This is a genomic window from Paenibacillus sp. 598K, from assembly GCF_003851045.1.
GTDB lineage: Bacteria > Bacillota > Bacilli > Paenibacillales > Paenibacillaceae > Paenibacillus_D.
The window spans coordinates 19,546-70,899 of the sequence record NZ_BFBX01000012.1 but is presented as its reverse complement, the minus strand read 5'-3'; the positions used below and the strand labels follow the sequence as shown (position 1 = coordinate 70,899).

Annotated in this window: 47 protein-coding genes and 1 pseudogene; 31 read left to right on the top strand and 17 right to left on the bottom strand. The window is 59.8% G+C overall.

Translation table 11 applies throughout. From position 1 onward, the window contains the following. Positions 1-100 precede the first annotated feature (100 nt). Both PA598K_RS05785 and PA598K_RS05780 read right to left on the bottom strand, forming a co-directional pair. Positions 101-1,222: a toxic anion resistance protein gene (locus tag PA598K_RS05785; RefSeq protein WP_128656024.1), complete on the bottom strand. Its 1,122-nt coding sequence runs from the start codon at positions 1,220-1,222 to the stop codon at positions 101-103. Between the two features lie 57 nt (positions 1,223-1,279). Then, positions 1,280-1,885: a 5-bromo-4-chloroindolyl phosphate hydrolysis family protein gene (locus tag PA598K_RS05780; protein ID WP_260405287.1), complete on the bottom strand. Its 606-nt coding sequence runs from the start codon at positions 1,883-1,885 to the stop codon at positions 1,280-1,282. A gap of 173 nt (positions 1,886-2,058) precedes the next feature. On the opposite strand from PA598K_RS05780, the gene PA598K_RS05775 reads away from it, so the two are divergent. The 5 genes from PA598K_RS05775 to PA598K_RS05755 all read left to right on the top strand — a co-directional run bounded on the left by PA598K_RS05775 (position 2,059) and on the right by PA598K_RS05755 (position 6,662). Next, on the top strand, positions 2,059-2,763 hold the full coding sequence (locus PA598K_RS05775) for a GntR family transcriptional regulator (protein WP_128656022.1): 705 nt from the start codon (positions 2,059-2,061) through the stop codon (positions 2,761-2,763). A gap of 26 nt (positions 2,764-2,789) precedes the next feature. Further along, the gene (gene uxuA / locus PA598K_RS05770; RefSeq protein WP_128656021.1) at positions 2,790-3,869 is read left to right on the top strand and encodes a mannonate dehydratase; all 1,080 of its coding nucleotides are present in this window, start codon (positions 2,790-2,792) and stop codon (positions 3,867-3,869) included. Beyond that, the gene (locus PA598K_RS05765; protein WP_128656020.1) at positions 3,866-4,714 is read left to right on the top strand and encodes an SDR family oxidoreductase; all 849 of its coding nucleotides are present in this window, start codon (positions 3,866-3,868) and stop codon (positions 4,712-4,714) included. Before uxuA ends, PA598K_RS05765 begins: the two co-directional genes overlap by 4 nt. A gap of 204 nt (positions 4,715-4,918) precedes the next feature. Next, positions 4,919-6,145 (top strand): DUF2157 domain-containing protein, encoded by a 1,227-nt coding sequence (locus tag PA598K_RS05760; RefSeq protein ID WP_128656019.1) that lies wholly within the window; start codon positions 4,919-4,921, stop codon positions 6,143-6,145. Next, the gene (locus tag PA598K_RS05755) at positions 6,138-6,662 is read left to right on the top strand and encodes a GDYXXLXY domain-containing protein (protein ID WP_128656018.1); all 525 of its coding nucleotides are present in this window, start codon (positions 6,138-6,140) and stop codon (positions 6,660-6,662) included. The genes PA598K_RS05760 and PA598K_RS05755 overlap by 8 nt, the downstream gene beginning before the upstream one ends. 81 nt (positions 6,663-6,743) lie before the next feature. Here PA598K_RS05755 and PA598K_RS05750 read toward each other — a convergent pair whose 3' ends face one another. Together PA598K_RS05750 and PA598K_RS05745 are read right to left on the bottom strand one after the other, a co-directional pair. Beyond that, positions 6,744-7,781, bottom strand: coding sequence for an S-layer homology domain-containing protein (locus tag PA598K_RS05750; protein ID WP_128656017.1), 1,038 nt, complete (start codon positions 7,779-7,781; stop codon positions 6,744-6,746). Positions 7,782-7,893: 112 nt separating this feature from the next. Continuing rightward, positions 7,894-9,915, bottom strand: coding sequence for a cohesin domain-containing protein (locus PA598K_RS05745; RefSeq protein ID WP_128656016.1), 2,022 nt, complete (start codon positions 9,913-9,915; stop codon positions 7,894-7,896). Between the two features lie 318 nt (positions 9,916-10,233). On the opposite strand from PA598K_RS05745, the gene PA598K_RS05740 reads away from it, so the two are divergent. The 10 genes from PA598K_RS05740 (at position 10,234) to PA598K_RS05695 (ending at position 23,594) form a co-directional block, all read left to right on the top strand. Continuing rightward, positions 10,234-11,208, top strand: coding sequence for a LacI family DNA-binding transcriptional regulator (locus PA598K_RS05740; RefSeq protein ID WP_128656015.1), 975 nt, complete (start codon positions 10,234-10,236; stop codon positions 11,206-11,208). A gap of 64 nt (positions 11,209-11,272) precedes the next feature. Beyond that, positions 11,273-12,781, top strand: a complete 1,509-nt coding sequence (locus PA598K_RS05735; RefSeq protein WP_185601597.1) for a tagaturonate reductase — start codon at positions 11,273-11,275, stop codon at positions 12,779-12,781. Beyond that, on the top strand, positions 12,778-14,268 hold the full coding sequence (locus PA598K_RS05730; protein ID WP_128656013.1) for a UxaA family hydrolase: 1,491 nt from the start codon (positions 12,778-12,780) through the stop codon (positions 14,266-14,268). Before PA598K_RS05735 ends, PA598K_RS05730 begins: the two co-directional genes overlap by 4 nt. 31 nt (positions 14,269-14,299) lie before the next feature. Further along, a complete protein-coding gene (locus PA598K_RS05725; protein ID WP_128656012.1) occupies positions 14,300-15,562 on the top strand; it encodes a glucuronate isomerase in 1,263 nt (420 codons plus the stop codon). A 216-nt stretch (positions 15,563-15,778) separates the two neighbouring features. Then, the gene (locus PA598K_RS05720; RefSeq protein ID WP_128656011.1) at positions 15,779-17,554 is read left to right on the top strand and encodes a sensor histidine kinase; all 1,776 of its coding nucleotides are present in this window, start codon (positions 15,779-15,781) and stop codon (positions 17,552-17,554) included. Further along, positions 17,551-19,080, top strand: a complete 1,530-nt coding sequence (locus tag PA598K_RS05715; RefSeq protein ID WP_128656010.1) for a response regulator transcription factor — start codon at positions 17,551-17,553, stop codon at positions 19,078-19,080. The genes PA598K_RS05720 and PA598K_RS05715 overlap by 4 nt, the downstream gene beginning before the upstream one ends. A 207-nt stretch (positions 19,081-19,287) precedes the next feature. After that, on the top strand, positions 19,288-20,250 hold the full coding sequence (locus PA598K_RS05710) for an ABC transporter permease (protein WP_128656009.1): 963 nt from the start codon (positions 19,288-19,290) through the stop codon (positions 20,248-20,250). 15 nt (positions 20,251-20,265) lie between these two features. Next, positions 20,266-21,171, top strand: a complete 906-nt coding sequence (locus tag PA598K_RS05705) for a carbohydrate ABC transporter permease (protein WP_128656008.1) — start codon at positions 20,266-20,268, stop codon at positions 21,169-21,171. 92 nt (positions 21,172-21,263) lie between these two features. Beyond that, positions 21,264-22,961: an ABC transporter substrate-binding protein gene (locus tag PA598K_RS05700; protein ID WP_128656007.1), complete on the top strand. Its 1,698-nt coding sequence runs from the start codon at positions 21,264-21,266 to the stop codon at positions 22,959-22,961. A 192-nt stretch (positions 22,962-23,153) separates the two neighbouring features. Beyond that, positions 23,154-23,594: a hypothetical protein gene (locus tag PA598K_RS05695; RefSeq protein ID WP_128656006.1), complete on the top strand. Its 441-nt coding sequence runs from the start codon at positions 23,154-23,156 to the stop codon at positions 23,592-23,594. Between the two features lie 13 nt (positions 23,595-23,607). Here the strand turns inward: PA598K_RS05695 and PA598K_RS05690 are convergent, their stop codons facing one another. Next, positions 23,608-23,868 carry a hypothetical protein gene (locus PA598K_RS05690; protein ID WP_128656005.1) on the bottom strand — a complete coding sequence of 87 codons (261 nt, stop codon included), beginning with the start codon at positions 23,866-23,868 and terminating at the stop codon, positions 23,608-23,610. Between the two features lie 116 nt (positions 23,869-23,984). On the opposite strand from PA598K_RS05690, the gene PA598K_RS05685 reads away from it, so the two are divergent. Both PA598K_RS05685 and PA598K_RS05680 read left to right on the top strand, forming a co-directional pair. Beyond that, the gene (locus PA598K_RS05685; RefSeq protein WP_128656004.1) at positions 23,985-24,272 is read left to right on the top strand and encodes a Dabb family protein; all 288 of its coding nucleotides are present in this window, start codon (positions 23,985-23,987) and stop codon (positions 24,270-24,272) included. Between the two features lie 193 nt (positions 24,273-24,465). Next, the gene (locus PA598K_RS05680) at positions 24,466-24,891 is read left to right on the top strand and encodes a DUF86 domain-containing protein (protein WP_128656003.1); all 426 of its coding nucleotides are present in this window, start codon (positions 24,466-24,468) and stop codon (positions 24,889-24,891) included. A 97-nt stretch (positions 24,892-24,988) separates the two neighbouring features. Here PA598K_RS05680 and PA598K_RS05675 read toward each other — a convergent pair. Continuing rightward, a pseudogene (locus tag PA598K_RS05675) lies at positions 24,989-25,249 on the bottom strand (ABC transporter permease); the annotation flags it as partial. Positions 25,250-25,464: 215 nt separating this feature from the next. On the opposite strand from PA598K_RS05675, the gene PA598K_RS05670 reads away from it, so the two are divergent. Both PA598K_RS05670 and PA598K_RS05665 read left to right on the top strand, forming a co-directional pair. Further along, complete coding sequence (locus PA598K_RS05670; RefSeq protein WP_128656002.1) at positions 25,465-26,130, top strand: helix-turn-helix transcriptional regulator; 666 nt, start codon at positions 25,465-25,467, stop codon at positions 26,128-26,130. A gap of 242 nt (positions 26,131-26,372) precedes the next feature. After that, positions 26,373-26,828, top strand: a complete 456-nt coding sequence (locus PA598K_RS05665) for a YtxH domain-containing protein (RefSeq protein WP_128656001.1) — start codon at positions 26,373-26,375, stop codon at positions 26,826-26,828. A gap of 136 nt (positions 26,829-26,964) precedes the next feature. On the opposite strand, the gene PA598K_RS05660 is transcribed toward PA598K_RS05665, so the two are convergent. Then, positions 26,965-27,825 (bottom strand): helix-turn-helix transcriptional regulator, encoded by an 861-nt coding sequence (locus PA598K_RS05660; protein WP_128656000.1) that lies wholly within the window; start codon positions 27,823-27,825, stop codon positions 26,965-26,967. 177 nt (positions 27,826-28,002) lie between these two features. Here PA598K_RS05660 and melA point away from each other — a divergent pair, with 177 nt between their 5' ends. From melA to PA598K_RS05635, 5 genes are all read left to right on the top strand, one after another. After that, complete coding sequence (gene melA, locus PA598K_RS05655) at positions 28,003-29,301, top strand: alpha-glucosidase/alpha-galactosidase (protein ID WP_128655999.1); 1,299 nt, start codon at positions 28,003-28,005, stop codon at positions 29,299-29,301. 228 nt (positions 29,302-29,529) lie between these two features. Continuing rightward, positions 29,530-30,339: a glutamate racemase gene (gene racE, locus PA598K_RS05650; protein ID WP_128655998.1), complete on the top strand. Its 810-nt coding sequence runs from the start codon at positions 29,530-29,532 to the stop codon at positions 30,337-30,339. Positions 30,340-30,545: 206 nt separating this feature from the next. Continuing rightward, positions 30,546-31,523, top strand: coding sequence for a M14 family metallopeptidase (locus PA598K_RS05645; protein WP_260405282.1), 978 nt, complete (start codon positions 30,546-30,548; stop codon positions 31,521-31,523). Positions 31,524-31,694: 171 nt separating this feature from the next. Beyond that, on the top strand, positions 31,695-31,997 hold the full coding sequence (locus PA598K_RS05640) for an iron-sulfur cluster assembly accessory protein (RefSeq protein WP_128655997.1): 303 nt from the start codon (positions 31,695-31,697) through the stop codon (positions 31,995-31,997). 4 nt (positions 31,998-32,001) lie between these two features. Next, positions 32,002-32,229, top strand: a complete 228-nt coding sequence (locus PA598K_RS05635) for a DUF1450 domain-containing protein (RefSeq protein ID WP_128655996.1) — start codon at positions 32,002-32,004, stop codon at positions 32,227-32,229. A gap of 72 nt (positions 32,230-32,301) precedes the next feature. On the opposite strand, the gene PA598K_RS05630 is transcribed toward PA598K_RS05635, so the two are convergent. Together PA598K_RS05630 and PA598K_RS05625 are read right to left on the bottom strand one after the other, a co-directional pair. Further along, positions 32,302-34,254: an LTA synthase family protein gene (locus PA598K_RS05630; RefSeq protein WP_128655995.1), complete on the bottom strand. Its 1,953-nt coding sequence runs from the start codon at positions 34,252-34,254 to the stop codon at positions 32,302-32,304. A gap of 5 nt (positions 34,255-34,259) precedes the next feature. Further along, positions 34,260-35,414 carry a THUMP domain-containing class I SAM-dependent RNA methyltransferase gene (locus PA598K_RS05625; protein WP_128655994.1) on the bottom strand — a complete coding sequence of 385 codons (1,155 nt, stop codon included), beginning with the start codon at positions 35,412-35,414 and terminating at the stop codon, positions 34,260-34,262. Positions 35,415-35,548: 134 nt separating this feature from the next. Here PA598K_RS05625 and PA598K_RS05620 point away from each other — a divergent pair, with 134 nt between their 5' ends. Further along, positions 35,549-36,181: an O-methyltransferase gene (locus tag PA598K_RS05620; protein WP_128655993.1), complete on the top strand. Its 633-nt coding sequence runs from the start codon at positions 35,549-35,551 to the stop codon at positions 36,179-36,181. Positions 36,182-36,247: 66 nt separating this feature from the next. On the opposite strand, the gene PA598K_RS37770 is transcribed toward PA598K_RS05620, so the two are convergent. The 7 genes from PA598K_RS37770 to PA598K_RS05585 form a co-directional block, all read right to left on the bottom strand. Next, positions 36,248-38,158 carry a CotH kinase family protein gene (locus PA598K_RS37770; RefSeq protein WP_260405281.1) on the bottom strand — a complete coding sequence of 637 codons (1,911 nt, stop codon included), beginning with the start codon at positions 38,156-38,158 and terminating at the stop codon, positions 36,248-36,250. Positions 38,159-38,189: 31 nt separating this feature from the next. Further along, on the bottom strand, positions 38,190-38,873 hold the full coding sequence (locus PA598K_RS05610) for a DUF4956 domain-containing protein (RefSeq protein WP_128655992.1): 684 nt from the start codon (positions 38,871-38,873) through the stop codon (positions 38,190-38,192). Positions 38,874-38,909: 36 nt separating this feature from the next. Further along, a complete protein-coding gene (locus PA598K_RS05605; protein ID WP_128655991.1) occupies positions 38,910-39,611 on the bottom strand; it encodes a polyphosphate polymerase domain-containing protein in 702 nt (233 codons plus the stop codon). Positions 39,612-39,769: 158 nt separating this feature from the next. Further along, positions 39,770-41,122, bottom strand: a complete 1,353-nt coding sequence (locus PA598K_RS05600; RefSeq protein WP_128655990.1) for a sensor histidine kinase — start codon at positions 41,120-41,122, stop codon at positions 39,770-39,772. Position 41,123: 1 nt separating this feature from the next. Continuing rightward, a complete protein-coding gene (locus PA598K_RS05595) occupies positions 41,124-41,801 on the bottom strand; it encodes a response regulator transcription factor (protein ID WP_128655989.1) in 678 nt (225 codons plus the stop codon). After that, positions 41,798-43,036: an MFS transporter gene (locus PA598K_RS05590; RefSeq protein ID WP_128655988.1), complete on the bottom strand. Its 1,239-nt coding sequence runs from the start codon at positions 43,034-43,036 to the stop codon at positions 41,798-41,800. The genes PA598K_RS05595 and PA598K_RS05590 overlap by 4 nt, the downstream gene beginning before the upstream one ends. Before the next feature lie 204 nt (positions 43,037-43,240). Beyond that, positions 43,241-43,522 carry a hypothetical protein gene (locus tag PA598K_RS05585; RefSeq protein WP_128655987.1) on the bottom strand — a complete coding sequence of 94 codons (282 nt, stop codon included), beginning with the start codon at positions 43,520-43,522 and terminating at the stop codon, positions 43,241-43,243. 203 nt (positions 43,523-43,725) lie between these two features. On the opposite strand from PA598K_RS05585, the gene hemE reads away from it, so the two are divergent. The 5 genes from hemE to PA598K_RS05560 all read left to right on the top strand — a co-directional run bounded on the left by hemE (position 43,726) and on the right by PA598K_RS05560 (position 49,542). Then, positions 43,726-44,796, top strand: a complete 1,071-nt coding sequence (gene hemE / locus PA598K_RS05580) for a uroporphyrinogen decarboxylase (RefSeq protein ID WP_128655986.1) — start codon at positions 43,726-43,728, stop codon at positions 44,794-44,796. Beyond that, a complete protein-coding gene (hemH, locus tag PA598K_RS05575; protein ID WP_128655985.1) occupies positions 44,789-45,721 on the top strand; it encodes a ferrochelatase in 933 nt (310 codons plus the stop codon). Before hemE ends, hemH begins: the two co-directional genes overlap by 8 nt. Before the next feature lie 5 nt (positions 45,722-45,726). Further along, entirely contained in the window at positions 45,727-47,193 is a 1,467-nt protein-coding gene (gene hemG, locus PA598K_RS05570) for a protoporphyrinogen oxidase (protein WP_128655984.1), read from the top strand. A 178-nt stretch (positions 47,194-47,371) separates the two neighbouring features. Further along, a complete protein-coding gene (locus PA598K_RS05565) occupies positions 47,372-48,757 on the top strand; it encodes a CapA family protein (protein WP_128655983.1) in 1,386 nt (461 codons plus the stop codon). A 50-nt stretch (positions 48,758-48,807) separates the two neighbouring features. Continuing rightward, complete coding sequence (locus tag PA598K_RS05560) at positions 48,808-49,542, top strand: glycerophosphodiester phosphodiesterase (protein WP_128655982.1); 735 nt, start codon at positions 48,808-48,810, stop codon at positions 49,540-49,542. A 51-nt stretch (positions 49,543-49,593) separates the two neighbouring features. Here PA598K_RS05560 and PA598K_RS05555 read toward each other — a convergent pair whose 3' ends face one another. Beyond that, positions 49,594-50,742 carry an HD domain-containing phosphohydrolase gene (locus tag PA598K_RS05555; protein ID WP_260405280.1) on the bottom strand — a complete coding sequence of 383 codons (1,149 nt, stop codon included), beginning with the start codon at positions 50,740-50,742 and terminating at the stop codon, positions 49,594-49,596. A gap of 142 nt (positions 50,743-50,884) precedes the next feature. Between PA598K_RS05555 and PA598K_RS37765 the strand changes: the two genes are divergently transcribed. Next, positions 50,885-51,354: DUF92 domain-containing protein (locus PA598K_RS37765; protein ID WP_260405279.1), on the top strand; the 470-nt coding region annotated here is incomplete at its 3' end.

Genomic DNA, 51,354 nt, shown 5'->3' with positions numbered 1-51,354 from the left:
AAACTTTCTTTCGCTCCAGGTCCGAAATGCGCCGTCGCCGGCGCGCCAACGAAAGTTTCTTTCGCTACGTGTCCGATAAACGGTGCACACGCTCCGCTCCTCAGGCGTAGCGCTCCAGATTCGTCCCGATCGTCGCTGCCAGCTTGTCCTTGAGCTGACGCTCCATCTCCGACAGCTCGGCTTCGGCTTCCGCTCGCTGTCTGCGCCCTTCCTCGCAGATCGTCATCGTCTCCTCCAGCGTCGAGACCAGCTCCTGATGGACGGTGCGCAGGGTGTCCATGCCGATCATGCCTTGCTCGCTCTGGGCAGCAATCTCCAGGGTGAGCTCGCGCTGTCTACGGGCGCTGCGCTGCATGCTGGCTTCGATCTGATCCTTGACCTGATGATGCACCTCCATCGCTTGCTGGATCCGGGCTTGGGCGGAGGTGGTGACCAGATCCAACTTCCAGAGCGGCAGCAGATTGTAGATGACGGACTGGATCTTCTCCATCATGAGCTGCTCGCCTTGCTGCAGCAGACGGATGCGAGGCGCCTGCGTGAGCGAGATGAAGCGGGTGCGGCGGAAGTCGTCGAGCCGCAGCTCCAGACGCCGGATGAAGTCGTCCGCCTCGCGCAGCCGTTGTTCGGACCAAGGGTCGGCTGCCTGCTGCGCTCGCTCCTGCAGTCGGGGTCGATCCTCCGTGACTGCTTCCTCCAGCCGCAGCTGCACGGCAGCGATATGCAGATCGAGCTGCTTGAAATAGTCGTAATTGCGCTTAAGAACAATATCCAGCAGCTGAATGTCCTTTTGCAGCATAATGTAGGAGGCGTCCAGTCGGGTGCGGATCTTCTCGACCTGGTCCTCGAGGCTGCGCGATTGCTCGGCCGCCCGTTTGACGCCGGACACCCAGCGGCCGACGATCGGCAGCGCGGCCAGGCGGTGACGCGGCTTGTCCTCGGCGGGCGTTTGCTGCAGCGCCAGGATGAGTTCGGTCACCGCTTCGCCGATCTCGCCGCTTTCGCCACTGCGGACCTGCGCCAGGATGGAGCCAGCGAAGGCGGCGATATCCTCTTGGATCGCGTTGCCGAACCGGGCGACTGACGCGGAGTCCTCGATCAACAGCGTTTCGGCGAGGCGGCGGGCTTGCTGGAGCTCGACTGGCGTCAGCTGTCCGAGGATTCCGGAGAGATCCGCGCCTTGGACGTTCTCGGCTGGGATTGGACGGGATACGGATTCGTTCATTTCTGTTTCCTCCTTTATTGACTGCGGACAGGGGTGCGGCGGCCGGGCGGGCGAGGCCTAGCCGGAGACGCGCTCGGAGCGCATAACCTCCTCGAGCGTATTGACTTCGACCTCCAGGTCGATCAGTTCATGGCGCAACAGCTTGCCCATATATTTATCGAAGTGCGAACGCAGCGCAGGCAGCAGATTCTCGATGCGCTTGACCTGGAACTCCATGTCTTTGGTATAGACCTTGCTGTGCACCAGCCGGTCGTAACGGTCCATCAGGTCTGCTGCGGTCGGCAGATAGTAGTCGTAATGTCGCTGCACGAGAGGGAGGCTATCGGGATTGCGACGGATCTTGGCGGCGATACTCTCGGAGACGGCGCACAGCTCCTGCACCTTGGCCGCAACCTCGCGATCGGCGAGCCGAGAGGCGACGCTGCGCAGTCCGGCGATATGGAGCGATGCCGCATCGAGCACTTCTCTCGCTCGTCCCTGCAGCGGCGGGGCATCGTCCAGCGACTCAGGGCTGAGCAGGCGGAACCCCGATGACGCGGACAGCGCAGGCACGGTCCGCTCGGGCCGTTCGCTCTGCGGAGCTTTGACATCTGCGCGCGGCCGCAGCCAGACAAGCAGGATCAGGATAGATGCAGTGACGATGAGCAGCAGCAACAGGAACACGACCAATGGGCATCCTCCTTAACCCGTAATCATACACATTTGGCATCAACCATTACCCGGCCCAAGGAAAAATTAAACAGCTCATGCAAAAATGCTGCCTTAAATACTTGTATACAAGTATTCATCGACTGTGCTACACTGATCTCAGCAATCAAAAGAGAGGAAGTGCCGTCATGACGTTCTCCCCGATCGAACCGCCTCGCCGGCAATCGCTAGGCAGTCGGGTCTACCACAGTATCCGCGCCGGCATCGTCAGTCTGCAGGCCGAGCCCGGAACGATGCTGTACGAGAACGAGCTGGCCCAGTCGCTGCATGTCAGCCGTACGCCGATCCGCGAGGCGATCCGGCAGCTCGCCTCGGAGCGCCTCATCGAGGTTGAGCCGCAGCGGGGGACGCGAGTCGCCCGCATCTCGCTCGCCCGAGTAGCGGAAGCCCGCTTCGTAAGGGAGCGGCTAGAGACAGGAGCGTTCCGCGCGGCGGCGCAGCTATGGGCAATGGCCGACCGATCCGCCTCCGAGGCCCGGCTTGCGCAGCTGCTGGCTAGCCAGGCCGAGGCGGCAGCCGCAGGCGATATGTATCGCTTCCTGCAGGAGGACGAAGCGTTCCATCGCGAGATCATGGCGGTGACCGGCAACACGATGCTGCTCGGCATTATCGACCAGGTGCGGGCGCATATCAATCGGCTGCGTCTGCTGGCGATCCGCGAGTTCCGGGACATGGATCAGGTGATCGAGGCGCATGCGACCTTGCTGGCTGCCGTTCAGCGCGGCGACGAGCAGGCGGCAGTCGAAGGGCTGCGGACGCATATCGGCAAGCTGGAGGAGGAGCTGCCTGAGCTGCTCGCCCGCTACCCCCATTATTTCGAAGTTGAACAATAGATGATGAACAGTAAGGAGAGATTCCGATGAGGATGGTATTCCGATGGTATGGCGAAGGCAATGACAGCGTCACGCTGAAGCAGATCATCCAGATCCCGGGCGTCGAGGGGATCGCATGGTCGCTGCATGACGAGCTGCCCGGCGCGGAGTGGCCGCTCGACAAGATCGAGGCGCTGCAGGCGCAGGTCGCGCCGTATGGTCTGCATCTCGACGTTGTCGAGAGCGTTAATGTTCACGAGGACATCAAGCTGGGGCTGCCTAGCCGTGATCAGTATATCGAGAGCTACAAGCGGACGATGGAGAAGCTGGCGACCGTCGGCGTGAAGACGATCTGTTACAATTTCATGCCGGTGTTCGACTGGGTGCGCACTGAGCTGTTCCGCGAACTGGAAGACGGCTCGACAGCGCTGTTCTTCGAGAAGTCGCGCGTCGATCAGATGGACCCGCTCGAGCTGGTGCGCAAGATCGCCGTCAATCCCGAGTACTCGATGCCAGGCTGGGAGCCCGAGCGGCTCGCGCATCTGTCGGCCAGCTTCGAGGCATACCGCAACGTCTCGGAGGAGGACCTGTGGGAGCATCTGCGTTACTTCCTGGAGGCGATCCTGCCGACGGCGGAGCGGCTCGACATCAAGATGGCGATCCATCCCGACGATCCGCCGTATTCGATCTTCGGCCTGCCCCGGATCATCACCACGCAGGAGCATATCCGCCGTCTGCTGCAGCTGGTCGACAGTCCGTACAACTGCGTGACGTTATGCAGCGGCTCGCTTGGCTCGCGGCCGGACAACGACGTCGCGGCGATGGTGCGCGAGTTCGGACCGCGCATCCCGTTTGCGCATATCCGCAACGTCCGCCTCTATGACAACGGCGACTTCATCGAGACGTCGCATCGCGCCCAGGACGGCACTGTCGATGTGTGCGATGTCGTCGCCGCCTACCACGAGCAGGGGTACACCGGATACGTCAGACCCGATCACGGCCGTCATATCTGGGACGAAGAGTGCCGACCGGGCTACGGTCTCTATGACCGGGCGCTCGGCATCATGTATCTGTGGGGCGTCTGGGATTCGCTGGAGCGACAAAAACAAGGGAGGCTGACTGTATGATCCCGATCCATCCTCATCTGGCCGGCAAGCGGGCTGTCATCACCGGCGGCAGCGGGGTGCTGTGCGCGGCGATGGCGCGCGAGCTGGGACGCCACGGCGTCAAGGTAGCGATCCTGAATCGGACGGCGGACAAGGGCGAGGCCGTAGCCGCATCGATCCGCGAGGCGGGCGGCGAGGCGATAGCGATCGCCTGCGACGTGCTCGACAAGGCTAGCGTACAGCGCGCCGAGGCGCTCGTCTCCGAGACATTTGGCGGCTGCGACATTCTGATCAACGGCGCCGGCGGCAATCATCCGAAGGGCAGCACGACCCATGAGACCTATCGGGCGGAGGATGTCGACGATCCCGAGGTGACGAGCTTTTTTGATCTCGGCGTCGAGGGCTTCGGTCATGTATTCGACCTGAACTTCATCGGCACGCTTATTCCGAGCCAGGTGTTCGGCCGCGGCATGGCGCACCGGCCGGGAGCGGTCATCCTCAATATGTCGTCGATGAGCGCGCCGAGTCCGATGACCAAGGTGCCGGCTTATAGCGCGGCCAAGGCTGCGATCGACAACTTTACGCAGTGGCTGGCCGTCCATATGGCCGATGCCGGCATCCGCGTCAACGCGATCGCGCCGGGCTTTTTCCTGACCGAGCAGAACCGCCGTCTGTTGACGCACGAGGACGGCTCGCTGACAGAGCGCTCGCACAAGATTATGACCCATACGCCGATGCGGCGCTTCGGCAAGCCGGAGGATCTGCTCGGCACGCTGATCTGGCTCGTCGACGAGCAGATGTCCGGCTTCGTCACCGGCATCACGGTGCCGGTCGACGGCGGCTTCATGTCCTATGCCGGCGTATAGATCGTCTGTGGTCGCATAGCGCGTCCAAGGACATTTCTCCTGCCAGCCTGTCATAGCCAGGACCATACGATGATCTCGCTCTTGCCCCCGGACCCCTCGGTTCGGGGGCTTCGTCATGCGATTGATTGCACTGGTACTAGGGTAGATTAGGACTATGAAATCCCTTGCAGCCAAGTATACTGTAGATAAAAGGAGTGATGGCCGATGTCGCGCAAATGGCTGGAAAAGGAAGCGCCCCGTTGGGTGCGGGAAGACATCATATCGTCAGAGCAGGCCGACCGGCTCTTGTCTCTGTACGATGAGAAGAAGCGGGCGATAGGCATCCTGCCGATCCTGGGCAGTCTGCTCGTCGGACTGGGAATCTTGACATACGTAGCGGCCAATTGGCAGGCGATCGACCATATTTGGCGGCTGCTCCTGCTCATCGTCGTCATGACGGGCTTCTATGCGGCGGGCGAATACTTCCATCGCCGCGGCGATCGCTTGCTCGGCATCGGCTTGCTCGCGGTTGGTCTCGCGGCCTTCGGGGGCTCGATCTTCCTCGTCGTGCAGATGTATCATCTGCTGCTGGCGCAATCGACGGCGTTCCTGCTCTGGGGCATCGCCGGCGTGCTGCTCGTCTGGCTCTATCCGTCGCGCGTGTTGTTCTTCTATACAGCAATCGTGCTGAGCATCTCGCAAGGGTACAGCCTGAGCGATACCGAGCAATTCAACCTGTATGCCTTCCTCGTCCTGGCGATCGGTCTTGGGGCCTACTGGCTGAAGCATCGCGACGGCTGGATGGCCTGGGTGCTGGGCCTCAGCCTGCTGGCCCAGACGACGATCTGGATCAGCATGGAGGGGTGGACGATTGTCTGGTTTTACGTGCCATCGATGGCTCTGTATGCTGCCGCCGATTGGCTTAAGGCCAAACGAGACGTCTATGGTTTGCAAGGCAGCGTATTGACGGGGATGTATTTCTTTGGCTTTATTATGGTCATGTTTTCCGATGACGTGCCGGTGCTCGACTTTGGCGCGGACGAACGTCTTCGGTCCATCGTCTTTCTGTTCGTGTTCGCAGGCTTGCTGGCCGTGTCGCTGCTTGGCAAGCTGAGCCGACAGCGGATCGCCACGGCGGGCGACTGGCTGCTGCTGCTGCCGTGGTTTTTTATCCCGGCAGGCACAGATTTGCTCTACCTGCTGGCGTTGGCGTTTTACTCGCTCTATGTGCTGTGGCACGGGTATGACGAGCAGTGGCGCTTCCGGATCAATCTCGGCACCGTGCTGTTCCTGTTCGCGACGCTGTTGGCCTATACCCGTCTGGCGTGGGACTTTATGGACCGCTCGATGTTTTTCCTGATCGGCGGCGTGCTCATGCTGCTGCTCAGCTGGTATCTCGGTCGACGCCGCCGCAGCGCTTTATCTGACGAAGGAGGAGATCGCCATGCTTAAGCCAACTACCCGAAGAAGATGGCTCGTCGTCCTGATCGTCCTCCAGGTACTCGTACTCGCAGGCATGGCGCTGTCGAGCGAGGCGGCAGGCTGGTATGGCAAGGAGATCAAGCTGAAAACGGCGCCGGTCGATCCGCGCGATCTGTTCTACGGCGATTATGTCATCCTGAGCTATGAGATCAGCCGCCTCGATCGCGGACTGTGGACCGGGAGCGGGCAGCCGGAGCGGCGGGAGATCGTCTATGTGAAGCTGCGGCGCGCAGCTGGCGAGGAGGGCATCTACGAGGCTGTATCGGTGTCGCCTGAGCGCCCGGAGACGACAGGGGACGAGGCGGTGCTGAAGGCGAGAGTCGGCTACGTCGCCCCGGATACGATCCAGCTGACGTATGGGCTCGAGCGTTATTATGTGCCCGAGGGCACGGGACGGGAGCTTGAGGAGCAGCGCGAGGAGATGCTGGTCACGGTGCGCATCGCGCCGTGGGGACAAGCGCGACTCATGTCGCTGATCCTGCCCTAAAATGCAAATTAGCCTGCCTGTACGGAGGACCGACGGCTTACAGCTGTCGATTCCTCGCGTATAGGCAGGCTTTGGTGTTTCCTAGGCTTCCGACAGATAGTCGAGCAGGCGCAGGATCAAGGTGACCGCTTCGGCCCGGGTCGTATAGCCGCCTGGGACGAACTGATTATTGTCCCTGCCCTTGACCAGCCCGATATCCGACGCGGCTGCAACGGCCGAACGAGCCCAGGACGGTATCGCATCCTGATCGGCGTAGACGAGCGCTCCCGTCTGCTCCGTCTGCTCTTCATGTCCGAGGACGCGCATCAGCAGCGTAGTAATCTCGGAGCGCGTGATCGATCGCGACGGACGGAAGCTGCCGTCCTCATAACCTTTGATGATGCCCGCAGCGGCCCACAGCGACACATGGGGCTTGGCGTAGGCCGGGATTTGCGATTCGTCTGCGAACGGCAACGCGGCTTCCGACGGAGGCGTCGGTGCGAGCGCCCTCGAGAGCATCGTCGCAAATTGCGCGCGCGTAACCTCCTCTTGCGGAGCGAATCGGCCGTCCGGATAGCCATTGACCCAGCCCATCTCTGTAGCTCTGGCGATTTCCATCTCGGCCCAATGACCGATCGTATCCTCGTAGTAGCTTTTCGGCGGCTGCTTAGCCATACTGATCGGTAGCGAAAAACTCGGCTCTGCGGTGATGCTGCCGCTATCGCTGTCGACCAGCTTGACGCGTGTCAGCCGGATCTCGGTGTCTTTCTGCGCGATCACCTCGAATTGTATGGTGGCAAAGCGCAGCGAGCCGCTCTCTCCTTTCGTTTTGCCGATTTTCGTATGGGCAAAGGTCAGGTTGCCCTTCTCGTCGATCGGCGGAACCGAATAGCCTTCCCATGCGGCTTTTGCCTCCTTGAGCTTGAGGACGGCCGGATCATAGGTCAGTCGCAGCTCGTACCCGTACACATCCTTTATATTCCGGCCTTCGACCGTGATGGCGAGCACATCGCCGACGTTCGCAGGCTGGTTGGAGGTGCTCAGGACAAAAGCAGGCTTCTCCTCGGCGAAGGCCAGAGGCGGCAACATCGCAACTAGCAGTAGCATGGACAGCATCAGCTGCAGGTACCGAATTTTCAAGTCGATCGTCTCCCTTGTTCATCAGCATCGGATGATGGTATGGATAAATGAGGCAGGCCAAGGGTATCGACCGCGCCAGTTGCTGACGATCCCCTTGGTCTGCGTGTGATGATTAGTTGCCCAGGACGAGACGCGCCATAGCGACAAGATCCTCGATGTCGATTACGCCATCTTTGTTGATGTCGTAAGCTTTTACTTGATCCCAATCGTCGCTTGCGGACGTTTTGCCGTAAGCCTTGGCTACCAGCGCCAGATCGCCTACAGTGACTTTGTCGTCATTGTTGAAGTCGCCAGGCACCGAAGGCGTGCGAATCTCGACGACATGGGTATCTCCGCCGAGCGCCGTATCCGGACCATCGGCATCGGAGACCAGCAGCTCCATCACTTTAATATCAGTGACGCCAGCGACATTTTTGGCCCGGAAGACCAGCTTGACGAGATTTTGATTCGGCTGGTCCACGCTATCCGAGAGATGTACGCCCAGGATACGAATGCTGCCAGCCTTGGCGTCGGTACCGACGACATTGAACAGCTTGTCATTGACCGTAGCCGGCGAGCCGACAAGCTCCAGTTTATCGGCGTCGTAGACGATTGTGAAGTCTTGAGCATATACTTTCTGATTGACATTTTTCAGCCCGTAGACGACCTCGAATTGCTGCCCTGGCTGCACTCGCGCAGGACCGGTCAGCGTCGCCGAGCTGGCCGTCGAGGAGACGACGGTTACGGTAGCTTTAGCCTTTTCCGATACGCCTTCGATCGTGCCCGATACCTCGAAGACGCCAGGGGCGGCGTAGCGCTGCGGCGAGATCGCTTCCCATACGACCGGACGGTCCTCTGCAGCGACGCCCGTCGCGCTGGAGTTGATCTCTACAGCGACCGTGGCGGGCAGTACAGGCGCCACCTTGGCCTCTGTCGTTACCTCCACGTCAGCGATGCCTCTGACTTTGCTGTGCGAGAACAGCCAGTCGATCAGCATGCCGCGCTCCGGATGCGTATATTCGTTGTAGACGGGCAGCCAGACCGAGTGTCCGTCGAAGCGATGGCCGTTGTAAGGCGGATCCATCAGTTGGTTGAACGGGATGGTCGTCAGCAAAGAGTCGTTCCAGTACGGCGAGTAAGTTTTATCTGTATTGACGACAGAGTTATAGAGGAAATCCTCTTCGTCGACAAACGTCCACAGCGGCAGATTGGCGACTTTTTTAGCATTCTCGACGCTTTGCGGACCGCCAGCCGGACACAGTGGAGCTGCTGCGGCAGCTAACTCAGGGTAAGTCCGCAGGAAGGTCCAGGTGGAGCCGCCGCCCATCGAGAAGCCGGTAATGTAGATGCGATTTTTGTCAACCTTACCGTCTGCGATCATTTGATCGATGACAGCTTTTACCTTGTGCATGCTCGCTTCAGTGGTTGCGTTGCGCGGAGCCAGCACATGGGTAGGGTACTTCTCCTGATTTTCGGGGTTGGCCCATACCGTGCCGCCATTGCTGAAGCGGATCGGCGTATAGATGTCATTGCCCTGTCCGCCGCCATGGAAGAAGACGACGAGCGGCAACGGCCCTTCGGCCTCTTCGTTATAGAAGTAGCTGTAGTCAAGACCGTCATGGTTCGCATACTTGTACTGATCGAGCACAGGACTGACGACGCCCTTCTGGACGAAGGTGGGGGCAATCGCAGATCCGTCTGCATAGTTCAGCTTGTCTCCCTTGAACGTGACTGTATACTGCGCATCGAGGGTGTAGCCCCCGTCGATTGCCGTACCGCCATCGCCCCAGCCGACATCTGCAAAATCCACGACAATATATCGTCCGGTATCCACAGGCGAACCCGTAGTGTTCTCCTGACTAATATAAACATCTGTAACGACGCGCTTATCGTCGTATACGACATGATCGGCGTTGACCTTCCGCGTCAGCTTCACATGTACGTCAAAACTGTCTTTCGACAGAGAGGAATCGCTTACATTTTTGCCTGCATCGATGATGAGCGCATCCGTGCGCTCTTCAAAAGCAAAGTTTTTGTTTTGGAGGATAAACGGCAGGGCCGAATCAGTCGACGCTTCATCGGCAAAAGCCGACGGGAAGCTGAAGGCCATAATGAAAAGCGTGAGATAAATGGTCACATACCTTTTCTTAAACAAGGTTCATTGCTCCCTTCAATAGTTACGTACCAGCCAATATCAAAACCTGAATGCCTCGTTACAGGACCATTGCATTCCCCCTAATCAGAAATTTCGTTTTAGCACAATTTGAGCGTACCAGAAGATAGCGAAAAATAACGTCGAAAAATGGCTGCCCGAAAGACCTATTTTTAAAGCGCTTTCCATTTCAAAATTCGCGTTTTTTTGAGGGGGCGGCATGCAGCAGAAAAAATTGAATAACAACGTTGTTATTGTTAGTGCCGGCAGAGTGTGCTATAGTGAGAGCAAAGCAAGGCGAAAGCGGGTAGGGTGAACACGATGATCACGATAAAAGAAATCGCCAAGCTCGCCGGCTGCAGCTTCAGTACCGTCTCGAAAGCGCTTAACGACAGTCCGCTCGTCAAGGAAGAAACGAAGCGCAAGGTGCTGCGGATCGCCGAGCAATACGGCTATCGCCGCAATCTGCTGGCTCGCCAGCTGGTCAGCGGCAAGAGCGGGATGATCGGCCTGATCTGGCAAGATGTCGACAATCCGCTGTACGCGCAGCTGGCGATGCGACTGTTCCAGATGTTCCAGAGGCATGGCTACGAGACCGTCATGATGATGTCGCCGCCCGAGCAGGCAGCCGACTGGTTCCGCCAGATGCGGGTGGACGGCCTGATCTTCTGGGGCGATGTCGAGGCGCATGCGCTGCAGTTGTCCAAACGGCTGGCGCTGCTCGACACGCCGCTGCTCGTCGTCGGCAGCAATACGCATCTGCCGGTGCATGCGCTGCAGATCGACCGCAAGGCGGGGATCTATGCCGCGGTCGAGCATCTGCACGCGCTTGGTCATCGCCGGATCGGCTACATCGGCGACGGCAAGCCGGTCAAGGAACGCGGGTACCGGGAAGCGCTGCTCGATTTTGGCCTGCGGCTGCATCCTGGCGACGTGCTGGAGGGCGGGATGTCGTGGGAGGAAGGGTACGAGGCGATCCGTCGTCTCGATGCCGCTGACGGGCTGGCCACCGCCTATATCGGCGGCAACAATCTGGTCACTCGGGGCGCATTGCGCGCCTTTGCCGAGCGCGGCATCGCAGTCCCGGCCGAGGTGTCGCTGATCGGCTATGACGAGCTGCCCGAGATGGCGTATGCTGAAGTGCCGCTCACCTCGGTCGGCCCGCCGCTCGAGGAGGTCGCCGAGCGCACGGTAGAGATGATGCTCACGATGGTGCGGCAAGACGGCGAGCCGCAGAGCCGGACGATCAAGCCGGTGCTTCATATTCGGAGCTCGACAGCGCGCCCTCCTTCATAAGGGGGCGCCGCTCAGGACTTTTATAACAACGTTGTTATTGATGTTACAGAATGGAGGGTTCTACATGGCTAATCCGCGTTTATCGCGCGCTCTGCCGGAGGTAGCCGGCCAGATCGGCGCATGGCCCGTTAGGGCTATTCAGGTCGGAGAAGGCAACTTTATCCGCGCTTTTGTAGACTGGATGATCCATCGCGCCAACGAGCAAGGACTGTTCGGCGGCTCGGTGCTCGTCACGCAGCCGCGCCCCGGCGGCGCTCGCAAGCTGGCGACGCTGCAGGAGCAAGAGGGGCTGTTCACTGTCATCGAACGAGGCATCAGCGAGGGCCAGACGGTGGACCGCGCCGAGCTGGTGACGAGCATCGCGCGCTGCGTCGATCCTTATGCCGAGTGGGAGAGCTTCCTGGCTACGGCCGAGGAGGCGCAGATCGAGTTCGTCTTCTCCAATACGACAGAGGCGGGCATCGTCTATACGGAGGAGGTCTACGACCCGTCGCAGCCGATCCTCTCATACCCGGGCAAGCTGACGGCGTGGCTGCTCCGGCGCTATGAGACGCTGGGAGGGCAGGCCGAGACGATCGTCGTGCCATGCGAGCTGCTGCCTCGTCCCGGCGACGCGCTGCGCGAGGTGGTGCTGCAGAAGGTCGCAGCCTGGCAGCTCGGCGAGGGGTTCGACCGCTACGTCCGCGAGCAGGTGCGGTTCGTCAACTCGCTCGTCGACCGGATCGTCACCGGCTATCCGGCCGAGACCGAGGCGGCGGCGCTACAGGAGCAGCTCGGCTATGAGGACCGCCTGCTGGTAGCCGCCGAGCCGTATTATCAATGGGTGATCGAGGGCGATGCCGAGCTGGCGCGCCGTCTGCCCTTCGCCGAGGCGGGACTGCGCGTCGAGTGGGTGAGCGATCTGCAGCCGTACAGCATGCGCAAGGTACGGATCCTCAACGGCGCGCATACGTTCCTCGTCCCGATGGCCTATCTGCTCGGTCACGATATCGTCCGCGACGCGGTCGCCGATACGCGAGTCGCTGCGCCGCTTCGACGCTTTCTGAGCGAGACGGTGTCGGCTGTGCTGCCATTCCCGCATGAAGCGTCGGCGGCCTATATCGAGCAGACGCTGGAGCGCTTCGCCAATCCGTTCATCGACCATCGGCTGCTCGACATCGCGCTCAACTCGATCCAGAAGTTCCAGACGCGGCTGCAGCCGACGCTGCGCGAATATGCGACAGCCCAGGGCATCGTGCCGGAGACGATGATCGGCTCGATCGCCGCGTTTATCCGCTTCCATCGTTGCACGGCTGACGGCGCGTCGTGGCTTGGCTATCGTATCAAGGATGGCGATCGCCAGACGTTCGAGCTGAAGGACGATGCCGCGGCATTGACGGCATTCGCCGAGCTCTGGTCGAGCTACGATCGCACGGGCGATCTGTCGGGGCTGGTCGCCGGCGTCATGGAGTCGGAGACGATCTTCGCTGCGCCTCCAGGGCGGGAGCTGCCTGCCGAGCTACGCGAGGGCTGTTACGAGAGGCTGGGCAGCGCCTTGGCTGAGCTGCTGGCCCGAGAGGAGGGAGCGCGATGAGCGCCTATATTAAGATCAAGTCGGAGGACTCGGTATTCATCCTGTATCAGGAGACGAAGGCAGGGACGGAATTCGAGATTGATGGTACAATAATAACGTTGCAAGAGGACATCCCTGCCGGGCACAAAGCGGCGGTGAAAGCGATTGCCAAGGGAGAGCATGTCTACAAGTTCGGCTACTCTATCGGCATCGCGCAGCAGGACATCGCACCGGGCCAGTGGGTGCATACGCATAATCTGAAGTCGGGGCTGTCCGGCTTGCTCTCCTACACGTACGAGCCGCAGCTGCTGGCGCCGCCTGCTCCGGCGGACATCCCGACGTTCCAGGGGTTCTTGCGGGAGAATGGCGAGGCCGGCATCCGCAACGAGATCTGGATCATCAACACGGTCGGCTGCATCAACAAGACATGCGAGCGGCTGGAGATGCTGGCGACGAAGCGTTATGCGAGCCGGGGCATCGACGGCGTGCATCACTTCTCGCATCCGCTCGGCTGCTCGCAGCTCGGCGACGACCTGAGCTATACGCAGAAGCTGCTCGCCGCGCTGGCGAACCATCCCAATGCGGCTGGCGTGCTCGTCGTCGGCCTCGGCTGCGAGAATAACCAGATCGGCGAATTCAAGCAGGTGATCGGCGACCTCAACCCGAAGCGGATCAAGTTCATGGCCGCTCAAGAGGTGGACAACGAGCTGGAGCGCGGGCTGGAGCTGCTCGATGAGCTAGTGGATTATGCAGAGACGATGCAGCGCCAGCCGATCCCCGTCACCAAGCTGAAGGTAGGGCTGAAGTGCGGCGGCTCGGACGGCTTCTCGGGCATTACCGGCAACCCGCTCGTCGGCGCCTTCTCCGACAAGCTGATCGGCTACGGCGGCACGAGCATCCTCACCGAGGTGCCGGAGATGTTCGGCGCGGAGACGATCCTGATGAACCGGGCCAAGGACGAGCAGACCTTCGACAAGATCGTCTCGCTCGTCAACGACTTCAAGTCGTACTTTATCCGCTACGGCCAGGAGGTATACGAGAATCCGTCTCCCGGCAACAAGAGCGGCGGCATCAGCACGCTTGAGGAGAAGTCGCTCGGCTGCACGCAGAAGGGCGGCACGAGCAATGTCGTCGATGTCCTGCCATACGGCGAGCGCGTTCATTCGACAGGACTTAATCTCGTGCAAGCTCCAGGCAACGACCAGGTGTCCGTGACGGCGCTGGCGGCGGCGGGCGCGCATATCGTGCTGTTCACGACCGGACGCGGCACGCCGTTCGGCGGCGCGGTGCCGACCGTGAAGATCTCGACCAACTCCGATCTGGCCGAACGCAAAAAGCACTGGATCGACTTCAACGCCGGTCAGCTGATCGACGGCGCAGATAAGGACGCGGTGCGAGACGATCTGTTCCAGTACGTACTGGATATCGCCTCGGGCGTCAAGGAGACGAACAATGAGCTGTACGGGTACCGCGAGATTGCTATCTTCAAGGACGGCGTGACGTTGTAGACACTACTGTATATGGGAGGAATTATTCACGATGACTACTATTATCGCTCAGGATCAATTGGCCTCATTCGTACGCAAGACTGTAGCCGAGCAGCCGGTCACCGATCTGCACACCCATCTGTACTCGCCGGAGTTCGGCGGCCTGCTGCTGCGCGGCATCGACGAGCTGCTGACCTACCATTACCTCGTCGCCGAGGTGATGCGCTGGTCGGATATCGCGATCGAGGACTTCTGGAAGCTGAGCAAGCAGGAGCAAGCCGAGCTGATCTGGCAGGAGCTGTTCATCAACCATTCGCCGATCAGCGAAGCATGTCGCGGCGTGCTGACCTGTCTGGAGGCGTTCGGCCAGGATGTGGGCAGCCGCGATCTGGCGAGCTACCGCAAGTTCTTCGACGGCATGACGCCGGCCGAGCATGTCGATGCGACGCTGAAGCTGGCCAAGGTCGAGCATGTCGTCATGACCAACGATATCTTCAATGAAGAAGAGCGCAACATCTGGCTCTCCGGCGTCAAGTACGACGAGCGGTTCCACGCGGTGCTGCGGATGGATCCGCTGCTCAATGACTATGCCAACACCAAGTCGTCGCTCCGCGAGTGGGGCTATGCGGTGGAGGACGAGTGGAATGAAGCGACGATCGCCGAGGTGCGCCGTTTCCTGACGGACTGGATCGATCGGATGAACCCGCTCTATATGGCCGTATCGCTTCCGCCGAGCTTTGCCTTCCCGGAGGACTCCGACCGCTCGCGCGTCATCGCCGACTGCATCCTGCCGATCAGCCGCGAGCGCAACATCCCGTTCGCGATGATGATCGGCGTCAAGAAGCGGGTACATCCGGCGCTCGGCGATGCTGGCGACTATGTCGCCAAGGCGGGTCTGGAGTCGCTCGAGCATATGCTGCTGCACTATCCGCAGAATAAGTTCCTCGTCACCATGCTCTCCCGCGAAAATCAGCATGAGCTGACGACGCTGGCGCGCAAGTTCCGCAACCTGATGGTGTTCGGCTGCTGGTGGTTCCTGAACAATCCGGTGTTCATCGACGAGATGACGCGGATGCGGATGGAGATGCTCGGCACGAGCATGATCCCGCAGCATTCCGATGCGCGCGTGCTCGACCAGGTCGTCTACAAGTGGAGCCACTCCAAGCGTATCATCGCCGACGCGCTGATCGACAAGTACACCGACATCGCCGTCAGCGGCTGGCAGGTGACCGCCGAGGAGATCCAGCGCGACGTCGCCGACCTGTTCTACAACAACTTCTGGAACTTCCTGAAGCGCGAGCTGCCGGGCAACTGAGCTTGACCAAACTGAATACCCCAAAAGGTGAATCAGCCAATGGCCGGTTCGCCTTTTTTTGCAGTCAATCACTAATTTTCACCTGATTTTTAGTCTGATTAACCCATGCTTTTCCCTGTTCCGTTCGATTATAATCAGAGATGACATCGGCGGAACGCTCTGTCCGAAGCGATGATAACGCTTACGGCGAAGAGGGCGCGCAAGGGGGATACCGACATGCTGCGTTACTTGAATGATATAAAGCTGCAGCATAAGCTGATGCTCACCTTTATCGCGATCGTATTGGTGCCGGTCATGATTGTGGGTCTGTTCCTAACCAATGAGCTGCGGGAGATGGCGCTCGGCAACGCGCTCAAGCAAAATGCGCTGAATGTCGACCGTGTGCTGAAGCGGACGGCGGAGGTGGTCAACGTCTCCTACGACATCTCCTATCGGCTCTCCTACGACAATCGGCTCAAGGAGCTGGCCAACCGCCAGTACGAGACGGTCTACGAGGTCGTAAGCGCCTATCGCGGATATCCCGACTTCCGGGAATACGCCAGGCTGTACAAGGAAATCTCGGATATCCGCTTCTATATCGACAACAAGACGCTGCTCAACAACTGGGAGTTCATCCAGCCGGACGCGCAGACGCTCCGGCAGCCGTGGTACGAGCAGGCGCTCGCCAACAACGGCCTGATCGCCTGGAATTATATCCTCGACGAGCGGGATCAGACGCCGCGCTTCAGCCTGATTCGCAAGGTGGACTTCCGGGAAAACAACGTCGACGGCGTCCTGGTCATCAATGTTAATACGGGTCTGCTGCAGTCGATCCTGGGCCAGGAGGCGTTCGAGACGATGCTCGTCGACGATCAGGATGCGATCATCGCCGCCAATCGGCCGGGACGGACCGGGCGCAATCTGGCGGATATCCAGTTTGATGCCGCGGTCATGCATGAGGCCAGCGGCTCCTTTGACGCCGTGGTGGACGGCGAGGCATCCAAGATCCTCATCGAGCAACTGGTGCCGCAGAGCAGCATCAACGGCATCCGCGTCATCTCGGTGTTCTCGGTCGACAGCATCGTCAAGGATGCGAACCGGATCAACAATGTCGCGCTCACCGTCATCGGCATCAGCATGGTCATCGCGATCATCCTCATCTATATGTTCTCGGCGCTCATCGCCAACCGGCTGCGGCGGCTCAGCAAGCATATTAACAAGGTCGCCACGGGCAACTTCGAGACGTCGATGGCGATCGACGGCAAGGACGAGATCGGCCAGCTGTCGCGCCAGTTCAACAGCATGGTCGTCAGCATCGATGAGCTGATGATCGAGGTCAAGGAGTCCAACCGACAGCGCAACGATCTGGAGCTAAGGCAGAACGAGATCAAGTTCAAGATGCTGGCCAGCCAGATCAACCCGCACTTCCTGTTCAACACGCTCGAGTCGATCCGGATGAAGGCGCATCTGAACGGACAAGCGGGCATCGCCCGCGTCGTCAAGATGCTCGGACGGATGATGCGGGCCAATCTGGAGGCGGGCAAGCGGACGGTGCTGCTGCGCGACGAGCTCGATATCGCGCGCAGCTATCTGGAGATCCAGCAGTTCCGCCATGAGGAGCGTCTGACCTACGAGGTGCGTTCGGACGACGATATCGCCGATGTCCAGGTGCCGCCGCTCATCATCCAGCCGCTCGTCGAGAATGCCGTCATCCACGGCCTCGAACGGCTCGAGGGCGGCGGCAGGGTATCGGTCAGCGCTTGGCGAGACGGCGTCGATGTCGTCATCTTGGTGGAGGACGACGGCGCCGGTATCGAGCCCGAGCGATTGGAGGCGATCCGCCATTCGATGGAGGATTGCGAGGAGGAGGAGGGTCACAGGATCGGCATCCGTAATGTTCACCAGCGCTTGCTGCTCGCTTATGGCGCCGGGTCTGGACTGACGATCGCGAGCGAGCCGGGCCGGGGGACGCAGATCCGTCTACGGGTGCCGGCAGGAGGGGGGATGTTATGATCAAGGTAGTCATCGTCGATGACGAGAAGATGATCCGCGAGGGTTTGCAGTCGATCCTCCCCTGGCGGGAGCTCGGCTACGAGGTAGTCGCGGCGGGGGCGAATGGACGGGAGGGGCTGGAGCACTATGAGCAGCATCGTCCCGAGCTGATGATCGTCGATATCCGCATGCCCGGCATGAGCGGACTGGAGCTGATCGAGGCGATCCGCAACAAGGGAGGGGCGGTTCGTTTCCTCATCCTGAGCGGGTACGCCGACTTCGAGTATGCCAAGCAAGCGATCAAGCTGCAGACCGACGGTTATCTGCTCAAGCCGGTGGACGAGGACGAGCTGCAGCAGCATCTGGTGAAGCTGCGCGAGCTGATCGAGTCGGAGACTGAGCAGCGCCGGCTGTCGGCGCGGCCGCCGGATCGCGAGCAGCTGCTGCGCGAGCTGCTGGACGGCCAGGCTGAGCCGGCAGCCGCCAAGGCTGTCGGACTGTCATGGGCTAGCGGTCGTATTGTCCTGCTCCGCCTGAATGTAGACAGTCCAGAGGGGGATGGGATCATCCGCGAGATCGCAGAGAAGCTTGGCCGCCGTCTCGACGAGGCTGAACGCGGGGTCGTCTTCGGCTATCAGCAGTATATCGCGCTGGCGATCAAGTGCTCGGATGCTCCGAACGCCGGCCTTGCCTGGACGAGGGAGCTGATCAAAGGGGCGCTCGAGGGCTTGCCCGTTAGCTGGGTTGCGGCTGCAGGAGACGTCGTCGCAGACGTGACCGCCTGGCCGACCAGTCGAGCAGTGGCGCAGGCTCTGCTCGCCGATGCCTTCCGCTATGACGGCAATCAGATCCTGACGCAGGTTGACCGACCATCGGTACCGGGAGACGTCTCCGCAGAGTCGCGGTTGTTCCCCATGAGTCCGGCGACGCTCGTCGATACACTGTATATTGCCGCTGATGCCGGCAACCTGGAGGCGGCGCGCCGTCTGCTCGAGGATACGGGTCGGCAGTGGCTGGCAGTCGGCATCGGCGAGCAGGAGCTCAAGTCGAGATTGGCCCAGGCGACGGCGAGCGTCATCCACAGACTCGCCCAGCATCGCCCCGAGCTGGCACGCGAGCCGGGCAGTCATGCGGCAGAGCTGCTCGAGGCTTACCGCAAGCCGCATTTCTCCGAGGTGATCGACTCGGTTATGCAGACGCTTGGAGCGGTCGTCACTCGCCTCGACCAAGGTACGGCTGACCAGCAGATCAAGCGACTGCTCGATGTGATCCACCGCAACTACAGCCAGCAGCTGAGGCTGGAGATGCTGGCCGCGGCCTTCAATTATAACAGCGCCTATCTGGGCAAGCTGTTCAAGACCAAGACCGGAGAATACTTCAACACCTACCTGGACAAGGTGCGGATCGAGCAGGCCAAGGTGTTGCTCGAAGAAGGACTGAAGGTGTACCAGGTGGCCGAACGCGTCGGCTACCTGAACCCGGATTATTTCCACGCTAAGTTCAAGAAATACGTTGGCGTCTCGCCGACCAGCTACCGCAAGCGCTGAAGGATCGTTAGGGGTGACTCTGCAGTGCTGAAAATGTTCCTCTCCTGCCTTGCGCAAGACAGCATGTCGCTGTTTTGCGCAAGGCTTTTTGCTGTTTTTGCGCCGACGCACATCACTAATTTTTATCTGATTTTCGGCCCAATCCGTAGGGTACTGCAAACGCTTCAAATTCGTTAAGATGGAATCACCACGCAAGGAGGGTTCACAATGGAAGCGATCACAGCCAAGAAACCGGAGTCTAACAAGCGCCAACCGAAGGCAGGCCGGTTCTTCCGGATTTTACTGCAGCAACGCTACTTATACTTGATGTCGCTTCCTTTCGTCATCTGGGTATTTGTATTCAGCTATTTGCCCCTGTGGGGCTGGACGATGGCATTCCAGAAATTCAAGCCGGGGCGCTCCTTCTTCGAGCAAGAATGGGTCGGCTTCGAGCACTTCGTCACGCTGTTCTCGGACGAGCGCTTCTACCTGGTGCTGCGCAATACGCTGGCGATGAGCTTTATGGGACTGATCGCCGGCTTTACCGTGCCGATCCTGCTAGCGGTGCTGCTCAACGAGGTTCGCCAGCAGGTCGTCAAGCGATTCGTGCAAACGATTTCCTACCTGCCGCACTTCGTCTCCTGGGTCGTCGTCGCCGGCATCATCACCAAGATGCTCTCGACGGACAACGGCGTCGTCAACGATGTGCTGCTATTCCTCGGCGTCATCAACGAGCCGATCCAGTTCATGGCCAAGGGCAACTGGTTCTGGTCAATCGTTACGGCGGCTGACGTGTGGAAGGAGAGCGGCTGGAATGCGATCATCTATCTGGCAGCAATCGCTGGCATCGGTCCGGAGCTGTACGAGGCGGCCAAGGTGGACGGCGCGAGCCGCATTCAGCAGATCTGGCATGTGACGCTGCCGGGCATCCGGACGACAATCATCGTGTTGCTCATCATGTCGATCGGCCACTTGATCAGCATCGGCTTCGAGCGGCAGTTCCTGCTCGGCAACAATCTGGTGCGCGACTATTCGGAGGTGCTCGATCTGTACGCGCTCAACTACGGGCTTGGCATGGGACGGTTTTCCTTCGGCACGGCGATCAATATGTTCAACTCGATGGTCAGCATTCTGCTGCTGTTTATCGCCAACGGCACCTTCAAGCGCTTGACCAAAGAAAGCATCATGTAGGGGAGGCTTCGCATCATGAACAGAACCTGGGCCGGAGCGTCCTGGTCGGACCGCATCTTCGATATTAGCGTCTACGTTATTCTGACGTTCGTCACGGTCGTTACGCTGTATCCGTTTCTCAACGTCCTGGCGATTTCCTTTAACAACTCGACCGATACGATACGGGGCGGCATTACGTTTTACCCAAGAGACTTCACCCTGGAAAATTACCGCGCGATCTTCTCGTTTCCGACGTTGCTCACTGGTCTGAAAATCTCGATCCTGCGGACGGTGGTCGGTACATTCCTGGGGCTGGCCAGCGCGGCGATGCTCGCCTACACGCTGAGTCGCGTCGATTTTCAAGCCAGGCGCTTCATTTCGGTTTTCCTGGCGCTCACGATGTATGTGTCCGGCGGTCTGATCCCCATCTACATTCTCATTCGCGATTTGGGGATGATGAACTCCTTTGCCGTCTACGTGCTGCCGGGACTAGTCAGCGCCTTCAACGTTTTCATCATCCGTTCGTTTATGGACGGGCTGCCGTATGCGCTGCAAGAGTCGGCGAAGCTTGACGGGGCCAACGACTGGACCATCTTCTGGCGGGTCATCCTGCCGCTGAGCAAGCCGGCGCTGGCGACGATCGCCCTGTTCCTGGCCGTCGGCCAGTGGAACGCCTGGTTGGACACCTACCTGTATAACGGCTCCAATGTGAGCTTGACGACGCTGCAATACGAGCTGATGAAGGTCATTCAGAGCACAACAACCGGCAACAGCGGCGGCGATTTCCGTAGTCAGAACATGTCCCAGGTGATGAGCCGGGTGTCGCCGGAGTCGGTCAAGATGGCGATTACGATCGTCGTTACCGTCCCGATCCTGCTTGTCTATCCATTTTTGCAAGGGTATTTCGTCAAGGGCATGACGCTTGGCGCAGTCAAAAGCTAAAGCTGATGTTTGCAGGGCAGCCTGTTAACATAGAGAGACACGCGTTGCGAGAGAAAGTCTGGCTTTATATTTGAAGAGGAGGGTTATGCAACATGAAATCAAAAAAATTCACGGGCGTGCTCCTGTCCGCCACGATGCTGGTCGGTCTGCTGGCTGCATGCTCCGGCGGCAACAATACGCCAGAAACGCCAGGTACAACAAATGGCGGCGAAAATGTAGGCAGCGAGCAGCCGATGACGATGAGCTTTTTCAGCTCCGACCCGAGCCCGAACTGGGCGGGTATGCAGGATACGATCGGCAAAATCATCACCGAAAAGACCGGCGTGACGCTTGATGCCGAGTTCGCGGTAGGCGACCCGGTGCAAAAGGTGGCGCTCATCGCCGCCAGCGGCGAATACCCCGACCTGATCAGCGCCAAAAACGATGTCAGCAAGCTGGTGGATGTCGGCGCGATGCTCGACCTGACCGATCTCATCGAGGAGCATGCCCCGAATATCAAAAAGCTGTTCGGCGATTATATGAAGCGCTTGCGCTATAGCAACGAAGACAAAGCCATCTACGTCATCCCGACCTATGCGGCCGTGGACAGCGTCAACTTTAATGCCGGCGGCGGGTTCAACCTGCAGCATCGCGTCGTCAAGGAGCTGGGCTACCCCGAGATCCGTACGGTCAAGGACTTCGAAAATGCGATCCGCACCTACCTGGAGAAGCATCCTACCGACGAGAGCGGCAACAAAAACGTCGGTCTGTCGCTCAATTCGGACGACTGGCGCATGTACATCTCTGTCACAAACCCGGCCTTCCTCACAACAGGCGGCTCCGATGACGGCGAATACCATATCGATATCGATACGATGAAGGTAACGTATCATTTCAGACGTCCGGAGGAGAAGGAATACTTCCGCTGGCTGAACCATATGAACGCAACCGGCTTGCTCGACCCCGAGACCTTCGTGCAGAAGCATGACCAATACAACGCGAAAGTCGCCAGCGGCCGTGTGCTTGGTCTGATCGACCAGGATTGGGATTATCAGGACGGCGAGAACGCGCTGAAGGCCGAAGGCAAGTTCGACCGCACCTACGGGCATTATCCGGTGACGATGTCGGAGGAGTTCCTGGAAACCTCGTTCTGGCCGACCGGCTTCATGTCCGGATACGGCGTCGGCATCAGCGTCGATAACCCCGACCCGGTGCGGGCGATCAAATTCCTAGACTATCTGGCTTCGGAAGAAGGACAAATACTGCTCAACTGGGGCGTCGAGGGCGAGCACTATAATGTTGTCGACGGCAAGCGGGTCATCCCTGCGGAGGTGAACGACCGCAAGATCAACGACGCTGCCAACTTCCAACGCGAGGTCGGCATCGGACTGTATGCGAACATCGGCGGTCACTACGGCGACGGCGTGCTGGACTCGACCGGCAACTACTACACAACCAACTTCCCGGAGCAGCTGATCGAGGGCTACAACGACATCGAGAAGGAAGTGCTTGCCGCCTATGACGCGTCGATCTGGAAGGATCTGTTTCCGAGCGAGGACAACTTCAAGGTGAAGCCGTGGGGCGCAGCCTGGAATATTACGATCCCTGGCGAGCATGAAGTGAGCATACTCGATACGAAGCTGCGCGACATTACATGGAAGCGGATCCCCGAGGCGATCCTGGCCAAGCCGGAGGAATTCGACGCCATCTGGGACGCCTACATGCAGGAGCTCGACCGCGCAGGCGTCGACAAGGCCGAGAAGGGACGCGAGGAGTTCGTCAAAGCTCGCGTAGAGCTTTGGAACGACTGAGAATTGATATAAAGCGTATGACGGGCAAAATGATTGGCAATACCTAGCAAGGGGCTGTCCTAAAAGTCATAACTGACTTAGGGACGCCCCTTTCTCGTATTGTCAGAAGTCTGCGTCAAACTCCGCTTGCCATACGATCGTGCGTTCGGTATAATAAGAACAAATGTTCTTGTTATATGGGAGGAATACATAATGAGAGAGACGGCGACACCGGCTGAGGCCCGGTCGACGGTGAATACGCAGCCAATCCAGGCGCAGCCGATCCAGACGGAGGGGGAGCTGGCGCTCCTCAAGCGATATCTGCTGCTGCGAGTGGCGGTGCAGATCCTCGATCATGATATCGGGATCGTAGCCGCGTCGGAGATGAAGCTGCCGCAGCTGTACGAGTCGATGCTGCGGGCGCTGCAGGATCGCGTGCTGCTCGAGCAGGCGGCGGCCAAGCGCCAGATAATCGCGGACGGCATCCGCATCACCGAGGAGCGGCGACACGCCGAGGGAGTGGCGGTTCAGTACAGCGCGAGGGGCTATCAGCATCAGTTCACGCTGCAGTGGCCGGTGGTGCGCCGCGAGGCCGAGCGGTTGCTCGGAGACTATCGACGCGGTCGCCAGGCTGGTCGAGAGCAGAGAGGCTGATGATGCGGGCGGCCTAGCGAGCGCGGCGGGGCCGTTTGGACCGCTCGTGCATGATGATCCGATCGGCGATATAGCCGATCAGCGCATAGCAGAGGACAGTAGCTACATACATCAACAGGACGCTTACCTCATGGACATCGATGAACAGATCGACGAACCACGCAGGCACGCTGAACATAAAGAACACGAAGTTATGCGGATCGTAGCCGGTAGAGTTGTAGAGACAGAGCGCCAGACCGATGATTGTGGCAATTATCGTAACGGGATAACGCATGTTTGTCGATTCCCCTCTTCCTTTATTGCTAGGTTGCGGTCATTTAAGTTATTATGTGACAAAGGGGCTTGTCTCATGCGCAAGCGCTGCAACCGTAGACGAGGAGAGATGAATGTATGATTACCCATATTGTATTGTTTAAGCTGAAGGATCGCTCGCCGGAGAGCGTTCAGGCAACAGCCGATGTATTGCGCGCGATGGAGGGGCAGATCGAGCAGCTGCGCAAGCTGGAGGTCGGCGTTGATGTGCTGCACACCGAGCGTTCGTACGATATCGCCTTGACGACAGTATTCGACTCGCTGGATGATCTGCAAGCGTACCAGGTGCATCCGGTCCACCAGAAGGTAATCGAGCATATGTCGCAGGTGCGCGAGTCCGCCGCCAGCGTCGATTACGAGAGCTGAGCCACGGGGGCGCCGCCCCTATACCACCTAGACAAAAGAGGGATTATCGATGGACGACAGCAGAATGCTGATGACGTACCTGTTCGTGGTTATTATCAGCTTTATCGTCATGACGATCTGGCTGAAGCGAAGAGGTCGCAAAAAGAAACAATAAATCATCCGTTCGAAAATGTGGGATAAAGGCAGGTAAGCCATGTATTATGTAGACCGTAAACAGATCGAGGCCCGCCTCGACAGCATACCGGCGCTGGCGGAGGCGCTGGAGGCGCTGGCTGGCGATTGGCAAGGCTCGCTGCTCCAAGGCCTCGCGCAGGAGCGAGCGCTCCATCTGGCTGTCGAATCGGTCACCGACATCGGCAGCTATCTGATCGATGCCTTCATCATGCGGGATGCGAGCAGCTATGAGGATATTATCGATGTCATCCATGGCGAGCGCGTATTCCCGGACGAGCTGCACGAGACGTTGATCGCGCTGGTACAGCTGCGCAAGCCGCTCGTGCAGCAGTACTATGACTGGCCGAGAGCGGAGCTGCATCCGCTCACCCCGGTATTGCCTGAGACGCTGTTGTCGTTCGCTCAGGCGGTGCAACGCTATTTGGCTGCCGAGGCAGCCAACTGACGATACAAGATGCAAAAGACGCTTTCAGTCCCACGCTTTAATCGTGGTTCCGAAAGCGTCTTTTGCGCATCATGGGTCTGCTATGACAAGCTGCGGATCAGCGCGAGCGGATCTCCTGACGCATGAACAGGTAATAGGATAGCCCGAAGCAGACCATCGTCGCGGCGATCAGTCCGGTCAGCTGCGGCCAGACGAGCAGCAGGCTCTGGCCGAGCGGCAACGGGCTCGGCAGCGCCCCGACGAGCTGCTCCATCGTCAGCGGGCCAAGCGCGCGGACCGCGGGCATGAGCAGCGTCGTCGTCGCTTCATTGAACAGCTCTGCCGGCGAGAGCCGGTTCAGCCCGAGCATCAGCTGCTGGAAGGCGAGCACCGCTCCGGTATCTGCCGTGTTGGCTGGCGCTAATGCTCACCCAAGGGAGGCAGCTTGCAGCCGACCTCGCATCAGGTGATCCTGCTGCTGCTCGGCAGCGAATAAGCGGTTCGCCTTGCATGCGGCGCGGATTCATTGTATGTTAGTAGTTACAAGCATCATGCCGTCGATCACCCTCCGAGGAGGGCCAAGGAGGTCTGAATATGGACGGTAAGGATAGAGCTAACATGGAACAGACGCGCCGTCACGAAGGATCGACCCGGCAGACCATCCTGACCCTGCTGAAGACCAGAGGACCAAGCCATGCCGGCTATCTGGCCCGGACGCTGGGGATGACGGAGATGGGCGTGCGCCGACACCTCAATACGCTGGAGAAGGACGGGTTCGTCGAGCTGTCCGTCGTCCGCCAGCCGATGGGCAGACCCTCCCATGTCTATACGCTGACAGAGGCGTCGGCAGCGCTCTTCCCGAGCAACTACCACACCTTGACGCTAGATCTGCTCGACGAGCTTGACGATCGGCAGGTGATCGATCAGGTATTCGAAGGGCGCAAGCGCAAGCTGCTGGAGCGCTACGGTCCGCGCATGTCGGAGAAGTCGCTGGAGCAGCGGGTGCAAGAGCTGGCGGCGATTCAGAACAAGGGCGGCTATATGGTGGAGGTCGAGGCGCATTCGGTCGAAGGGTATGTCTTCAATGAGTACAACTGTCCGATTGCCCGTGTCGCCGATCGTTACCAGCAAGCATGCCAGTGCGAGCTGGAGCTGTTCCGGCAGCTATTGGGCACGCGAGTCGAGCGGACCGAATGTCTCGCCAAGGGCGGTGGCCGCTGCAGCTACCAGATTGGATCCCAGGTCAGCGCGGACGAATAATTTTTGGCCCTCTGTGTGTCAGGACAAGCCCGGATTGACTATACTATCATTAGAAATTGGGCATTCGTCCAGAACCCCCGCGGGGAGAAGCTATCGGCGCATAACCATCTGTATGAAATACGGACCGCAATGGGAAAACTTCAGACAGACAGGCATGGCATGAGGCGAGCCGCAGCCGCTCCCCGGGCTGACGATTCGGATAGCGCCTCGCAGGATCATAATCCGGAAGGGAGCAATCGCTAATGACAGGCAAACGGAACAATCAGTCAAGCAGTTTTCTCTTGGGTGCAGTCGTCGGTGCGATCGCAGGCGCAGTAAGCGCTCTGCTGCTCGCGCCCAAGTCGGGCAAGGAACTCCGCAAGGACATCGCTACAGGAGCACAGCAAGTCAGCGAAAAGACCGTACAAACCGCCCATGTGATCGGCGAACAGACGAGCAAGCTGGCTGGCCAGGTCGGCGAACAGACAACGCAACTGGTCGATAAGGCCAAAGCGGCTGCCGGCAGCGTCGCCGGAGAAGTGCGCGCCTGGCGTGAACGCCGCACAGGCAAGGCGCAAGTATCCTCGGCCATCTCGGAGACGGTCGACGCCACGGACGAAGCGGCAATCATCGACGCCGGCTCCGATGTCGTCGAAGCTGCGGACGCCGTTGAAGCGACTGAGCTGCCGGCAGTTACGATTCAGCAAGAAAAAGAATAACGCGGCTGTGCCCGGCAACGGGCACTCAGCATCACAACCGCAGCGCGCATGGCCATTTTGGTCATGCGCGCTTTTTTGCGCGCTCCCGGCAAACCGCTTGCTGGCCGTCTGATACGGTCCTGGAGCGGGTCGGCCGTCAAGGCTGACCGGGCAAGTCGCGGCGAAAGTCTGAAGGCGTGACGCCTTTCCAGCGGCGGAACTGCTTGGAAAAGTAGAGCGGGTCGGGGTAGCCGACGGAGGAGGCGATCTGACCGATTGTCAGGTCGCTCGCCAGCAGACTTTCGGCCCGCTCCATCCGTATCCGGTACAGATACTGCGAGGGCGACAAGCCGATGACCTGCTTGAACATTTTGGACAGATGCGTCCGATGGTAGCCCAAGGTTTTGGCGATCTGGGCGATGGAGAGATTCTGATCATACTGCAGCGACAGCCACATCGCCATCTGACCGACCTGGCGCTCGACATCGGACGGGCGGGAGGCGGGAGCGAGGCTGGCGTCGGCGGATGTGGTCCCGAGCTGACGGAGCAGCAGGCGCAGCTGCCCGCTCGCCTCCAGCGCGGCCATGACCGGCGTATCGTTGCTCTGGAAGGCCAGTCGCATCCGATCGTACAATACGCGGATTCGGCGCGTGTCCACATGATGGCGGACTGGGCTCGCCGGCGTGATGTACAACGCCTGCAGCAGCTTCGGAGCGGCGGCGCCGACCAGGGCCACCCAGCGGTATTGCCACGGCTCCGTGGCGTCAGCAGCGTAGGTGAACAGCTCGCCGGGGAAGATGACGAATGTATCGCCTGCCCGACAATCGTACCGCTTTCCTGCCATCTCGAAGCTGCCTCGTCCCTGCATCACCGTGTGGATCAGATAGTAGTTATGGACAGCCGGTCCCATCCGATGCAAGGGCAACGGCTTGCCGCAGCCGCTAAAAAGAACAGACAATTCGCCTTCCGGCGGCAAGCTATTGATGCCGAGCGATACTTCATAGTGATTTGAAGGCATGCGAATCGATCTCCTTTTGCAAATTCACGTCATATAGCTCCTCCTATGAGAGTACGTGAAGAGACTACATTTGTCCATATCGATCCTTATTTATTCCATACCTCTGCGGCGGTCTTTCTTTTATAGTGAAGGAAGCACGAGATACTTACTACCTATGCCACAGGAGGAGAAATACACATGTCCAAAATTACGTTTCTGGGTGCCGGCAGCACTGTTTTCGCCAAAAATGTTTTGGGAGACTGCATGCTGACGCCTGCGCTGCAGCAGTTCGAGCTGGCGTTGTTCGACATCGACGCCCAGCGGCTGAAGGACTCTGAGCAAATGCTGCTCAATCTGGCTCAATCGTCGGGCAGCACATGCACCGTCAAAGCGTACAGCGACCGCAAGGAGGCGCTGCGCGGCGCGAAGTATGTCGTTAATGCGATCCAGGTGGGCGGTTACGATCCGTGCACCATTACCGACTTCGAAATTCCGAAAAAATACGGTCTGCGCCAAACGATCGCCGACACGATCGGCATCGGCGGCATCTTCCGCAATCTGCGGACGATTCCGGTTATGCTCGACTTCGCTCGCGATATCCGGGAGGTATGCCCGGACGCGCTGTTCCTGAACTATACGAACCCGATGGCTGTGCTGACCAATGTGATGAATACGCATGGCGGCGTCTCTACTGTCGGCCTCTGCCACAGCGTGCAGGTATGCGTGCCGCATCTGTTCAAGGATCTCGGCATCGACACCGAGGGCGTCAAAACGAAAATCGCCGGCATCAACCATATGGCCTGGCTGCTCGAAGCGACCCGCGACGGCGAGGATCTGTATCCGGAGATCAAGCGTCGCGCCGCAGAGAAGCAAAAGGAAAAGCATCATGATATGGTGCGCTACGAACTGATGTTCAAATTCGGTCATTATGTGACAGAATCCTCGGAGCACAATGCCGAGTACCATCCCTACTTCATCAAGCGCAATTATCCGGAGCTGATCGAACAGCTCAACATCCCGCTTGATGAGTACCCGCGCCGCTGTGTTGAACAGATCGAACGTTGGACCAAGATGCGCGACGAGCTGGTCAACAACGTCGAGCTGAAGCATGAGCGCTCCCACGAGTACGCCTCGTATATCTTCGAAGCGATCGAGACGGACGTCCCCTACAAAATCGGCGGCAACGTGATGAACAACGGACTGATCACCAATCTGCCGCGCGAGGCTTGCGTCGAGGTGCCTTGTCTCGTCGATCGCAGCGGCGTGCAGCCGACCTATATCGGCGATCTGCCGCCGCAGCTGGCGGCGCTCAACCGGACGAACATCAATACGCAGCTATTGACGATCGAAGCAGCTATCACGGGCAAAAGGGAGCATATCTACCATGCTGCCCTGCTCGACCCGCATACCAGCGCCGAGCTGTCGATGGACGATATTATCGCGATGTGCGACGATTTAATCGAAGCCCATGGCGATTGGCTGCCATCCTACCGTTAATACCGTTGAACCTTAAAGGGCGAGCCTCGGCTCGCCCTTTAAGTATGCTGCGAGGCCAAATCCTCACTTTGTAGGGTTGGCTATCCTTGAACCTTGTCCGAAATTGCGCTACTATGTAGGTACGTTTTGAAACCGCGATACATATTCTATTTCGTAGCAATTGCGCATAGTAGCAGGCCCAGGTTCTTGCGACAGCAACGTGAAAATGACCAGGAAAGCGGTGTGTCCGTGCAACATCCAATAGCCATCCTAGATTCGGGCGTAGGCGGTCTTACAGTAGCGAAGGAAGTGATGCGCCAGCTTCCGCGCGAGCGGATCATCTACTTCGGCGATACGCTGCGAACCCCTTACGGACCGAGACCTTATGAAGAGGTATTGCGTTTTACCCGTGAGATCGTGGACTATCTCATTCAGTTCGGACCAAAGATGATCGTCATTGCTTGCAATACGGCTACGGCGGTCGCCCTGGAAGATATAAGAGCGCGAGTCAACATCCCCGTCGTCGGCGTGATCCATCCCGGGTCGCGGGCTGCCGTCGGTCGGACCAAATCCGGTCTGGTCGGCGTCATCGGCACGGAAGGGACGATCCGCAGCGGCGCCTACGAGCAGGCGCTCAAGCAGCTCAGCCCGAACATCGAGGTGCTGAGCCAAGCCTGTCCCCGCTTCGTGCCGCTCGTCGAGCAGGGCAATTTTTATTCTGCCGAGACGTACGCAGCGGTGGCCGAGTCGCTCGCAGGACTGAAGGGTCAGCAGCTGGATACGCTGATCCTCGGCTGTACGCATTATCCGTTCCTGGCCGAGACGATCTCGGCGGTGATGGGGCCGGAGGTGACGCTGATCTCCTCTGCCGAGGAGACGGCGCGAGAGATTAGCACGATCCTCCAGCACAAAGGCAAGCTCTCGCAAGGCGATGTCATCCCGGTCCATCAGTTCTGCTGCAGCGGCGACCCCCGGCTGTTCAAGATGATCGCCCAGGACTGGCTCGATGAGCAGATCGAGCTGACGCCTGTCGTCTGGCAGGTGCCCAAGATCGGTTAGAGATGTGAGACCGCCCGCCCGGCGATTCGGGTCAAGGCGGTCTTTTCTTTGCCGTTGCGTTGGTGGCATGAATGGCCGTTGGATGCATACACATGAGGTAATTGCAACGGCCCGGGAGGCCGGGCTCGTCACGGCGCGGCCGCGTCTGGCTTCAAGCGAGCGTGTCGGAGGTCCATCTCTTGCGGGAGCATGAAGGAGGTTGTAACGTGTTGAAATCGCTACTCTACCGACCGGAGCACTGGGTTGCACACAGGGCATCGCGGATCGCTGCGAACGAGACGGGATATCATCCGGCATTTTGCGAGGCGGACGTGTCGTCGCTGACGAAGGCGTATCCATTTTTGGAGCGGGAGGTTGTCGGCTACAGCGTCATGGGCAAGCCGATCGAGGCGATCCGGTTTGGCGAAGGAGGGAGCCGACTCCATTTGCATGCCGCTTGTCACGCCAACGAATGGATCACGTCACTTATAGCGATGACCTTGGTAGAGGATCTGGCGTGCTGCTATGCCGACGATCAGCCATTCGGATGGCTGGACCTGCAAGAGGTCTATTCGCGATATACGCTATGGCTTGTGCCGATGGTCAACCCCGATGGCGTCGAGCTGGTCGTGGACGGCGCGACCGAGCAGCATCCATGGCGGGAACGTCTGCTAGCTTGGAATGGCGGCTCGTCAGACTTCCAGCAATGGAAGGCCAACATTCGCGGGGTAGACCTCAACGATCAGTATCCCGCCTTTTGGGAGGAGGAGTACGCCCGGCGCGCCGTGTCTGGTCCAGGGCCAAGAGATTATCCGGGACCGACGCCGCTCAGCGAACCGGAGGCGCAGGCGATGGCGGCATGGACGGTGCGCAAGGACTTTGAGACGGTGCTGTCGCTGCATACGCAGGGACAGGAGATCTACTGGAACTATCGGGGCTATGAGCCGCCGCATGCCGAAGGTCTGGCTCGACGGCTAGCGAAGGCGAGCGGATACGAGGCGGTGAAGCTGGAGGGCAGCGATGCAGGCTACAAGGACTGGTTTATTTACGCCTTCGGCCGTCCGGGGTTCACCATCGAGGCAGGCTGCGGGGTTAACCCGCTGCCGCTGACGCAGCTGGTGGATATGTACGCTGAGATCAAAAGCCTGTACATCCAACTGTTGACGGACCTGAGCGCTCAGCAGACAGATGTGCAGTCGCTGTAGATCGCTGCTGGCTACCGCCGCAAATAAACAGTTGAATTGGCAAGCCAATATCCTATACAATGAGAGGTATAGTCTGTATCTGCTGGAGTTTTCCACTGTCCTCGTCCCGGCGAGCCGGGACGGGGCTTCGTGACGTATACTTCACTTCTACACTCAAGGAGATGACCTACGATGAAATGCAAAATTTCTCGCAATGCGGCAAAGGTGCTGCGCGCCGAGCTGGACAAGCCGGAAAACGAAGGAAAAATGCTGCGCGTCTCGGTGACGCATCAACACGGTGACCATGCGCATTACGGCATGTCGCTTGATGTCGCAACGGACAATGACGAGGTTGTCTCGACCGACAAGGAAATCGATGTCGTGCTGAGCAAAAACGAGCCGATGCTCGACGGCGTGCGGATCGACTATTTCTATGTGCCGCAGGAAGGGTTCGCCATTACCAACCCGTCCAAAGGCAATCACGGCGATCATTAAGTCGATGGCAACCAACGATATTCGTATCTGCGATAAATGCCAGCATGTCAAAGTCAAGACGATGTTGAACAAGCTGAGCAAGGAGCTGCCGGATACCGAGGTGAAGGTCGGCTGTAAATCCTACTGCGGACCATGCAAGCGTTATGCCTTCATTTTCGTCAATGGTCGCTACATCAAGGCGCCAACCGAGGACGAAGCGATCGAGAAGGCGAAGGCCTTCTTCAAGCGTTAATCAAAAAGAGCTGTCTCCAGCCGGTTTACGGACCGGGGAGACAGCTCTTTATGTTGATGCGAGGCATCGGGATCAGCGCTCTCGCAGCTCGCGCAAACGGGGCAGCAGGTTGTAGTTAATGATGCGATCGGAGTGCAGCAGCTGCGCTCGCGCCTCGGCGGCCTGGTCGACACAGGCGTCTGTCCCGGCGGGCTCGCCCGTCGCCAGGTCGTAGCAGACGCCGTGCTCCGGGATACCATCGGCGGCAGGCGTGTAATAATGCGAGTCGGTGGCATAAGCGCCGTTACGGAAGACGACCATCCGTTCCTGCGGCGGCTGTGCCGTCAGCAGCGGCGCCCCCAGCATGAAGGGCTCGCCGGTGTCGATGCCGAGCAGGTGGAGCAGCGTCGGCGCGATGTCAAGCTGTCCGCCCCCGGGATACTCGCCCGCCAGACCGCTGTCCGGCGTATGCACGATGAGCGGCACCTGACGCTGCAGTTGCTCCCGCCGCAGCTCGGACAGCTCTTCGCCGAGGAACGTCTCGAAGGGCTGCCAGTCGCGGATCGAGTTGTCATGATCGCCGTAGAAGACGAAGATGGAACGCTCCCACAGGCCGCGCTGTTTCAGATCCTCGACGAAGGAGCCGAGCGCCTGATCGACATAGTGAACGCTCTGGAGATAGTCGCCGAACATCGTCCCCTCCAGCTCGCCGAGCGCCAGTGTATGATGACTCTTCGGCATCGGATACGGATGATGACTGGTCAGCGTGATGAGGAACGAGTAGAAGGGACTGCTCATCTGCGCCATCTTCTCCGTCGACTGGCGGAAAAACGAACGGTCGCCAACCGTCCAGCCGAGCGGCTCGTCGATGATGTAATCGCTGCGGTTATAGTAGTTGGCATAACCCATCGTGTTGTACATGACATTGCGATTCCAGAAGCCTCCGTCGTAGGCATGGAACACTGCGGTATCGTAGCCATTGTCCTTGAGGACGCCGGGCAGACAGCTATAGGCATGCTGGGCATAACGGATGAACACCGACCCGGTCGGCAACGGCTGCAGCGAGCATTGGGCGGCAAAATCCGCATCCGAGGTGCGACCCTGCGCCGTCTGATGATAGAAGTCAGGGAAATACGCGCTTTCCTCGATGAGCGCATTGAGATTCGGCGTGATGACCTGGTCCATGTACGAGCGGCCGATCAAAAAGCTCTGAAACGCCTCTGCCTGCACCATAACGACGTTGGCGCCGCGGTACGCGCCGAACAGCGCGTCATCCTGCGGCGGCGTCGTCCGCGAGCGATGCTCCTCGAGCCACTTGGCAGTCTCGAGCAGCTCAGGCTCCGGCAGCTGCTGCTGGCCGATCGCCTTCTTCGCATACACATAGGCGTCATAGCCGTGGAAGCCGAAGAGGCCGGTGACATTGTAGAGCGACACATTCCACCAGATGCCGACGAACAGACCTTGCGCCCACGTCCGCTTGGCGATCTGGATCGGCACGAAGACGAGAGCCAGACTGATCGCGCATACGACCAGACTGAGGACGACCCGCAGCGCGGCTGTGCGCCAGCGGGAGACGCCCGTCGCTGAGCGGACGGCAGGCTGGCGGCGCAACAAGACGCGGAGCGCCAGTGCGATGGATAGCGGCCAGTCGGCGAACAGCAGGAGGTCGCGGGGCTCCAGCAGCGAGCCGATACTGTCGCCGAGCGCGCCCACTTGCCCGGCCTGCAGCAGCACCGGGATCGAGATCAAGTCCTGGAAGTAGCGGAAGTAGAGCAGGTCGGCATAGAGAATGACGGTCAGGACAAGATGAAGCACGGCCAGGACGATCAGTCGGACTCGGCGGGAAAGCCACAGCGTCCAGAAGACGATGAGGCCGATCGTCCCCGTCGCGACGATCACATCGTCGAGCCCCATCCGCATGTTGCGGACGTTGATCGACGCGTCGAACAGGTACAGCTTGAGCAGCATCAGCAGGACGAATACGATCAGCTCAAGACCAGGGATGCGCACGGAGGTGCGCAGGAACGAGGGCATCGTTCTTCCCATGCCGCCTAATCCTGCCGTTCCGTCTGACGGAAGGGAGGCAGCGGGCCAAGGTACTGATAGAGCGAGCACTCGATCCGGCCGTTGTACAGCTTGCGCTTCTTGTGGGCAGGCTTGCCATAGTCGCGCTCGAACTCGCGCGAGGGACTCAGCGCGAAGACCGACCAGGACGGCGCAGCGGCTGCGATCGCGCCCAGCTCGCGGACGGCGCGATCGGCCTCGCGGTCCGTGCCCAGACGCTCGCCATAGGGCGGGTTGGTGATGATGCAGCCGTATTCGCCCTCGAGACGCACCTCATGGACCGGCATCGTCTGCCACGTCAGCTGCTTGGCGAGTCCAGCCTTGGCGGCCGAGGCGAGAGCGATCTCGATCGCGCTGCCGTCGATGTCGGAGCCGCCGATCTGCAGCGGGATGTCGTCCCTGACGGCGTCGAACGCTTCGTCCTGGGCGTCGTCCCAGGCGGCCTGTCCGATGATCGGCCACGGCTCGCTGCTGAAGCTGCGGCGCAAGCCCGGCGCGATATTCCAGCCGATCATCGCTGCCTCGACCGGGATCGTGCCAGACCCGCAGAACGGGTCGTAGAGCGGGCGTTCGGGCCGCCAGCGACTGAGCAGCACCATCGCGGCCGCCATCGTCTCCTTGAGCGGCGCTTCGGTGACCAGCTTGCGGTAGCCTCGCTTATGCAAGCTTGGGCCAGTCGTATCGAGGACGATCTGGGCGCGGTCCTTGAGCAGCTGCACCTCAATGGCGTACAGATCGCCGTCCTCGGGGAACCATTCGGTGCGGTAGGCCAGCTTCAGCTTTTCGACGATCGCTTTTTTGACGATGCCCTGACAGGCGGGCACGCTCGACAGCTGCGATTTATGGGAGCGGCCTTGGACCGGGAATTCGCCGTTAGCGGGGATGTAGTCGGCCCAGTCGATCGCCTTGGTCCCCTCGAACAGCTCGTCGAAGGTGCGCGCCTCGAATTCGCCCATCTTGATCAGCACCCGGTCCGCCGTGCGCAGCCACAGATTGGTGCGGCAAATATCGGCCGGACCGCCGCTGAAATTGACCCGGCCATTCTCGGTGCGGGTGTCTGCGTAGCCCAGATCCTGGAGCTCGCGAGCGACGATGGCCTCGAGTCCCATCGGGCACGTCGCGATGAGTTGCAAGTTAGTCATATCCTTTATACCTCTTCCGATTCGAGATTCAGCGCGTGACGGAGCCGCTCGGCATTGTGCTCCGCCGCGCAAAAACATACAATCAAGTATAGGACAAAGCGAGGCAGGTTACAAATGGCAAAGGGGGCAATACGATGAAAGAAATAGCGGAGCAATATGCGAACGGGGTGTACCCGCCCGATCCGGATCTGATCCGGGCGCAGGACGGCATCCAGCAAGCGGGCATGCCCGAAATATCGATCGCGCCGGGCTATGGCAGGATGTTGACGATGCTCGTGCAGATGTCGGGGGCCCGAGACGTCATCGAGATCGGCGCGCTCGGCGGGATCAGCGGCATCTGTCTGGCCAGAGGACTGTCGACCGAGGGCAAGCTGACGTCGCTGGAGCTCAAGGCGGAGTATGCCGATGTGGCGCGTCGCCACATGGAAGCGGCGGGGCTGGGGGAGAAGGTCGAGTATCGGCTGGGCGACGCCTCGGCAAGTCTGGCGGAGCTCGAGGCGGAGGGACGTCGCTTCGACTTCTTCTTCATCGACGCCGACAAGGAAGGGTATCCCGTCTATCTGGACTATGCGATCCGACTCGCCCGGCCGGGGGCGGTGATCGCCGGCGACAATACGCTGCTGCGCGGCCGTGTCGCCGACTCCGCCAAGAACGGCCCTTCCGTCCAGGCGATGCGCGCCTTCAACGAACGGATGGCGACCGACGAGCGACTCGTCAGCACGATCCTGCCTGCCTATGACGGCTTGACATTGGCGATAGTGAAGTAAGGAGTGCAAAAGCAGGCGACCTGGCATCCCCCGATGAGAGGGAGCCAGGTCGTCTGTGAACGTTTATTATATGCGTCGTCTGCGGAAGCGGGCCGCGAACCAGAGTCCTGCTGCCAATACGGCGATACTGACCCCGGATGAGAGCATGAATTCGTTGCTGTAGCCTGTCTTATTGTTCGCGGCAGAGCCTTGCGGGCCGCCTCCCCAAGCGCCGGGACCGCCACCCATGCCGGGCTCGAACCCGCCGGGGAACTGCATGCCCTCCGGGGGCTGCATCCCGTCGGGGAACTGCATGCCCTCCGGCGGCTGCATCCCGTCGGGGAACTGCATGCCCTCCGGCGGCTGCATCCCTTCAGGGGGTTGCATGCCCTCCATACCCATGCCTGGCGCTCCGCCGCCGAAGCCCTGACTCGTATCGACCTCCACGACGAGATCGCCAGACAATTGGGCAAGGATCGATTCGGAGCGCTTGACGGCAAAGGCGGTCAGACTGTTGTCTCCCGATACGCCTTGAAGGAATTGTTCGGTAGTGAAAAACTTAGTCGGGTCGGCTTCCACATACGGAAGAATCAGCGCCGAGATGTTCGCCGTCTTCGTCGTGAACCAATCCTCCGTGAAGTACGTGGTCGCAATTTCTTCCAGATACTTGTAATACTTCTCCTTGTATTCATCGACCGCCAACAGCGAGGCTAACAACGGGCGGCTCTCGAGCGTCGCGCCAGATACCGGCGTTTCGATGCTGAAGTTAATATTGCTCTCATTCATGAAGTTGGCGCCAGAGTCCAGCATACCGCCCATGTCCATGCCGCCTCGGAAGCCGCGCTCTTGCCTGGTCGCGTCATCGCCGCCTGCGTCCTGAGCTGCAGCTGGCGTGTTCCGTTGCGATCGGCCTGGAGCTGTCCTGGCTTGTTGGCGTGGAGCGGCGATGCCGTCGCCCGCAGCGCCTCCCACGTCCATGGCAGCTCTCTCTCCCGGGCCGCCTTCTACGCCCGAGGCGGCTCCATCGTCCGGGGCGCCTCCCTGGCCTGGCTGGCCCATGCCTCCGCGCATCCCGCCGCCAAAGCTGAAGCCGCCGAACGACATGTTATAATCCCACGGGAGGATGGAGAAGACGCCGTCTTCCTCATACAGATAATAATTGTGCTTCATAGTGCCTTGATAGCTGTCCAGATTGACCAGCGCCGTATTAACCGCAAAATAGCGGAGCGCCTTGTCGACATCAAGCACGGATTCCAGATCGCCGTCATTATTGATGGCATCGAGAAACCGAATCGTCGACTGACCACTGGAAGTGTTCTTGTTCGTCTTCAGAATCAGCCCTGGATAATCATCGATGTCGTCGCTGATCCATACCAGGTCGCTGCCGGTGCCTTCCGGCTTGTAGAGGTCGCCGGTTCCGGCATCGAAGTGTCTGGCCAGATACGTCTCCTCGATCGCTTCTACACCGACGTACAGTCCCCATTCCTGACCGTTGATTGATACATACATATAGGAGTAGCCCGGCGTTGGCACCCCCATGGCTTCCATGATTTCGTATGACAGTACCTCCCTCATTAAGGAGGCATCGCTAAAATTGTTGTTCAGATTAAGCTTCTTCAGACCGTTCAGACTTTGATCCGTGTAATAGTCGAAGTCCACTTTGAAACTATAGCGATTCGTTTCTTCGTTCTGCGCTATCGAGCGAAGCGAGGAATTGCCTTTGGTGCGGACGCCGACTCCTCTGACGGTGACGCCGTTCACGGTTACATCGGCCAGTTTATTCTCCTCGGCAAGCGGGTTGTCCAGCATCGACTGCAGGTCGTCATCCGACATCGTAATATCGACCCGGGTGACGCGATTCTTGTCAAAAACGGTATCGACATACCCCTCGCCCGCGCTTCGCGCCGGTACGGCCACTCGAGGCAGCAGCAGCATCGATACGAGCAAAAGGGCAAGCATTAAGAGGATGGTTCCTATGATCGTACGCGAGCTTACCATCGAGTTATCCCTCCTTTCAAGCATCCGGTCATCAAGCTGTGAAGTTGCCGTCGTAGCTGAGCATGACCGCAGATTTGACGCCATCCATCTTCATGATCGTATCGACAAAGCTGGCCTCCTTCTCCTTGACCCGGACTTCGTACGTAATCTCATAATCCTCGCCAGGCATGACCGACTTGGACTTCATGGCGTGCTTGCGGGTATGCTGCGTCAGGATATGCTCCAGCGAGCTCTCGAGCTTGCCTTCCGTGTAACGGACGATCAGCAGGTACGGATTCTCGACGGTAATCCGATTGACGAAGACGAGCATGACGATGCCGATCAGGATCGAGCCGATGATGACGAGGGGGATGAAGCCGGCGCCGCAGAGGATGCCGCTGACGATGGACCAGAAGACATAGACCAGATCCATCGGATCTTTGATCGGCGTCCGGAAGCGGACGATCGAGAGCGCGCCTACCATGCCGAGCGAGAGCAGCACGTTGGAGGAGATGCCCATGATGATTAGAGCGGTCGCCATTGAGATGATGATGAGCGAGATGTTGAAGGTATGGGAATAGATCACGCCGGTGAAGCTTTTCTTATAGATAAAGTAGATGAACAAGCCTACGGCGAACGCGACCAGCAAACCGACAATGGAATCGATAAGCGAGAAGCTGCTTGTTTTCTCCAAAAAGTTGGACTTAAAAATATCATTGAATGTAATCGTTTCCATGAATGTACGCCTCCAGATTCACATTAGAATGCTTCGTTAACTGTACATGCGGCTTAGCTGGTATTTGGAGTATGCCTCCGTGCGGCGGTTGCCGATCTGCAGCAGTTTTTTGATAATATCGGGCATGTATTCATCATATTTGATCTCCAGCACGACGAGATCCGGCTCAAGCGCAGGCGCCATCGGCACATTCGGGTTCAGCAGATCGTGGTTGCGATTGCTTGTCCGAATGTTGCTGTCGAAGGTGACCCGCACATTGCCGTGCGGATAGGTGAATACCTCGCGCTCGTAGTCGACGATGGTGAGCGGCTTGAGCTGATAGCACTGCATCTGCAGATGCAGCTCCCGGATGAGCGGACGTTCATCTTCCGACATCCAGGCGATGTCGCCCAGCCGCATACGCTCATACTCCTCCGCCACGATGCGGCATTTCTCTTTGAACGTTTGATTGTTGCGCTTGCTCTTTTTCTCCAGATGCAGAAGATTGCTGTTGTGGTCGTACAGCCGAACCCGGTATTTATCCCTCGCGTATAGCCCTTCTTTTTTCTGGATCAGCGCTTTATTTTCCAAGTTGTCAAAGTACACGCTGCGTACCAGATACGTGCCGCCCGGACCCGCATGGGGGTCGCTTCGCATGACATGCCGTAATCCGCTGCGGAGCAGGTGGCAGTCGAGCCGCGTAATGGCGTGCTTCAGCTCGCGCCGGCCCTTCGGATACGGGTTGCGATCCTTGATCATTCCTGGTCCTCCATTTCATGTGTAAGTTAGGTGGGCATGGAATAAATTATAGTCGTGCACCTTAAAGAAACCTTAACAATGGCTTTGGTCCGGAGGAAGACAAATGAAAAAGGCTGTCCCGGCGTCATTGCAGATGACGGGGCAGCCTTTCTGAGTGATCACCGCCAGGGCAGGCGGATGCGGAACACGATACCCTTGGTCTCCTGGGGGGCGGCTTCGATCGTGCCATGGTGCGCGTCGACGATCCAGCGCGCAATGGAGAGGCCAAGCCCGGAGCCGCCCTGCTCGGCAGCACGGCTCCTCGCCTTGTCCTCGCGATAGAATCGATCGAACACCGATTGCAGATTTTCTGGACGGATGCCAATGCCGGTATCGCTCACCTCGATCAGTAGGCGATGCTCGTCGCGACGGGCGAGCACGCCGATGCTGTCGCCCTCGGCAGTATATTTGAGCGCGTTGTCCAGCAGGATGACCATAAGCTGATGCAGGCGGCCCGGGTCGGCCTCGATGACCAGTCCCGGCTCAAGCGACGTCCATAGCCGCTTGTCCTGGCTTTCGGCGATCTCGGCGTAAGGCTCGCAGATTTCCTTAAGGAAGGGTTCCAGCTGCAATTTCTTTATCTCCAGTATCGTCTCGGCGGAGTCAGCCCGCGCCAGCGTCAACAGATCGGCTGTGAGCTTGGAGAGACGCCGCGTCTCGGAGAGGCTGACGGCGATCGGCTCGAACTTGTCGACGATCCGCTCCTGCGGCGAGGTGAGGAGCAGCTCCAGCTTGTTCTGGATAATCGTCAGCGGCGTCCGCAGCTCATGCGAGGCGTTCTCGACGAATTCGCTCTGCTTGCTCCAGGAGCGCTGGATCGGTCGCATGGTGCGGCTCGACAGCAGCAGACTGGTGACGATGGAGAGCAGAATGAACAGAGCCGTGCAGAGGATGAGGATACGCTGGAAGCTGGCGACCGCCGCTTCCTCGGCGTCCACATTGATCAGCAGTTGCGTCGCATAGACGCCATTTGTCGCTTCGGGATCGACGTAGATCAGCGTCCGATAGCGGTAGCTGTCCTGGATCGTGATCGTACGGATCTCGTCTACGGCTTGAGGATTGTAGGCCAGATCGCTGAAATACATCTGATAAAGGAAGGAGCCGAGCTGATCCTGGTTGATGATCTGACCGTCCTTGTCCCACTGCAGCATCGTCACTCTCGGACTGGGCGGCATCGAGCCGTCTCCCGGGCGGAACGGCCAGCCGCCCGGGCCCTCGCCCTGCGGGCCGCCGCCCCCACTCCCGCCCTGGGGACCGCCGCCGCGCATACTGCCCGTGCCGGGGACGAAGCTTCCAAACTCTGCCGCCCGATCCGTGAAGCCCCGCAGCTCCTGATCGGTCTGCGAATACATGCTGCGTTGCACCTGACTGAGGATGATCACCGCGAACAGGGTGAAGATGAGCGTGAACGTAATAAAGTTAAAGATCGTGAATTGCCGCCTTTGCTTGCTGAATACAGAGTTTTGGTCCATCCTAGCCCTCCTGGTCGCTGAGCATGTAGCCTAAGCCCCGGAACGTGCGGATGTAGCGGTCGTAGCCGGAGGGCTTCAGATGCTTGCGGAGATGGCTGGCATACACCTCGACCACGGTCGTCGAGGTTTCGGATTCGAACCCCCAGATGCGATCGAAGATCTGGTCCTTGGTCAAGATCGCATTTTTGTTATGGACGAGATATTCGAGCAGCTCGAATTGCTTGCCGTTCAGATGCAGCACCTCGTCGTTGATCGTTGCTGTCTTGTGCTGCAGATTCAGCTTCATCTCCTTGAAGCCGAGCGTCTGATCCCTGAATTCGCCCGTTGCGCGGCGCAGAATGGCCTCAAGCCGCAGCAGCAGCTCCTCGCGGTGGAACGGCTTCACCAGATAGTCGTCTGCGCCCTCGCGGAAGCCCTTGAGTTTGTCGTCGATGCCGTCCTTGGCGGTCAGCATCAGCACCGGCGTACGGATGCCGCGGCTGCGCAATTCCCGCAGCACCTCGTAGCCGTTGCGATGGGGGAGCATGATGTCGAGGATGATGGCGTCATAGATATTTTGCTCGGCCTGGTACAGTCCTTCATCGCCATCGTAAGCTTGAGCGGTCTCGTAAGAGGGACACAGCGTGTCGCAGATCGTCTCGGAGAGCTGCGGGTCGTCTTCGATAATGAGTAGCTTCATGCCCGGTCATCCTTTCGCTGTGGTATAGAGTAAGCTTGGTTCGGCCTTGGGCGGAGCAGCGTGCCCCGCACCCAGAACACGGCTGCCAGCAGCAAGGCGGCAGCGACGAGGAAGACGCCCTCGATGCCGATGAAGCCGGAGACGGCGCCGCCGAACACCGGCCCTATCATATTGCCGAGACTGAGCGTGCTCGTGTTGAAGCTGAAGGCGCGGCTCTCCATGCCCTCCGGCGTATGCTGACGGATAAGCGCATTGACGGCGGGGATCAGTCCGCCGAGGAATACCCCAAGCGCGAAGCGAACCGCAACCAGCTGCCACACCGAGCTGACGAACGCTTGCGGCACGAACATGATCGCCGATCCGAGCAGCGCCACGGCGAGGATGCGCTCGCCGCCGATCCGGTCGCTCAGCCGGCCGAGGATCGGCGAGGAGATCAGATTGGACAGGCCGGTGACGGAGCCGACGAAGCCTGCCCAAAAGGCGAGATTGACCGTCGTGCCATGCAGCTCTTGTACATAGAGCGGCATGAGCGGCATCGGCGAGAGCATGGCGAACTGGATCAGGAAGGTGACGCCGTAGAGCGCCATCAGCGGCCGCACATGACTAAGCTCGCGGAAGCCCTGCAGCACCGAGGCTTGCGGATGCGAGGCCGCTTCCTTGCGGTCGAACGACTCGCGCACCAGGAACAGCGCTAGCAGCGTCGCGATGAAGATCATCGCTCCTGTTATGTAGAAGATCGGTCGGAAGCCGAAGGCGTCGGCCATGACACCTCCGATGAACGGTCCGAGGATCGTCCCGGCTACGGCGCCAGATTGTAGCGTCCCCATGGCGAACCCCATATGCTGCTTGGGCGTAGTCGTCGAGACGAGCGCGACGGCTGCGGGATTGAAGCCGGAGATCGTGCCGTTCAGCATCCGCAGCAGCAGCAACTGCCACGGACTGGCGGCGAAGCCCATCAAGGTCATGACGATCGCCATCCCGAAGCCGGAGCGCAGCAGCATCACCTTGCGGCCATACCGGTCGGCGAGCTTGCCCCATAGCGGCTGGAACAGGAACGACGTGACGAAGTTGCCGGCGAAAATAATCCCGGACCAGACAGCGATCTCGTGCGGATCGCTCAGTCCCAGGTCTTGCTGGAGATACAGTGCGAGAAACGGGATGATCATGGTCATGCCGGCCAGTACGAAAAATTGGCCGAACCATAATACCCCCAGGTTGATTTTCCAACGTTCCATAGGAAACGTACGCCTCCCTGCTAACATAAGTCGACGATGCGATGCGGCGGTCAGAGCGAAGAGGGCTGCATCCGTTCATGTACATGCTATCATTATACTACGTGTTGCGCCGGCGTACGAATACCGGCAGACACGAAAAGACCCCGCCAGCAGCGAGGCCTGTCGACATGGCTAACGCTGACGCCCCTTTACTGCCTTGCGGAGCTAATTCAGCGCGCGATGATCGGTGACGCCGTCCTCGGGACGACGGTTGTCATGCAAGAGCGGCAGGAGCTGCTGCTCGTTGGCGTACAGGTGGCCGTCCTCGATCTTCAGATCGAACTCACCGCCGCCAAAGGTCGGGACGATCTCGATCCGGTCAGGCCTCATCTCGGGTCGCAAAAATGAAATGTTGCCGATAATGACGTTGTCGCCGATCTCGTACAGAATATTGTTCCTGCGGGCGATGTCCTCCAGCGTGCTCCATTGCAGATGCGTGTGATTCATGTGCGATCGCTCCTCTCCTTACAAGTTATGTATACTATTACCCAATTCCTAGCGATTAAACAGCCGACTGTGACGGTTGGCGGCGGCAGAGCAGGGCATTGTCAAACTATTGTCATACTAGATCGATTAATGACGGTTGTTAGCCCAGAACAAAAAGGGCATAATGGAATCTGAAGGGAATACGTGAGAAATGGGGAAAGTCGATGAGCTACAACGACCGTTTCATCCGGGCTTGCCGGGGGGAGAGCGTCGATCGCGTGCCGGTATGGTATATGCGTCAGGCGGGTCGCTATGACCCGGATTATCGCAAGATCAAGGAAAAGTTCTCGCTGCTGGAGATTTGCAAGCAGCCCGAGCTCGCAGCCGAAGTAACGATGATGCCGATCCGCAAGCTTGGCGTGGATGCGGCGATTCTTTATTCCGATATTATGAATCCGGTCGCATCGATCGGCATTGATTTTGATATTGTACAAAACGTCGGCCCGGTCATTCATAACCCGATCCGCGAAGCGGCGGATGTCGAGCGGCTGCGGCCCATCGATGTCGAGGGCGATCTGTCGCATGTGCTGGAGACGATCCGGATCCTCGACCGCGAGCTGCAGGTGCCGCTGATTACGTTTGCCGGCGCGCCGTTTACGATCGCCAGCTACCTGATCGAGGGGCGGCCCTCGCGCAATTATCTGCTCACCAAGCAGATGATGTACAATGAGCCGGACATCTGGTTCAAGCTGATGGACAAGCTCGGCGACATGGTGATCGCTTATCTGCGCGCGCATATCGCCTCCGGCGGCAAGGCGTTCCAGCTGTTCGACAGTTGGGTGGGCTCGCTCGCTCCGCATGATTTCGAGCGTTATGTGCTGCCGACGATCGAGCGCATCTTCCGCGAGCTGTCCGACCTGGACGTGCCGAAGATCTACTTCCCGGGCGTCAGCTCGGCGGAGCTGCTGCCGTCCTTGCGGCGGCTGCAGGCGGACATGATCGGCGTCGACTGGCGCATCTCGATCCGCGAGGGACGTCGTCGGCTGGGTGGGCGATTCGCCATCCAAGGCAATCTCGACCCCGTCCTGCTGACCGCGCCCGAGTCGGTGCTGGAGGAGCAGGCGCGTCGGATCATCGATCAGGGACTGGAAGCGCCGGGCTATGTATTCAACCTCGGACACGGACTGTTCCCCGAGGCGTCGCTGGACAAGCTGAAGTACCTGACTGAGGTTGTGCACGCTTACTCTGCCGAGCAGATCGGACAGAGACATAGAGAGGAGAGCCGCCATGTCTGAACCGCGTATCGGCGTGTTGGTGATGTCCTACGGCACCCCGGCCAGTCTCGATGAGATCGAGAGCTATTATACCCATATCCGTCGCGGCAATCCGCCTACGCCAGAGATGCTGGCCGATCTGACGGGCCGCTACGAGGCGATCGTCGGCGGCGTCTTCCCGCTGCGGGAGAATACCGATGCCCAGGTCGCCGGTCTGCAGGCTGCGCTCGAGCAGATCGAGCCGGGCCGCTACACCTGCTATCAGGGATTGAAGCATGCGCAGCCTTATATCGAGGACGGCGTCGCCCGGATGGCGGCGGACGGCATCCGCGAGGCGGTCGGCATCGTGCTGGCGCCTCATTACTCGACGATGAGCGTCGGCAGCTACATCAAGCGCGCCCGCGAGGCGGCCGAGCAGCAGGGCATCGCCATGCGCTTCGTCGAGGAGTATCATCTGCATCCGAAGCTGATCGCGGCGCTCACGGATCGCATCCGGGCCGGACTGGCCAAGTTCGGCGACGAGACGCCGGTCGGCGAGATTAAGGTGCTGTTCAGTGCGCACAGTCTGCCGGAGCGCATCCTGGAGATGGGCGACCCATATCCGCAGCAGCTGCTCGCGACCTCGGCGGCGATCGCCGAAGCTGCCGGCGTGACGAATTGGCAGTTCACCTGGCAGAGCGCGGGCCGTACCCGCGAGCCGTGGCTTGGTCCGGATATTCTCGATACGCTGCAGGAGGTGCGGACAGCGGGCGCGGAGCGGGTGCTGATCGCGCCGATCGGCTTTGTGTCCGATCATCTGGAGGTGCTGTACGACATCGACATCGAGGCCAAGGATATCGCGGCCAAGCTTGGGATGCAGTTGGAACGGAGCGCGATGCTTAATACAGATCCCCTATATATGGAGACGCTGGCGGAGTCGGTGCTGGCGGCCGAAGAGAGAGGTTAACAACTATGCGGAGCAATGAACGTATCGATCGAATTGTCATTATTGGCGGAGGGATCAGCGGTCTGAGCTCCGCTTTTTATGTCCTGCGCCAAGCCGAAGAGCAGGGACGCCGGGTCGAGGTGACGCTGGTGGAGGCCGGAGAGCGGCTGGGCGGCCTGATCCATACGCTGCGCAAGGGCGACTTCGTCATCGAGCAAGGGCCAGACTCGTTCCTAGCGCGCAAGCAGCCGATTATCGACCTGACCCGCGAGCTGGGTCTGGAGGATGAGCTGGCGACGCAGGGCGCTCGCCAGAGCTTTATCGTCCACGAGGGACGGCTGCACCCGATGCCGCAAGGGCTCGTGCTCGGCATCCCGACCGATATCGACGCTTTCCTGGCGACGGAGCTAGTGAGCGAGGCGGGCAAGCAGCGGGCGCTCGAGGATCTTGAGCTGCCAGCTCGCCCGCTGGTCGAGTCAGGCGACGACGAATCGATCGGCGACTTCCTCGACCGCCGCTTCGGCGCGGAGGTGACGGAGCGGCTGGCGGAGCCGCTGCTAGCCGGGATCTATGCCGGCGAGCTGCGCCAGCTCAGTCTGCAGGCGACGTTCCCGCAGTTCCGCCAGGTCGAGCTGCAGCACGGCAGCCTCATCCGGGGGATGCAGGCGAGCCGCCAGACGCCGCCTGCGAGCGGGGAGGCCAAGCCGTCGCCGGCGATCCAGACGAGCGTCTTCCTGTCGTACAAGCGCGGACTGAGCACACTGGTCGAGGGACTGGATGCGGCGTTGCAGGGGATCGACCGTCGGCTCGGCTCGGCGGCTCGTGCGATCGAGCCGCAGTCCGGCGCAGCTGCGGGCGCGGCGCGGTATGTCGTGCGTCTGGCTAACGGAGATGCGGTGGATGCGGATGCGATCGTGCTGACGGTCCCAACGTATGCGAGCGCGGATCTGCTGGAGCCGCTGGTCGATGCGAGAGAGCTCCGGGAGATGCAGTACGCCTCGGTCGCCAATATCGTGCTTGGCTTCGACAAAGCTGCGTTCGGGCGCGAGCTTGAGGGCTCCGGCTTCGTCGTGCCGCGCGATGCCGGCTATACGATTACGGCTTGTACCTGGACCTCGGCCAAGTGGACCCACACGGCACCGCAGGACAAGGTACTGATCCGCTGTTATGTCGGTCATGCCGGCGAGGACGCGATTGTCGGCGCCTCAGATGAGGCGATCACGGCTCGGGTGCGCGAGGACCTGCAGGCGTTGATGGGCATCGAGACGGAGCCGGAGTTCGTGGAGCTTACCCGTCTCAGCCGTTCGATGCCGCAATATTCGGTCGGTCATGTACAGCGGATGGCCGAGCTGCGCAGTCGGTTGGCTGAGCGTCTGCCCGGGGTGTGGGCGACGGGTATGGCATTCGACGGCGTCGGCATCCCCGACTGCGTCCGCCAGGGCAAGGAAGCGGCTGCGGCTGTGCTGGCCGAGCTGGCTGCGGTTCGCGTCTGAGCTTGACCGATGTCATGGGACGAGGAGACCTTCGGGTCTCCTTTTTGTTTTTGCCGGGACGAGACGGCGTCCGTCTTGGCCCTTAGAGCCATAGGAACCGCCTGTTGATCCTGCTATAATAGGGCTATATGCGCAAGCTTGCATCAATCAAGCCTAGCGATCAAAGGAGCCCGCACTCATGTCACTATCCCGTTCCGAACAATATCAAAAACAAATGAAACGCAAGCGGCGGCGAATACGCCGTCTCTTGACGCTGAACGGCTTGCTGCTTGGGCTCGTGCTGTTGCTAGCCGCCTTCATCTGGTTCAACCGCGAGACGCTGCTGCCTGGTACGACGAAGTCGTCAGTAGCCAGCGAATCTGCGGACTCGGGAGCGACGGCGGGCCAGCTGGACTCGGCTGCCACAGACGGTGCCGAGTCCAGCTTGCCGTCCACAGATCCGAATGACGGCGAAGCGAGCGGGTCTTCGCCGCAGCCGGAGGAGCAGGAGCCGACCGACTCTGAGGAGCCGCCAGTCACTGACGAGCCCGAGCCTTCCGCACCGGACTCGTCGTCATCACCGACCTCGCCGGAACCAGAGTCGGAGTCGGAGGCCGTAGCGCAGGAGGATGCGGCGGATGACGAGGTGACGCTCTCCTTCGTCGGCGATATCCTGCTGGCGGCATCGGTAGAGAAGCTGATGCGAGAGCATGGGTGGGATTATCCGTATGCGGAGGCGCTGAGCTATCTGTCCGACGCTGATCTGACGGCAGGCAATTTGGAAAATCCGATCACGCGAAGGGGGACCCCGGCTGAGGATAAGCAATACGTGTTCAAGGGAGCGCCTGAGTCGCTGCCTGCGCTCCGCGATGCTGGCTTCGATATCGTCGGTCTAGCCAACAACCATACACTCGATATGGGAGTGGTCGGTCTGATGGATACGATGGAGCATCTCGATACGGCGGGCATCCCGCATGTCGGAGCGGGCAACGATGACGTGGAGGCGTTCGCGCCGGTCGTCCTGGAGGCGCGCGGCGTCAAGGTCGCCTACCTGAGCGTGAGCCGGGTCCTGCCGGTGGTGGCTTGGAAGGCGGATAGCGACCGGGAGGGCGTCGCCGAGACCTACGATCCGTCCCGCGCGGTCCGGGCAATCAAGGCGGCCAACGAGCAAGCCGACCTGGTCATCGTCATGGTTCACTGGGGCAAGGAGCGGGTCGATCGTCCGCTCGACTATCAGCGACAGCTGGCGAGAGATTATGTCGATGCGGGCGCGGATCTGGTCATCGGCTCTCACCCGCATGTGCTGCAGGGATTCGAGCAATATAACGGCAAGTGGATCGCCTACAGCCTGGGCAACTTTATATTCAACATGACCGCAACGCCTGCCACGGCGGATACCGGGGTGCTGGATGCACGCTGCACGCGCAGCGGCGATTGCAAGCTGAAGCTGCATCCGATGCGTCAGGTGAAGTCCCAGCCCAAGCCGCTCGTCGGCGAGGAGGCAGCGGCGCTGCTGCAGCGGATCTCATCGATCAGCTATGGCGCAGTTATCGACGGAGAAGGCAACATTTACGCGAAGCAATAAGCAGACGCGGCTCCAGGCCGCTGGCCAATCCAGTTAGGAGTGAAGCATACATGAACAATTGGTGCGTAGCGCATCGCGGGGCGTCCGGTGAGGCCCCCGAGAATACGATGGGCGCGTTCAGACAAGCGATGGCTTATGATACAGTGCAGTGGATCGAGCTGGATGTCCAACTGTCCCGGGACGGGATAGCGGTCGTCATCCATGACGACAAGCTGCAGCGGACAGCGGGCGTCAAAGGCTTCGTCGGCGAGAAGACGGCGGAGGAGCTGCAGCGGCTGGACGCCGGCCGTTGGTTCGGCAAGTCCTTTGCGGGCGAGCGGATCCCGTTGCTGGAGGAGGTGCTGGAGGCGACGAGCGGCCGCTGTCGACTCAACGTCGAGCTGAAGACCTATGGGGGCCGCTATCCGGGCATCGAGCAGACGGTCGTCGAGCTGTTGCATGCCAGACAGCTGCAGCATGACGCCGTCGTCACATCGTTTGACGGCGAGGCGCTGCGGCGCGTGCGCGCGATCAGTCCAGACATCCGGACGGGGCTGATCATCGATGCTGCGCCATCCTCGCTGCTGGGCGAACTGCAGCGGCTCGATTGCGGCTTCCTGTCGATCGGCTATCGGCATCTCAACGCGCCGAGGATGGAGGCTATCAAGGGCGCAGGCATACAGACGATGGCATGGACAGTCAATGATCCGGCGACGATGCGGAAGCTCGCGGCGATCGATCCAGACATTATGATCTGCACCAACTACCCTGACCGCTGGGAGCAGGTATTCGCGTCCGGACTCTAGGGATCGGCGTATCCGATGCAGCGGTGCCGATCGCGCATCGCTGCCAGACGATCAGATATCGCTATATTGCTCGCGAACCGAGAGGAGCTCAGGCAGCTGGCGCATGAAGGCGTCGACAACGGCAGGATCGAAGTGACTGCCGCTCTCGCGCCGCAGCAGCTCAAGGATGCGATCCATCTCCCAGGCGGCTTTGTAGACGCGTGCGCTGCCCAGCGCATCGAACACATCCGCTACGGCAGTGATGCGGGCGAACAGGTCGATAGCATCCCCCTTCAGACCTCTCGGATAGCCAGCGCCGTCCCAGCGCTCGTGATGCTCGTGGGCGATGTTGGCGGCGTGACGCAGCAATCGCCGACCGGATTTGTTGAGGAGCTGGTAGCCGATCACGGTGTGGTCCTTCATGCGCTCGAACTCTTCATCGGTCAGCTTGCCGGGCTTTTGCAGGATGCTGTCAGGGATCGCGACCTTGCCGATATCGTGCATCGGCGATGCCATCTTGAGCAGCTCGGCCTGCTCCTGCGACAAGCCGAGGCCAAGCGCCAGCAGATACGAGTATTCCGCGACCCGCTTCACATGATTGCCGGTCTCTTTGGAGCGGCTTTCACCGATCTCGCCCATCGTAAAGAGGATTTCGCGTTGAGTGGCGACGATTTCTTCGTGGAGGATGACGGACTCCAGCGACTTGCCGGCATAGGACGCGGCCAGAGTCAGGAATTCCAGATCGCGGCGGGCGAAGACAGCGCCGGGCGTCTGCTTGTTAATCGCCTGATAGGCGCCGAGGATGCTGCCGTCGTTGCCGACGAAGGGGACGGTGATGACGGTGCGCGTGACGTAGCTGGTCTTGTGATCGTTCGCCGCATTATGGCGATAATCGGCGGCGGCGTCCTCGATGAGCAGCGCCTCGCCATGCGCGATTGAGTAGCCGACGAAGCCGGAGCCAAGCGGCACCCGGATCTCCTCGGCGCCGTGGGCGACCGTCGTGAACAGCTCCTGGCGCTTGTGATCGATCAGCCAGACTGTGCATCGGTCGGCCTGGATCATCCGACGACCCATATCCGCCATCAGACCGAGGACGCGTTGAAGATTGCGTTCGTCGGCGATCTGAGCTGTATAGTCGAAGATGATGCGGAGCATTTGCTCGGGAGACAGCTCGCCTGGCAGGTCGGAATTGGAAGGGTGAGAAGGGGCGGATTTGCGCAAATGCGGACTCTCCTTTAAACACGATTGGGTCGAATATCGCTCTATTCGACATGGAAAAAGTCGAATCCTGCCGAAATTCTTGATCCACAGTAAAAAATGACATTCGCAAAAAAATGAACTTGTGCGACGGGGGCATTGGAAAATGGAATGGTGGCTCATGCTGACGGATGATTGGCCGGTTCGTCTGGCGCTTGGGGCGCTGGGCAGTTTATGTATCGTCTGGGCTGCCTATCGTCGGCGCTCGTTGTCCGGATCGGGCGCCTGGTCGGCGGCTGTGATGGGCACGGCTTATGTGACGCTGGGAGGGCCGGTCTGGTTCGGTTGCCTGATCGCTTTTTTTGTCACTTCGACGTTCTGGTCGAGCTGGAAACGGCGGCATCGCGCCAAACGGCAGGCAGAGACGCGGTATGCCAAGGGAGGCCGCCGCGACGCGGGACAGGTGTGGGCCAACGGCGGCCTCGGGCTGGCGCTCTGCCTCGGTCATGCGCTATGGCCCGACCCGCTCTGGTTATTTGCGTTTGCCGGTACGATGGCTGCCGCCAACGCCGACACCTGGGCGACAGAGGTCGGCGCGCTCAGCCGTTCGGCGCCCCGCGCTTTGATCGGCTGGCG

Coding starts and splice junctions, on each gene's coding strand:
- PA598K_RS37770 (WP_260405281.1), bottom strand. CDS start 38,158: ATGGTAAGCTCGCGTACGATCATAGGAACCATCCTCTTAATGCTTGCC.
- hemG (WP_128655984.1), top strand. CDS start 45,727: ATGCGGAGCAATGAACGTATCGATCGAATTGTCATTATTGGCGGAGGG.
- PA598K_RS05735 (WP_185601597.1), top strand. CDS start 11,273: ATGGCTAATCCGCGTTTATCGCGCGCTCTGCCGGAGGTAGCCGGCCAG.
- PA598K_RS05710 (WP_128656009.1), top strand. CDS start 19,288: ATGGAAGCGATCACAGCCAAGAAACCGGAGTCTAACAAGCGCCAACCG.
- PA598K_RS05685 (WP_128656004.1), top strand. CDS start 23,985: ATGATTACCCATATTGTATTGTTTAAGCTGAAGGATCGCTCGCCGGAG.
- PA598K_RS05720 (WP_128656011.1), top strand. CDS start 15,779: ATGCTGCGTTACTTGAATGATATAAAGCTGCAGCATAAGCTGATGCTC.
- PA598K_RS05740 (WP_128656015.1), top strand. CDS start 10,234: ATGATCACGATAAAAGAAATCGCCAAGCTCGCCGGCTGCAGCTTCAGT.
- PA598K_RS05565 (WP_128655983.1), top strand. CDS start 47,372: ATGTCACTATCCCGTTCCGAACAATATCAAAAACAAATGAAACGCAAG.
- melA (WP_128655999.1), top strand. CDS start 28,003: ATGTCCAAAATTACGTTTCTGGGTGCCGGCAGCACTGTTTTCGCCAAA.
- PA598K_RS05730 (WP_128656013.1), top strand. CDS start 12,778: ATGAGCGCCTATATTAAGATCAAGTCGGAGGACTCGGTATTCATCCTG.
- PA598K_RS05680 (WP_128656003.1), top strand. CDS start 24,466: ATGTATTATGTAGACCGTAAACAGATCGAGGCCCGCCTCGACAGCATA.
- PA598K_RS05705 (WP_128656008.1), top strand. CDS start 20,266: ATGAACAGAACCTGGGCCGGAGCGTCCTGGTCGGACCGCATCTTCGAT.
- PA598K_RS05665 (WP_128656001.1), top strand. CDS start 26,373: ATGACAGGCAAACGGAACAATCAGTCAAGCAGTTTTCTCTTGGGTGCA.
- PA598K_RS05625 (WP_128655994.1), bottom strand. CDS start 35,414: ATGACTAACTTGCAACTCATCGCGACGTGCCCGATGGGACTCGAGGCC.
- PA598K_RS05630 (WP_128655995.1), bottom strand. CDS start 34,254: ATGGGAAGAACGATGCCCTCGTTCCTGCGCACCTCCGTGCGCATCCCT.
- PA598K_RS05640 (WP_128655997.1), top strand. CDS start 31,695: ATGAAATGCAAAATTTCTCGCAATGCGGCAAAGGTGCTGCGCGCCGAG.
- PA598K_RS05610 (WP_128655992.1), bottom strand. CDS start 38,873: ATGGAAACGATTACATTCAATGATATTTTTAAGTCCAACTTTTTGGAG.
- PA598K_RS05605 (WP_128655991.1), bottom strand. CDS start 39,611: ATGATCAAGGATCGCAACCCGTATCCGAAGGGCCGGCGCGAGCTGAAG.
- PA598K_RS05590 (WP_128655988.1), bottom strand. CDS start 43,036: ATGGAACGTTGGAAAATCAACCTGGGGGTATTATGGTTCGGCCAATTT.
- PA598K_RS05690 (WP_128656005.1), bottom strand. CDS start 23,868: ATGCGTTATCCCGTTACGATAATTGCCACAATCATCGGTCTGGCGCTC.
- PA598K_RS05715 (WP_128656010.1), top strand. CDS start 17,551: ATGATCAAGGTAGTCATCGTCGATGACGAGAAGATGATCCGCGAGGGT.
- hemE (WP_128655986.1), top strand. CDS start 43,726: ATGAGCTACAACGACCGTTTCATCCGGGCTTGCCGGGGGGAGAGCGTC.
- PA598K_RS05785 (WP_128656024.1), bottom strand. CDS start 1,222: ATGAACGAATCCGTATCCCGTCCAATCCCAGCCGAGAACGTCCAAGGC.
- PA598K_RS05695 (WP_128656006.1), top strand. CDS start 23,154: ATGAGAGAGACGGCGACACCGGCTGAGGCCCGGTCGACGGTGAATACG.
- PA598K_RS05635 (WP_128655996.1), top strand. CDS start 32,002: ATGGCAACCAACGATATTCGTATCTGCGATAAATGCCAGCATGTCAAA.
- PA598K_RS05560 (WP_128655982.1), top strand. CDS start 48,808: ATGAACAATTGGTGCGTAGCGCATCGCGGGGCGTCCGGTGAGGCCCCC.
- PA598K_RS05725 (WP_128656012.1), top strand. CDS start 14,300: ATGACTACTATTATCGCTCAGGATCAATTGGCCTCATTCGTACGCAAG.
- PA598K_RS05700 (WP_128656007.1), top strand. CDS start 21,264: ATGAAATCAAAAAAATTCACGGGCGTGCTCCTGTCCGCCACGATGCTG.
- PA598K_RS05760 (WP_128656019.1), top strand. CDS start 4,919: ATGTCGCGCAAATGGCTGGAAAAGGAAGCGCCCCGTTGGGTGCGGGAA.
- hemH (WP_128655985.1), top strand. CDS start 44,789: ATGTCTGAACCGCGTATCGGCGTGTTGGTGATGTCCTACGGCACCCCG.
- PA598K_RS05670 (WP_128656002.1), top strand. CDS start 25,465: ATGGACGGTAAGGATAGAGCTAACATGGAACAGACGCGCCGTCACGAA.
- PA598K_RS05600 (WP_128655990.1), bottom strand. CDS start 41,122: ATGGACCAAAACTCTGTATTCAGCAAGCAAAGGCGGCAATTCACGATC.
- PA598K_RS05765 (WP_128656020.1), top strand. CDS start 3,866: ATGATCCCGATCCATCCTCATCTGGCCGGCAAGCGGGCTGTCATCACC.
- PA598K_RS05595 (WP_128655989.1), bottom strand. CDS start 41,801: ATGAAGCTACTCATTATCGAAGACGACCCGCAGCTCTCCGAGACGATC.
- PA598K_RS05775 (WP_128656022.1), top strand. CDS start 2,059: ATGACGTTCTCCCCGATCGAACCGCCTCGCCGGCAATCGCTAGGCAGT.
- PA598K_RS05585 (WP_128655987.1), bottom strand. CDS start 43,522: ATGAATCACACGCATCTGCAATGGAGCACGCTGGAGGACATCGCCCGC.
- PA598K_RS05620 (WP_128655993.1), top strand. CDS start 35,549: ATGAAAGAAATAGCGGAGCAATATGCGAACGGGGTGTACCCGCCCGAT.
- uxuA (WP_128656021.1), top strand. CDS start 2,790: ATGAGGATGGTATTCCGATGGTATGGCGAAGGCAATGACAGCGTCACG.
- PA598K_RS05660 (WP_128656000.1), bottom strand. CDS start 27,825: ATGCCTTCAAATCACTATGAAGTATCGCTCGGCATCAATAGCTTGCCG.
- PA598K_RS05755 (WP_128656018.1), top strand. CDS start 6,138: ATGCTTAAGCCAACTACCCGAAGAAGATGGCTCGTCGTCCTGATCGTC.